Genomic DNA, 57,201 nt, shown 5'->3' with positions numbered 1-57,201 from the left:
CGACGATGTCGTCGATGAGGTGAACATCACGGTGGTGCACGAGATCGCGCACCACTTCGGCATCGACGACGCCCGGTTGCACGAACTCGGCTACGGCTGACCCTAGGCCGATCGCGGATCGGTGGGGTAGCCTCTGGCGGCCGGTTTCGGGGACCGGATCGCCCTGTCTTTTGAACGATCTAGTGAGGCTCCCGCCGTGAGCGACCAGCACCCGCCTGCCTGGAACCCCGACAGCCACCCGACCGGTCCGTACGGCGCCCCGCCGCCACCTCAGCCGTACGGCGCCCCGCCCCAACACACTGCTCCACTACCGCAGTACGGCCCACCGCAGTACGGCGGTCGGCCGCCCGCCAAACGTCCGCGGGGGCCCTGGCTACTGGTCGGCGCGGCGGTTGTGGTGGTTGCGCTGCTCGGCGGTGCTGTCGTGGTCCTGACGGGCCGTGGCAACGACACGGCCGACGCCGGTGCCCCGATCCCGACGGCGACCTTCACCGATGGGGTGGTGACGCCAACCGCCGGCCCGTCCACCGAGCCACCGTCGGCAACGCCGTCCACCACCCCATCCACCACCTCGACCGCCGAGCCGCCCGCCGAGCGGCGCCGGACGCTGAGAGACGTCGACCAGGGCATCGCTGTGTACGACGACGTGTACATCAAGCCCGCCAGTGGATGGCGGAGGCTCTACACGTCGAAATACACGGTGACGCTCGGGCCTGCGAGCAAGGGATCGCTCCTGCTGGTGGTGGTCAACCCAGTGGGCTATCCGGCCGCCAAAGCTGTCCCGGTCATCGCGCGCGATCTGATCGCCCTGGACAAGTTGGCGGCGGTGGTGAAGGGGCCGGTCAAGTCTCTCAGCCCGGCCAACTCGAACATCCAGAGCCAGGCCCAGATGTCGTACACCGGACGGCTTCGGCAGAACGGGGCCTCGGTCTCAGTGACCGCTCGGTGCACGACGATGACCGGAGTGGAGTCGATCCACAACGTCACGGTGTCGGTGTGTGTGCAGGCCCGCCCGGACGTCGCGGACAAGGCGTTCCGTGACGCGAACCGGATGCTGGCCTCGGTTGCGCGGTCGATCTAGGAGCGGCCGAAGAGGAGTTTCCAGGGCATCAGGGCCGACTCGAGCTGGACCTTGAGGGACATCTTGGAGACGCCTTCGGTGCGTTCCTCGAAGCGGATCGGGGTTTCGGCGATCTTCAGGCCGCGCTTGACCGTGCGGTAGTTCATCTCGACCTGGAACGAGTACCCGTTGCTCTCGATCGACGCGACGTCGATCCAGCGCAGGGTGTCGGCCTTCCAGGCCTTGAACCCGGCGGTGGCGTCCTTGACGTGCAGGCGCAGGATGGCGTTCACGTAGAAGTTGGCCCACGCCGAGAGCGCCCGGCGGTGCCAGCCCCATTCGGCCGCGGCCGAGCCGCCCGGGACGTACCGGGAGCCGATCACGACGCCGGCGTCGGTGGTGCGCAGCATCTCGACCATGGTCGGGACGACCGAGGCGGGGTGCGACAGGTCGGCGTCCATCTGGATGACGATGTCGGCGCCTTCGTCGAGCGCGCGGGTGATCCCGGCGACGTACGCGCGGCCGAGTCCGTCCTTCGCGGTCCGGTGCAGTACGCCGACCTTCTCCGGCGACTCCTTCGCCAGCTCGTCGGCGACGTCGCCCGTACCGTCGGGGGAGTTGTCGTCGACGACGAGAAGCTCCAGGCCGGGCAGGTTCAGGTCGGACAGCAGCCCGGCCAGCACGGGCAGGTTCTCCCGCTCGTTGTAGGTCGGTACGACGACCACGATCTTGGCTAGCTCACCCATGACTTTCCTTCGTCGGAGACACCGAAAGCTACCGTATCCGCGGTCAGAGCTGGGTGAGCGCCTCTGTGACCGTGCTGAAGATGCGGAACTGACCGCCGAGGCCGGTGACGCTGAGCGGGCGGTCGACCGGGCGGCCGACGCCGACGAGCGCGAGCGTGATGTTGTGCTGTCCGGCCAGGTTGCGGGCCTCGACGAGGTTGCCGAGGCCGGCGGAGCTGCAGAACGTGACCGCGGAGACGTCGATCAGGACCAGCCGGGCCGGCGGCGCGACCGCGGCGCGGATCGCCTCGGCGGCGAAGTCGGTGCTGGCGATGTCGATCTCACCGGACATCCGGACCAGCAGTACGCCGGGTTCCAGCTCCTCGGTGACCGCCTCGAAGGTGGTCCGGATCATCTCGCCGTCCCGTGGCTCTGGATGGCTGGTCACGCGGGTCTCTCCCCCGGGTAGCGCCACGAACGCGGGTCCTGGCGGTATGGAACTGCCCTGTCCTCACACCGTATGCCCCAACGAGCGAGCCGTACAACGGGTGCACCGACGATGGACGCCGGAGCGTGACCTGACGGTTGTAAGCGCTGTCAGAGTCAAACAAACGACGGACCCAGCCGGGTGGTAGACAAGGCGGTATGGGCGTTCTCGACGGTAAGGCAGCGCTGGTCACCGGTGGCTCGCGGGGGATCGGCGCGGCGATCGTACGGCGGTTGGCCGCGGACGGCGCCGTGGTGACTTTCACGTATGCGAGCAGCGAAGCGGCCGCGGCCGAGGTGGTCGCGGAGGTGAAGGCGGCCGGTGGCGAGGCGATCGCCGTACAGGCGGATCAGGCGGACCTGTCCGGGATCGACGAGCTGTTCGGCAAGGCGGCCGAGCCGACCGGGACGCTGGACATCTTCGTCTGCAATGCGGCGCAGGCGATGGTGAAGCCGATCGCCGAGGTCACGGTCGAGGACTACGACCAGCTGTTCGCGACGAACGTCAAAGGTCCGTACTTCGCGATCCAGCGCGCCGGCCGCGTCCTCCCGGACGGCGGACGGATCGTCGCGCTGTCCACCCTCAACACCGTGATGCCGGGGCCTGGGATCTCGTTGTACGCCGCGAGCAAAGCAGCGCTCGAACAGTTCGTGAAGGTCGCCGCCCGCGAGTACGGCCCGCGGGCGATCACGGTCAACACGGTGTCGCCGGGCGCGACCGACACCGACATGTTCCACGACCACAATCCGCCCGCGGTGCAGGAGGCCCTGGTCGGCATCACCGCGCTCGGCCGGATGGGTGAGCCGGCCGAGGTCGCGGACGTGGTCGCGTTCCTCGCCGGTCCGGACGCCCGATGGATGACCGGGCAGAACCTCCGCGCGACCGGAGGGATGCTGGTCTGATCACCAACAGCACCAAGGGCCTGATCGCCGACGTCGACGCCGCCGCGGATCCCGCGGTGGCGGAGGTACTCGCGCGCTACTTCCAGCTCCAGCCCGGCGGCTACGGCCACGGCGACCAGATGATCGGCGTGAAGCTCTCGACGATCCGCGGCATCCTCAAGCCGTACCTGCGCGCCGACCTCCCGCTGCCCGAGCTCGCGCAGGCCCTGACCAGCCCGGTGCACGAGCATCGGCTCGCGATCCTTTGCCTACTGGCCGATCGCGCGACCCGCAGCCTCAAGCCCCGGACGGCGAACCCTCAGGAGCTCACCGCGATCTACGAGCTGTACACAAGCAGTACGGCGTACATCAACAACTGGGACCTGGTCGACTGCAGCGCGCCGCAGGTCGTCGGCGGGTACCTGCTCGACAAGCCGCGCGATCCCCTCTACGTACTGATCCGCTCCGACCAGCTGTGGGAACGCCGGATCGCGCTGGTCGCCACGCAGTTCCTGATCGGCCAGGGGCAGACCGCGGACACGTACCGGCTGGCCGCCGAGGTTCTCGACGATCGAGAAGACCTTGTGCACAAGGCCTCCGGCTGGATGTTGCGGGAGGCGGGCAAGCGGGTCTCCGAGGACGAGCTGCGCGCCTTCCTGGACCGGTACGCGACCCGGATGCCGCGCACCATGCTCCGCTACGCCATCGAGCGCCTGGACCCGGACAGCCGCGCGCACTACCTTGCGAGATAAGTCGACAAATCAGCTCGGCGTGCGGCTGTCGGCGTACGGCGGAGCTTCGAGCGCGCAATGGGTGTGGTGGTGTACGACGTCGTGCTTGCGCGGTACGCCGCGGTCGCCGAGTGTCACCCACGCGATCACGCCGCCGGCTGCCGCGAGGACGGCCGAGATCCACAACGCGTGCCCGAATCCGTTGTGGAAGGCAACGGGATCGCGGTACGCGTCGCCGGTGATACCGGCCGCCATCGGGATCGCCGCGACCGCCATCAGCTGCGCCGACCGGGCGACCGCGTTGTTCACCCCGGACGCGATGCCCGCGTGGTGGTCCTCGACGGACGACAGTACGGTCGCGGTCAGCGGCGCCACGGTCGCGACCAGACCGAGCCCGAGCAGAACGACGGCGGGCAGTACGGCGGTGTAGTAACTCGTGCCCGTGTTGATCCGCAGCATCAACAGGAACCCGCCGGCCATCAGCACCGGCCCGACGGTCATCGGGATGCGCGGACCGATCCGGTCGGCCAGACCACCGGCGTACCCGGACAGGCCGAGCATCAGTACGGTCATCGGGAGCAGGGCAGCGCCGGCCCAGAGAGCGGAGTAGTGCAGGGCGGTCTGCAGGTAGACGACGACCAGGAAGGTCGCCGTACCGAGGGCGCCGTACACGACGACGGTGACCAGGTTCGCGCCGGTGAAGCGGCGGTTGGCGAAGATGTTCAACGGCAGCATCGGGTACGCGCCGCGCCGTTCCACCTCGATGAACGCGACGAAGGCGACGACGCCGATCGCCAGGCTGGTCAGCACCATCGCGTCGCCGAAACCGTGGTCGCCGGCGCTGATCAGGCCGTACGTGACGCCGGCGAGGCCGACGGTCGCGAGGATCGCGCCGTTGACGTCGAGCTTGCCGGCGGCCTCCTCGTCGCGGGTCTCCGGTACGTGCCGGAGTGTGACGAGAACCGTCACCAGCGCGAGCGGCACGTTGAGCAGGAAGATCAGCTGCCACGATCCGCTGTCGACCAGACTGCCGCCGACGAACGGGCCGACAGCCGCCGCGACCGAGGTGAGACCCGACCAGGTGCCGACGGCCTTACCGCGATCGGAGTGCTGGAACGTCGTCTGCAAGATGGCCAGGCTGCCCGGGGTCAGCAGTGCACCGCCGATGCCTTGCAGCACGCGGCCTGCGATCATCACCTCGAGGTTCGGGGCGATCGCGCACACGACCGAGGCCGCGGCGAACCAGATCACCCCGACCACGAACGTACGCCGCCGCCCGAGCCGGTCGCCGAGTGAACCGCTGAGCAGTACCAGCGCCGCCAGCATCAGCATGTAGCCGTTGACGATCCACTGCAGGCCGGCCATGTCGGCGTTCAGGTCCTCGCCCATCGCCGGCAGCGCGACGTTGACGACGGTCCCGTCCAGGAACGCCATCCCCGACCCCAGCGCGGTGGCGGCCAGCACCCACCGCCCTCGCGCCGTGCCCAGCGCGATCCGCTCATCAGTCATGGAGTCAGCGTGGCAGATCCAGTTGGAGTACGACGAGGGCCTTGCCGGCCGGGATGTCGGGCTGGATCGTGAGGTCGGGCGGATCGCCGACCGCGCACCGGGTCTCGGTCATCAACGGACAGACCGCGTTCAGCAGCCCGCCGGTGACTGTCAGGTCGGTCGGCAGCGTGCTGTCCGTGCCCGCGGTCAGGGGACGGATGGCCGCGGCCGCACGGGTCGACGGTGACGGCAACGGCAAGGCGCGCACCGTCGAGCCGGACAGCCGGTACGTCAGCTGGATCCTGGTCGCCGCGGCGGTCAACGGAATGTAGTCGGCCGCTGTCAGCGTGGTGTTCTCGAGCCGCACGGACTGATCGTCGGCGAGCAGTTTCAGGTTCGTCACCCGGGGTGTCGTCCGGGCCATCATTCCGGGCAGGTGCTCACCGGACGCCGGCAGCTGCACCGGCAGGATGTCCGTGGCCGTCGGCAACATCAGGTTCTCGGTGACGTCGAACGAACCGTCCGGCCGCGGCACCGCGGTGAGCGCGATCCCCGGCTTGGTCTCACCGGTGCCCGGCGTCGGCGTCGAGGTGATCGGTGCGGGCGGGCCGGAGCTGCCGAGTCCCGGGCTCGGTGCAGCCGGACCGACGGATCCGGTGGAGCAGGAGACGGTCGCGCTGTACCCCAGCAACAGCGCGACCGCCGTCAGGTAGCGGGTCCTCGTACGTCGCGACTCCTCCACCTCCGCCCCCCAAAACGGACCTGACCGCAAAGAAGAATCGCTACCTCTGGCGATCGGGTCGGACTTCCGCATACGATACGCCCGAATTCATGGGGTCGGGCGTTTGTTTCACAATTTTCCGGTGAACTCCGAGGGGGAGACAAAATGCGGAGACGGAGTGTGTCCGGGCAATCCCGGGCGGTGCATGAAAATGTTACGAGAATTCACGGTTCGGTAATTCGGAGAGTACTTCCGTTGCTGCTCGCGGTGCTCGTCGCGGCCGCACCGGCACTACTCACGGTGCCCGCGAAAGCGGCCGCCGGCGCCAACCTGTACTTCGTCCAGGGCCTGCCCGGGCGGAGCCTGGACATCAGCGTCGACGGGCGTCAGGTTGCCAGCAAGGTTGCAGGTGGGAAGCTTGTCGGGCCGTTCGGGGTCGCATCCGGCAAGCGCATGATCACCGCCCGGCAGGACGGCAAGGTGGTGATCCAGCGCGAGGTGTCCGCGGGATCCGGGGCCAGTCTGGACGTCGTCATTCATCAGCCGGTGTCGCCGACCGGGGCGCCGCTGATCACGACGTACGCGAACAAGTTGACCGCGGTGCCGAAGGACAAAGCCGGATTGCGGGTCGCGCACGATGCGGCGGTCGGTCCGGCTGACATCCGGGTGAACGGAAAGGTACTTTTCCAGAACGTCGCGAACGGTGAATCCCTGGACGTGGTCGTTCCGGCGGGCACGTACAAGGTCGACATCGTGCCGACCGGTGCGACGTCACCGGTCGTCCTCGGCCCGCTGGACCTGCCGGTGCAGGCGGGGTACCTGACCAGGGTGTTCGCGATCGGCGCTCCGGCGCAGAAGACGATGACGGTCGCGCTCGGCACGATCAAGGTTCCGGCGACCGGGTCGGCCAAGCCGTCCGAGGTGAACACCGGAACCGGCGGACAGGCGGCGGGGCTCGACCAGGCGCAGAGCCCCGCCGCCCAGTCCGGCTTGTGGATCGTGGTGTTCCTCGCCGCGCTCGGGGTGGCGGTCTTCACGGGCCGAAAGGTGGTCCGTCGCTGAACCGGCGACTCGCAGGTACGGCACTGTGCTGTCTCGCCTTGGCCGGCTGCTCGGCCGAGGCGGACGGCGCAGTGCCCACACCCACGACCACGGTCAGTTTCAAGCACGGCGCGACGCCGTCACCCACCGAGCGGACCGCTCCGGGGTCGGCGCCACCGGGACGCGTCGGTACGCCGGCACCGAGTCAGCGCATCCGTTTCGTCCCGGAGCGGGTGGTGCTGCCCGGCGGCGCCGGCGCACCGGTGCTTCCGGCAACTACCGTCGCCGGCCAGCTTCAGGTGCCTGGGGCGCGTCGAGTCGGCTGGTGGGACGGTGGGGCGGAGGCGGGTGACCCGTTCGGTTCTGTGGTGCTCGCCGGTCATGTCGATTCGAAGACCGAGGGGCTCGGGTTCTTCTCCCGGTTGCTCGGCGTACGGCGCGGTGAGGTCGTCGTACTGAACGGGTCCGGGCATACGGCGTCGTACCGGGTCGTCTCGGTCGTGTCGGTGCGGAAGGACGCCCTCGCGACGAAGAGCGGCGCGTTCGACCAGACCACCGACCACAGGCTCGTACTGATCACCTGCACGGGTGCGTACGACGCGTCGCGCGGCGGCTACGAGGACAACTTGGTGGTGACTGCCCTGCCCATCGGCCTCGCGCAGTGAGGGCATGGCTCCCGACCCCACGCCTACTGCGGGGCACTCGGCACGGCACCTCGCCGCACGGGTGCAAAGGCCACGATGCTCCGCATCGAGACCTTCGCCCCCGCGCGCCGATGCACCGCACCGAGCACCTCCTCGCGACGGCGTGGGATCGGGAGCCATGCCCTAAGCTCGGCGGTCATGGCCAGGTATTTCGACATCCATCCCGAGAACCCTCAGCGGCGGTCGATCGGGCAGGTGGTGGACCTGCTGCGCGAGGACGGGCTGATCGCGTACCCGACCGATTCCTGCTACGCGCTCGGGTGCCAGCTGGGCAACCGGGACGGCATCGACCGGATCCGCACGATCCGGCACCTGGACGACCGGCACCACTTCACGCTGGTGTGCGAGAACTTCGCGCAGCTCGGTCAGTTCGTGCACATCAGCAACGCGGTCTTCCGCTCGATCAAGGCGGCCACGCCGGGCAGCTACACGTTCATCCTGCCGGCCACCAAGGAGGTCCCGCGGCGGCTGCTGCACCCGAAGAAGAAGACCGTCGGTGTGCGCATCCCCGACCACGTCGTCACCCAGGCCCTGGTCGCCGAGCTGGGCGAACCGCTGGTCTCCAGCACGCTCCTGCTCCCCGGCCACGAGGAGCCGATGACGCAGGGCTGGGAGATCAAGGAAGAGCTCGACAACCAGATCGACGCCGTCATCGAGGGCGAGGCCGGCACCGACCCGACCACCGTCATCGACTTCTCCGACGACGTCCCCGAGGTCGTCCGCGTCGGCTCCGGAGACCCCACCCCCTTCGAGTGAGGTCTTGCAGAGCGGAAGATAATGACCCATCGTGTCGGGTGAGCGTTAGTCAGTTACCTCATCCGCCCCGGAGGGACTCATGCGACGTGCTCTGCTTGCTCTGACCGTTCTCGTCATCACCGCGCTCGTGCCGGCGTCGGCCCAGGCCTACGCCAACGCGTTCTTCCCGACGCAGAGCAGTGGCAACCGTGGTGCCGACGTACAGGCGATCCAGTTCCTGCTGCAGCATGCCGGGCAGTCCGTCGACGCGGACGGGGTGTTCGGCGCAACCACCGTCACCGCGGCAAAGGCGTTCCAGACCGCCAAGGGTCTCGGCGTCGACGGGATCGTCGGACCGCAGACGTGGGCCGCGTTGGCGCCCACGATTCGTTCCGGTGACAGCAATGCCGCGGTGAAGGCATTGCAGGTCGAGCTGAACGCCAAGCGTCGCCTCAGCCTCCCCGTCGACGGTGTCTTCAGTACGGCGGTCCGCGACGCGGTCGTGTCCTTCCAGTCGCATGCGGGGATCGGTGCGGACGGAGTCGTCGGTCCGATCACGTGGCGCAACCTGGCCTGGCACTACGACTACCCGGACTTCAGCGCGAACCTGTGCGACCAGGATCCGGACGGCAACGGTACGGCGGCCAACTGGGCAGCTGCCGCGCCTGTCGCGCAGATGGAGGCGGCAGCCCGCTCCTTCGCCTCCACCGGCCAGGGCAAGGTGCCGTACGGCGATGCGGGGTTCGAGCACGGTGGTGACATCCCGGGGCACGCCAGCCACGAGAACGGCATGGACGTCGACATCTGGCCGATCCGGACCGACAACGCCCAGTGCACCGCGGGCCGGATCACCTGGGAGTCCTCGACGTACGACCGGGCTGCCACTCGCCAGCTCATCCAGGCCGTTCGCGCCGCAGCGCCGGGGCACGTGAAGTACATCTGGTTCAACGACCCGACCCTGATCAGCGAGGGCCTCACCCAGAACTGGCCGGCACACGACAACCACCTGCACGTCCGCTACTGCGAGAAGGTCCACCCGAACAGCACCTACGTCTGCTGACAAACTGTTTGCCGTGACGTACACACTCGACCTGAACCCCGACGAGCTGCTGACAACGACTCGTACCGTCCGCAAGCGGCTCGACCTCGAGCGGCCGGTGCCGATGGAGCTGATCCGGGAGTGCATCGAGATCGCGTTGCAGGGCCCGTCGGGGAGCAACCGGCAGACGTGGCACTGGCTGGTGATCACGGACGCTTCGAAGCGCGCTGCGGTTGGCGAGTACTACCGGCGCGCTGTCGAGGCCTACCTGGCCGGTCCGGGCGCAGCGGGGAAGCTCCACGCGGACGATCCCGAGCGTGGACCGGTGCAGCGCCGAGTGGGTGACAGCGTGGCCTACCTGGGTGAGCGCATGGGGCAGGTCCCGGTGCTGGTCATCCCCTGTCTGCAGGTGCGAAACCTGCCGGCCGGCAACCAGGCTGGGCTGTGGGGCTCGATCCTGCCGTCAGCTTGGAGCTACATGCTCGCGGCACGTGCGCGCGGCCTCGGTACGGCGTGGACGACGCTGCACCTGAGCTACGAGCAGGAGGTCTCCGAGCTGCTCGGTCTGCCCGAGGACATCCGGCAGACCGTACTGATTCCGACGGCGTACTCGATCGGCACGAACTTCAAGCCGGCGCCCCGGCAGCCGCTCGACGACGTACTGCACATCGACGGCTGGTGATCAGGACTCAGATGCCCTCTCAGCCATCTCCTCGATCGTGAGGCCGCTCAGGACCGAGCGAGGCTCGGTGACGGTCAGGTCCAGGGTCGGATCGGCGTCCGCGTCCTTCACCTTGACCAGGAGCCAGTCGCCGCCGGTACGGGTGAACGCCCAGGCCCCGTTCAGCTTCACGCCGTGCAGTTGCACCTTCAAGTGCCCGCGCTCGATCGCCTCGGCCGGGTCCACCAGTTGCCGCCGGTCGTCGCGGGTGAGGTTCGTGTAGACGCCGGCGTCCCAGACGATCACGGCGCCGCTGCCGTACTGCGCGTCGCGGTGCACCCCCTCGTACGCCGCGTACTCGAGGTCGTGGTCCGTGGTGAAGACCGCGAGCCGTTTCACGATCGGATCCAGCGACGGTCCGCGCGGCACCGCCCACGACTTCAGCACCCCGTCCACCTCGAGCCGTACGTCGTAATGCAGCCGCCTGGCGTCGTGCAACTGCACTACGAAGATCGGCTTGCTCATGAGGCTCCTGACGAATTCGAGTTACCGCTAACGGTCTGTCATGTTGCGGTTGTACGCTTGCGACTGGTCGGGAAACCGGCCCACAAACTTCCTCCATCATCCGCCCCTGTCCCTAAGCAGGTGCCCATGCCCGTAGCCCCCTCACCGGCGCGGCCGATCGCCGTCCAGATCCGCATCGGCGGCCGCTGGATCGCGGGCCAGGAGCTGGGTCGCCGGACCGGGACGGCCGGGACCGACGAGGTTCTCGTCAGTCACCACGGCCATCTCGTCTGGATCGACCAGAGCTCCGTCCGCGCCTCCTGAAAGCTGAAAGCCCTTACAGGTAAGGCTTTTCAGCAAAGAGTTTTCGCAACCAGGTTGCCGATCTCGACCGCCGACGCCGCCCTGGTCGGGTCGAACAGTGCCCTGGTCAGCGCGAACGTGACCCCTGACCGCGTATCGGCCCACGCCGCGCTGCCACCCATCCCCGGCCACCCGAACGACGCCGGGCTCTCCTCCGCGCTCGACCCGAGCCGCCCGATCGCGTAGCCGAGCGCCAACGTCGCCGGGTTGCCGAGCAGTTCGTCCTGCGCGACCAGCGCCGGTCCGGTGATCACCGGAACCGCCTCGGGCCGGACCAGCCGGACCCCGTCCACCTCGCCGATCAAGGCGGCGTACAGCTTGGCGATCCCACGCGCGGTGAGGATCCCGCTCGACGGGTCCTCGACCGCGAGCTGCTCGGGCCGGTTCAGTACGGCGGCCCGCGGCTGCATCGCCCGCGGTACGACGTTCTCGAACATCCCGGCCAGCATCGCGAACGTCTCCTCGGCGCCCTCAGGCTCCACGAGTTCGGCGAGCCGATGCCGCTGATCGCTGGGCAGCGCGAAGAAAACGTTGTCCTGCAGGTCGAGCGGGATCAGGATCTCCCGCAGTACGTCGGAGATCGTCCGGCCGGTCGCGCGGTGCACGATCTCGCCGACCAGGACGCCGAACGTCTCCGCGTGGTACGTCATCTTCGTCCCCGGCTCCCACCAGGGTTCCGTGCCGGCGAGCCGATCGGCCTGGAGGGGGAGCGTTTTCCGGGTCGCGTCAGGCGGTAGCGCCGGGAGGCCGACGGAATGTGTCAGGACATGCCGCAGGGTCGCAGTTTCCTTCCCGTGCGCTCCGAACTCCGGCCAGAGCTCGACGATCGGCTGGTCGTAGTCGAGGACGCCGCGATCCACCAACACGTTGGCGACCGTCGCCGACGCGCCCTTTCCGGTGGAGGCGGCGAAGTACAGCGTTTCCGGGGTCACGCCGTCGCCGGCCACCGCGTCCACGACGAGCTCGCCGTGCCGATACACCGCGACCTGCAGACCGAGCTCGGTTTCCACCAGTTCGTCGATCCGCCGCTGCACCACATCCTGAAGCTCCATACCGATACGTCGTAGCAGGCGCGGCCCCCTCTACACGTAGTCGAGGGTGAACCGGATCGTGCGCTCCCGCTCCGCGTCCGGCCCGACCGGGCAGACCAGGAACTCCGTCGTACCGGCGTCCTTGAAGCGCTGAATCTCCTTGGCCACCGCCTCTTCGTCGCCCAGTACAGCGGTTTCCTCAGGCCCCGCCTTACCGCCGCGGTCCAGGACGGCCCGGTAGGCCGGCATGTTCCCAGCCGCCCCGAACCGGTCGTGGATCCACTGCCGGGTCATGTCCGGGTCATCCGTGACCGCGACGCAGACGCCCGCGATCGACGTACTGGTCGCAGCTTTCAGGTGAGGACCTCCGGCGGGCCCTGACAGCTCCGCCGGAGGCCGGGTGTTGATTACTCAACAAGCACCGGATCGTACGTGGGAAATCGCGTTCCGAGGAGGGCCCGTCTCATAATGCGCCGAACGAGCGCTTGCTGGCTCCCGGTGCACGGTTGCTGACGGTGCGGGATTAAAGTTGGTAGTTGCAACCAAATAGTCAGGTCGGGTGAGGGCATCGCCGGCCGTTTCCGCCTCGGAGCAGCACACCCTGCTGGTCCGGTCGTCGCGTTCCCGCCGTACGAAACGGAAGCTGATGTCTGCCACCCAGGCCTCGCCGGTCGCACCTGCCGCCGGCTCCACACCGGACGGCTCCACGCCGCCCCGGTACCGCTCGCGGTACGCCGCCGATGCCCCTGACCCCGCGCCGTCCACGGCACCACCGTCGGCCGCCGACCCCGAGCTGTCCCATCGCGAGATCCTCGAGATCCTCGCCGGGCTGCTCGCCGCGCTCTTCACCGCGGTCCTCAGTTCGACGATCGTCAGCAACGCGCTGCCGACGATCATCGCCGACCTCGAAGGTTCCCAGACGCAGTACACGTGGGTGGTCACCGCCAGCCTGCTCGCGATGACCGTGTCCACGCCGGTGTGGGGCAAGCTGTCCGACCTGATGAGCAAGAAGCTGCTCGTGCAGCTCGCGATCATCATGTTCGTCGCCGGCTCGGTGCTGGCCGGCGCCGCGCACAACGTGCCGTTCCTGATCGGCTCGCGGGTTCTGCAGGGGATCGCGATGGGCGGGCTGATGGCGCTCGCGCAGGCGATCATCGGCGCCGCGATCCCGCCGCGGTCGCGGGGCAGGTACTCCGGGTACATGGGTGCCGTGATGGCGCTCGCGACCGTCAGCGGTCCGCTGGTCGGCGGCGTCATCGTCGACACCTCGTGGCTCGGTTGGCGGTGGTGCTTCTACGTGTGCGTGCCGCTGGCCGTACTGTCGCTGATCGTCCTGCAGCGGTACCTGCACCTGCCGGTGGTTCGACGTACGGTCAGGATGGACTACGCCGGCGCGCTGCTCATCGCGGGCGCGGCCAGCCTGCCGCTGATCTGGGTGTCGTTCGCGGGCGAGCACTTCCCGTGGTGGTCGTGGCAGACCGGCGCCTATCTGGGCGGTACGGCGGTGCTCGCGCTGTTGGCCGTGATCGTCGAGACCCATGCGGCCGAGCCGCTGGTGCCGATGCGGGTGATCCGGGAACGTACGACGGCGCTGGCGATCCTCGCGAGCGTCGCGGTCGGGATGGGGATGTTCGGGAGCGCGGTGTTCCTCGGGCAGTACTTCCAGGTGGCCCGCGGGTACAGCGCGACCGAGGCCGGGTTGCTGACCATCCCGATGATGTTCGGGTCGTTCCTCGGGTCGGTCGGGTCGGGGCAGCTGATCACCCGGTTCGGTCGCTGGAAGCGGTACCTCGTGATCGGGGCGCTGTTCCTGACCGCGGGGCTCGGGTTGCTCGGCACGATCGACCACACGTCGCCGTACTGGTACGTCGGGCTCGGGATGTTTGCCATGGGCATCGGGATGGGCATGACGATGCAGAACCTGGTGCTCGCGGTGCAGAACACCGTAGACGTCAGCGAGGTCGGGGCGGCCAGTGCGTCGGTCACGTTCTTCCGGAGTCTTGGCGGAGCGGTCGGGGTGTCGGTGCTGGGCGCGATCCTTGCCACTCGGGTGACCGACCTGATCACCGAGCATCTGCGTGAGCTTGGCGCCGGTGCGGCAGTTGGTGGATCGGGCAGTCTGCTGGATGTGAACGCGTTGCCGGGGCCGGTTCAGGAGATCGTGCGGCACGCGTACGGCGACGCGACCGGGCGGATCTTCCTGATCGCTGCGGGGGCTGCTGTGGTGAGCTTCCTGGCGGTGCTGTTCATCCGCGAGGTCCCGCTCCGTCAAGCCGTCGCGATGAGTACGGCGGAGGGTGAATCTGCTGTGGGTGTTTCTGACGATCCTGCTGAGCGGGCCGCGGTGGTTGCGCTGGATGTGATCACGTCGGCGGAGCGTACGGCGCGTGAACGTGAACGGGAGGCCGGTGAACGGGTGCAGGCCGCCGCGAACACGATCCGCCAGATGCGGACCGACGTTGCGGACCTGTTCACCCGCGTGGACCAGCAGATCGCCGACCTGGAAAGGACCCTGCCGGACACCGAGATCCCGGAGCCGGCCGCCGCGATCCTCGACGCCCAGCGCCCCGCGGGCGAACTGGTCGACGAACTCCGCCGCTACGAACTCAGCGTCCTGAGCGCCAGCCAACGCACCGCCGACCACCTCCGCGAAACCGCCCGCACCGAGGCGGACCACCTCCGCGAAACGGCGCGAGCCGAAGCAGACCACCTACTCGCGGAGGCCCGCGCCGAAGAACAAGAAATCCGCACCCGAATCCAAGAACTCCAAGCCGTAGAAACCCGCCTCCTAACCACAGTCCGCAACACCCTCACCCAAACCCCACCCACCCACGAGCTCGCACCACCCACCGCCCCACCCACTCACACCGCACCCACCGCACCCACCGCACCCACCGCACCCACCGCACCCACCGCACCCACCGCACCCACCGCACCCACCGCACCGCCCACCCACGAGCCCGCCCCGTCCACCCACGAGCCCGGCCCGTCCACCCACGAGCCGGCCCCGTCCACCACCTCCGGCAACGGCTACCCCGAAGACCTCCACACCCGCCAACCCTTCGGCTAACCCGCATTTGCCTGGCCAACCCACCAATTTGCCTGGCCAACCCACCAATTTGCCTGGCCAACCCACGCATTTGGCTGGCTGACCCACCAAATGCGGGGTTCCACACCCGCAATCAGGGTGGGGAACCCCGCATCTCGTGGGTGGGCCAGGCAAATGCGCCGGTGGGGGAGGGCGCGGACCGCGGACCGACGTGCCGGGGACCGACGTGCCGCGGACGGACCGACGTGCCGGGGACGGACCGACGTGCCGGGGACCGACGTGCCGCGGACGGACCGACGTGCCGGGGACGGACCGACGTGCCGGGGACCGACGTGCCGCGCCGGGTGTTCGTTCGCCGAGTCGTGGAGAACGGCTCCGGGGAGGGTGCGCGAGTCGTGAGAACTGGTTGGCCGGGACGTCCCGAATCCACGACTCGGCGGGCGCATACCCGGTTCGGGCGGAGCGGGAGGGCCGGGCCGGGCCTGGAAGGGGGCTCGCGGGTGGGGCGGTGGACCGGCGGTCTCGCGGGTGGAGGCGGAGTGGGACGGGTGGGTGGGGTGGTTGGGGTGGGGTGTCGGTGGGGAGTGGCATGCTTTGGGTGGGTTAAGGAGTGGTGTGGGGTTGTGGGATGTGGAGCGGGTGGTCGGGCTGGCGGCTGATCCTGCGTCCGCGAAGGCTGGGCAGGGGTTGGCTCGGGGGGAGAAGTGGTCGGGCGCCGGGGCTACGGATCGTGCCGTTTGGGGTCTGTGTCAGGGGAGTGGGAAGCAGCCGTATCAGACGGTCGTGGATCTGAGCGGTCCGGCGTACAAGTGTTCCTGTCCGTCGCGGAAGTTTCCGTGCAAGCACGCGCTCGGACTGCTGTTGCTCTGGGCGAAGCACGAGGTGGCGCCGGGCGATGAGCCGGACTGGGTGACGACCTGGATCGACCAGCGGGCCGAGCGCGCGGAGCGGCCGGAGCGGAAGCCGGGTGAGGTGGCCGATCCGATCGCGGCGCAGGAGCGGGCTGCCCGGCGTGCGGATCGAGTGTCGGCGGGACTGGCCGAGCTCGCCGGCTGGCTGGACGACCAAGTGCGGCAGGGACTCGGCGGTTTCGATCAGCGCGCGTACACCGAGCTGAGCCGCCTCGCCGCACGGATGGTCGACGCCCAGGCTCCGGGAGTAGCAGGAGCGGTACGCCGGGCTGCGGGTGTCGTCGGACGTGGTCACGGCTGGCCGGGTGAACTGCTCGAAGAGCTCTCCCTCGTCCACCTGATCGTCGCGGCGCACGGCCGTCTCGCGGAGCTCCCGCCGTCGCTCGCCGACACGGTGCAGAGCCGGATCGGCTGGACGACCGAGACGGCCCGCGTACGCGAGGAAGGCGAGAAGGTCGAAGACGACTGGCTCGTCCTCGGCCGCGTGATCGAACCGGACGACCGCCTCACGGTCCGCCGCCTATGGTTGCGCGGAGCAACGACCGGCCGGATCGGGCTGATCCTCACGTTCGCGGCCGCTGGTCGCCCGTTGGACCCGCTCCCGGCTCGCCCTGGTGAGTACGTCCCCGGCGCGCTCTCGTTCTATCCCGGCGCTCTCCCGATGCGCGCTCTCCTGACCCAAACCGATCCACGCCAGCCGGCACCACGTCCCGCCGGAGTCACGGTCCGGCAGGCGTTGGCGTCGTACGTCGAATCGCTCGCCGCCGACCCGTGGAACGAACGCTGGCCGCTCGTGCTGCAAGACGTCCGACCCGCGCGGCACGGCGACGGCTGGGCCCTGGTCGACGAGGCGGGCGATGGGCTGGAGGTCCTGCCGGGCTGGGATGCGTTGACGCTGCTCGCGGTCTCGGCGGGCGACCCGCTGACCGTCGCCGGGGAGTGGAATCGCGCCGGCCTCCGTCCGATGACCTGCTGGCACGGCGATCGGCCGGTGATCTTGTGAAGGGCTGGGACGGGTTGGTCAGTTCGGCGTTGCTCGGCACCGACCGGCGGCCGCCGCACTTCGACGAACTACCGGAGCACATCCAGGAGCGCCTCGGGGACGGGAGTCTGCTCGACGCGGCCGCGTTGGCGACCGTGTACAAGCGGGCCGGACGCAAGCCGCTGCACGATCTCGACCCCCTTCCCGCCGCACCTGGTGAGGATCGGCCGTTGCCACGGGCAAATGCCGTGCGGCGGTTGGCTGCGATGCTGGGCGGGTTCCAGACGTCCGCGTTGGGTGAGTGGTTGCGTACGGCGGACGCGCACGGCTGGGGTGTTCCGCCCGAGCACCTGCCGGCGTTGGCCGATTACGCCCGCAATCGCGCGGAGTACCGTCCGCTTGTCATCACCGCCGCGGGACGTCGTGCGCGCTGGCTCGCGGAAGTCAACCCCGACTGGCGATTCCTGCACGCAGCGGTTGCTGAGAGCAATGACCCCGAGTTGTGGACGCACGGCAACGCGATCCAGCGACGTACCTGGTTGCGTGCCGCCCGCAGCCAGGACCCAGCCGCAGCACGCGAAGCGCTCACAGAGGTCTGGCCGACCGAGTCCGCCGCCACCCGGGCCGATTTCCTCGGGCTGCTCGCGGACAACCTCGCGCCGACCGACGAGGAGTTCCTCGAGTCCGCGCTCGACGACCGTTCGCGTGAGGTACGGCGGGTGGCGGCGCGGCTGCTCGCCCGGCTGCCGGGATCGCAGTACGGCGTACGGATGACGGAACGCCTGCACGCGCACCTGCTGCCGAGCCAGGGGGTGCTCGCCGTCGACCTTCCGCGCAGTCTCACCCAGGCGATGGAGCGCGACGGGATCGACTCGCAGAACCCGGAAGGTATCGGCAAACGGGCCTGGTGGTTCCAGCAGATCGTTGCCAACACGCCCTTGTCGGCGATGGAACTTACCTGGCTCCAGACACCCGTCGAGGGTTGCGCCGCCGAGGTACTGCAGTCCGCCTGGACCGAAGCCGCCATTCGGGAGCGATCGGTCGAGTGGTCCCGCGCCATCTTGCAGGCCGGAGCTGATACGGGCAGTCGTGGTCCGGCCGAGTTGTTGCGGCTGCTGCCCGCGGAGGAGTGGGCGAGCGCGGTCGACGTACTGCGGAAGAGTGTCGACGTCGCCGAGCTGGTCGGTGGGTTGCCGGTTCCGTGGCCCGCTCCGCTCGCGCGCATGATCCTCGACCAGCTCGCCCAGGTCGGCACCAATCGTGCCTGGGCCCGCCTCGCCAGTATCGCGGCCCGCGCCGCGCCGCCCGACGTACTCGACCATCCGATCACCCGCGAACCCACCGGCGACGAAGACACCTGGCGCCGCCGTCTCGTCGAAACCCTGACCTTCCGCCGCGAGATGTACGAGGAGCTCACATGACAACCGAAGTACTGCGCCCGCACGCGGAAGTCGAATACGCCGAGGAGCTGCAAGCGCTGCGAGCAACGGACGACAAAGCACGCCCACCCGCCTGGCTGATGTCACCGGCCGCCGTCGTCACGTACCTGCTCGGTGGGAAGGCCGGCGACACCGAGATCTCACCGAAGTACGTCGGTCCGCGGCGGCTGATCGAGGTCGCCGTCGCCACGCTCGCGACCGACCGGGCGCTGCTGCTCCTCGGCGTACCGGGCACCGCAAAGACCTGGGTCAGTGAGCACCTGGCGGCCGCGATCAGCGGAGACTCGACACTGCTCGTCCAAGGTACGGCGGGTACGGCCGAGGAAGCGATCCGGTACGGCTGGAACTACGCCCAGTTGATTGCCCAGGGCCCCAGTGAGGCGGCGCTCGTGCCGAGTCCGGTGCAGCGTGCGATGGCCGAGGCGAAGATCGCCCGGATCGAGGAGCTGACCCGGATGCCGTCCGACGTCCAGGACGCGCTGATCACGATCCTGTCCGAGAAGGCGCTGCCGATCGCCGAACTGGCCACCGAAGTCCAGGCCCGTAAGGGATTCAACGTCATTGCCACCGCCAACGATCGCGACAAGGGCGTCAACGAACTGTCGTCAGCTTTGCGGCGGCGTTTCAACACCGTTGTCCTGCCACTGCCCGACTCCGCCGAGGACGAGGTGGAGATCGTGTCGCGCCGGGTGTCGCAGCTCGGTTCGGCGCTCGAGTTGCCGCAGCCGGACGACGCCCTGGACGAGATCCGCCGCGTGGTGACGATCTTCCGCGAGCTCCGCTCCGGCCGGACCGAGGACGGCCGTACGGCGGTCAAATCGCCGTCCGGCACGCTCTCCACCGCGGAGGCGATCAGCGTCGTCACCGGCGGTCTCGCGCTCGCGGCGCACTTCGGAGACGGCGTCCTGCGTCCCACGGACGTGGCCGGCGGCATCCTCGGCGCGGTCGTCAAGGATCCGTCCGCGGACCGTGTCGTGTGGTCGGAGTACCTCGAAACCGTCGTCCGCGAACGCGACGACTGGGCGCCGTTCTACCGGGCCTGCCGAGAGATCTCCGGATGACCGTTCACCTGCTCGGGATCCGGCATCACGGGCCGGGGTCGGCGCGGGCGGTGGCGACCGCGCTGGCCGAGCTCCGTCCCGATGTCGTCCTGATCGAGGGGCCGCCGGAGGCCGACAAGATCGTCGAGCTGGCCGCGTCGGAGGAGATGGATCCGCCGGTCGCGCTGCTTGCCTACGCGGTGGACGACTCGACGCGAGCCGCGTTCTGGCCGTTCGCGGTGTTCAGTCCCGAGTGGCAGGCGATCAGGTACGGGCTCGCCGCCGGGGTGCCGGTGCGGTTCTGCGATCTGCCCGCGGCTCAGCAGTTCGGCTCCTCGGGCGGGCGGTCGTCGGTCGCTATGGATCCGCTGAAGACGCTGGCCGAGGCGGGCGGGTACGACGATCCCGAGCGCTGGTGGGACGACGTGATCGAGTCGCGACGCGGTGGCGCCGAACCGTTCACGGTGATCGCCGACGCGATGCGGGAGCTGCGCCAAGGCGAAGAAGCGACAGGTCGCGAGGCGCAGCGTGAGGCCTACATGCGAACCGTTCTCCGGAAGGCGATCCGTGAAGGATTCGAACGGATCGCGGTGGTCTGCGGCGCCTGGCATGTGCCCGCTCTGGAACTACCGTTGCCTCCAGCAACACATGACGCGAGGATCCTGAAGGGTCTGCCGAAGCGGAAGGTCGCCTGTACCTGGGTGCCGTGGACGCACGGCCGGCTGGCGGCGGCGAGCGGGTACGGCGCCGGCATCACGTCACCTGGTTGGTACCACCACCTGTTCACCGCGCCCGACCAGATCACGACCCGTTGGCTCTCCAAAGTGGCGCAAGTACTGCGCGACGAGGACCTGCCGGTGTCCAGCGCGCATGTGATCGAGGCGGTGCGGCTCGCGGACACGCTGGCGGCGTTGCGCGAACGTCCGCTCGCCGGGTTGAGCGAGGTGACCGAGGCGACGCGGGCGGTCCTGTGCGGCGGGAACGACGTACTGCTCGACCTCGTGACGCGTGAGGCGGTCGTCGGCGAGCTGCTCGGGACGGTTCCGGGGGAGACTCCGCAGGCGCCGGTCGCGGCGGACCTGGCCGCGCAGGCGCGGCGGTTGCGGATGAAGCGGGATGCCGCCGAGCGGGTGGTCGAGCTCGACCTGCGGAAGCCGAACGACCTGGAGAAGTCCAGACTCCTGCACCGGTTGCGGATTCTCGGGATTCACTGGGGCGTTCCGGCTGCCGACGAGCGGCGAGCGCAGGGCACGTTCCGGGAGATGTGGCGGCTGGCCTGGGATCCCGGGCTCGAGGTCGAGTTGGTGGCCGCGGGCGCGCACGGTACGACGGTGCTCGGCGCGGCGACGTCCGTGATGCTGAAGGCCGCGGACTCGCCGACCCTGGCCGATGTCACAGCCGCGTTGGAGAAATCGCTCCTCGCCGATCTCGCGGAGGCGCTCCCTCCGCTGCTTCAGGGCATCGACACCCGCGCGGCGGCCGACGCCGACGTCGGGCATCTGATGGCGGCACTGCCCGCTCTCGCGCGAGCCTCGCGGTACGGCGACGTCCGCGGGACCGATACAGCCGGGCTGGCCTCGGTCGCGGGGCGGATGGTGTCGCGGGTATGCGCCGGTCTGGCGCGGACCGTTCACGGGCTGGATCCGGATGCGGCCGCCGCCGTACAGGAACTGATCGACGGGGTGCAGGACGCGACGGTGCTGCTGGCCGAGGACGTGCGGGTGGAGTGGCTGAACACGCTGCAGGGCTTGAGCGATCGGGCCTCGGTGCCGCCGTTGGTCCGCGGTCGGTTGACGCGGTTGATGCTGGACACGTCGCGGTTGCCGGATCACGAGGTGGCGCTGCGGCTCGGGCGTTCGCTGTCACCTGGCACGGCGACAGCGGACGCGGCTGGGTACGTCGAGGGGTTCCTCGCCGGTGGCGGGTTGTTGCTGGTGCACGACGAGCGGCTGCTGGCGATGGTGGACGGGTGGCTGGCGGAGATCCCTGACGATGCGTTCGTCGAGGTGCTGCCGTTGCTGCGGCGTACGTTCGGCACCTTCGCGGCGCCGGAGCGTCGCTCGATCGGCGCACGGGCCCGGGTGCTTTCGGATCCCGCTGCCGTGATCGTTGCTGACGACAACGAGCTGGACGCCGAGCTGGCGGCGACCGCGTTGCCGGTGGTCGCACAATTGCTGGGGGTCTCATGAGTGACGAGCGACTGCGCCGCTGGCGGCTCGTACTGGGCGGTGAGGCCGAGGAGGAGACCGGTACGACGTTGTCGGCCGAGGACCGCTCCGTCGATGCGGCGCTGGCCGCGTTGTACGACGCCGCCGAGGGGGAGTCGGGGACGCAACGGTCGGCCGGGTTGGGTTCGTCGGCGCCGAGGGTGGCTCGGTGGTTGGGTGACATCCGGCAGTACTTCCCGAGCACCGTCGTACAGGTGATGCAGCGGGACGCCGTCGAGCGGCTCGGGATCACCCGGATGCTGATGGAGCCGGAGCTGCTGGGCGCGGTCGAGCCCGACGTCCATCTGGTGTCCACGTTGCTCGCGCTCAACGAGGTGATGCCCGAGGAGACCAAGCAGACCGCGCGGGACGTGGTCGGCCGGGTGGTGGCCGAGCTCGAGGCGCGCCTCGCCGAGCGGACCCGGGCCGCGGTGACCGGTGCGCTCGATCGGGCCGGGCGGACGGCGCGGCCGCGGCACTCGGACATCGACTGGGACCGGACGATCCGGGCGAACCTCAAGCATTTCTCGCCGGCACTCGGGACGATCGTTCCGGAGCGGCTGGTCGGGTACGCGCGGCGGAACCACAGTGTGCAGCGGGACATCGTGCTGGCGATCGACCAGTCCGGGTCGATGGCGGAGTCCGTCGTCTACGCGTCGCTGTTCGGCGCGGTGCTCGGGTCGATCCGGACGTTGCGGACCTCCCTGGTCGTGTTCGACACCGCGGTGGTCGACCTGACCGATCAGCTCGAGGACCCCGTCGACGTGCTGTTCGGGACCCAGCTGGGCGGTGGCACGGACATCAACCGGGCGCTCGCGTACTGCGAGGAACTGGTCACGAAACCGGCCGAGACCGTGCTCGTGCTGATCTCCGACCTGTACGAGGGCGGGATCCGGGAAGAGATGTTGCGCCGGGCGCGTTCTTTGGTGGAGTCCGGCGTACAGGTGATTGCTCTGCTGGCGCTCGCTGACTCGGGTACGCCGTCGTACGACGCCGAGAACGCGGCCACGCTGGCCGAGCTCGGCGTACCGACGTTCGCCTGCACACCGGACAAGTTCCCCGACCTGATGGCCGCTGCCATCCGCCGCGAGGACATCGGCGGCTGGGCAGCGACCAACATCACCTGATCCTGAGAGGTACGTCGAGATGTCGACCGTCGAACTGACCCGATTCCGTGTGCTGCCGTCGCTGACCGAGGAACTGCTCGCGGCGCGCGCGGACATGCTGAAGGACTTCGAAGCGGACCGCGCCGGCTTCCTTGGTGCGCGGCTGGTGCAGCTCCCGGACAACGAGTGGCTGGACATCGTCGACTGGGCGACCCCCGCGGATTTCGCCGCTTCGCGTGAGAAGGGCGGCAACCTGCCCGGGATCGCGCGGTTCTTCGCGGCGATCGACTCGCTCGTCGTCGCCGAGGAAGGCGTCAGCGCGGCGTAATTCGCCTGACAGCCGTCGGTTGCGGTGCGACGGTGGCGGCATGGAGATCAGCGAGATCCGGCCGGACGAGTACGACCGGGCCGCCGAGTTGTGGGAGGCGTCGGTCCGGGCAACGCATACGTTCGTCACCGAGGCGGATCTCGACGTGTTCCGGCCGTTGGTCCGGGCGGCGTTCCCGGAGATCGCGCAGCTGGCCGGGCTACGCGGTGACGACGGGCTGCTGATCGGGTTCATCGGGGTGGCGGACGGGAACGTCGAGATGCTGTTCCTCGATCCGGCGTACCGCGGGCGCGGCGGCGGAACCCTATTGCTGCAGCACGCGTTCACGCACTTCGCCGCCACGTCGGTCGACGTCAACGAGCAGAACCCGGCCGCGGTCGGCTTCTACGAGCACCACGGGTTCCGCTTCGTGTCCCGCAGTACACACGACACCACCGGCAAGCCGTACCCGATCCTGCACCTCAAGCTCTAACCGGCGACCTCCAGGATATCGATCTCGGTGTACGGGTCGGCCTCGGCGAAGCGGAGGGCCCACTGGACGGCTTCCTCCTTGGTGTCGACGCGGATGATCGAGACGCCCGCGACGAGTTCCTTCGTCTCCGCGAACGGCCCGTCGATCACGCGCGGCTGGCCCGGCACGGGGAACGTCACCCGGGCGCCGCGAGAGCTCGGCATCAGGCCTTCGCCGAGCACCAGCACCCCGGCCTGACGCATCTCCTCGAGGACGGCGTCCGCCCGCTCCAGGATCTCCGGGTCCGGCGCGTTCCCGGCCTCCAGGCTGTCATTGGTCTTGTGCAGCAGCATGTACCTCATAGCGCTGACCTTAATGCGGTCCAGAACGCTTCCGGCACCTCATATTCGTGCCACGCCGCCACCTCGGCGATCTCCCGCGGGCTCCGCGCTCCCACGACCACGGCCGGTACGGCGGGATGCGTCAACGGGAACTGCACCGCGGCAGCCAGCAGAGGTACGTCGTACGCGTGGCAGACCTCCCGCAGTACGTCGATGCGTCGCAGCACGTTCTGCGGCACCCGCTCGTACCCGTGGGGTGCCCCGTCCGCGGTGTCAGCGAGCACCCCGCCGTGGAACACGCCGGCGGCGAGCACTGCCACCCCGAGCTTCTCGCACAACGGCAACAGCTCGTCGGCCCCGGACTGATCCAGCAGGTTGTAGCGCCCCGCCAGCAAGATCACGTCCACGCCGGTGGTTTCTCGAAGGAAGCGGGCGGCGACGTCGGCGTGGTTGACGCCGAGGGAGATGGCCCGGATCGTGCCGCGGCCGCGCAGGTCGACGAGGGCACGGAACGCCTCGGTCGACGCTTTCGTGAAGTCGAGTTCGGGGTCGTGGATGTGCAGGACGTCGACCCGGTCGATCCCCATCCGCTCCAGGCTCGCCTCGAACGAGCGGATCGTCGCGTCGTACGAATAGTCCAGCCGCGGCCCCATCCCGGCCGGTGGATCCGCCCAGATCGGCTGCACATCCGGCCCGCCCGGCTCGATCAGCCGGCCCACCTTCGTACACAGCACGAACTCGTCCCGCGGCCGCCCCCGCAACGCCAGCCCGGCCCGCTGCTCCGACAACCCGTACCCGTACACCGGAGCCGTGTCGAACAACCGCACGCCCAACTCCCAGGCCCGATCGATCGTCGCCACCGCCTGCCGCTCCGGCACCGCCGCGAACATCCCGCCGAGCGAGGCGAGCCCCAACCCCAGCTCACTGACCCGCAACCCCGTCCGCCCCAGCTCGACCGTCCGCATGCCCCCAGACGCTAGAGGGCCGCACCGACATCCGATGGTCGGCAGCTCGACAGGAGGTGTCCGTCTGCGTGCCCGACGTCCAAGCGTGGAGAGCCGAAGCCGATCCCCGTAGTGGATCTATACGTACTGTCGAGCTGCCGAGGGTGAGGGCTTCCCTCGGCGGGCGCGGGCACGGCACCATGCGGGGATGGGCGAGATCGCGGAGCGGTACCGGCGGCGTGCCGAGGCGTTCGAGCAGAAGGTCGCGGCGGTGCGTTCCGATCAGTGGGAGAACCAGTCACCGTGCGCGAAATGGACCGCGCGGGACGTGGTCGAGCACGTGGTCACGATGCATGCGGTGATGCTCACGCCGGTCGCACGCAAACTGGAGCCGGCGGACGACCCGCTGACGGCGTTCCAGGAGGCACGGGCCGCGATCGAGGACGTACTCGACGACCCGGTGGCCGCGCTGACCGAGACCGACACCCCGTCCGGGCGGCTGACGACCGAGCAGCACATCGACCAGGTGGTGTCCGACGACCTCGTGCTGCACGGCTGGGACCTGGCCCGCGCCACCGATCAGGACGAGACGATGGACCCGGCCGACGTCCAGCGGCTGTGGGCGGCGGCGGTCGCGATCCCGCCGGAGCTGATGACCAAGTACCGGACACCCGGCGCGTTCGGCGAGGGCATCGAGGTGTACGGCGCCGAAGTACCGGTCGAGCCGGAAGCGCCGCTCCAGGACCGCCTACTCGGCCTCCTCGGCCGCGAGCCCTGAACCAGCTTCAGCCGGCAATAAGACGCGAGACGTCGCTCGGGGCGTAGTAGCTGCTCGGGTCGTCGCAGAGCGGCGCCTGGATCAGCTGCCCCGGATCCTGCATGAGAAGCGCATGCCCCTCGGCGATCGCCGGGTCCAGGTACTCGTGGCCCGGGAGGTCCGCAACCGCCGTACGGCAGCCGAGGGCCATGCCTTCGAACAGCGCAGTGGTCGAGACTCCGACCTGGTACGTCGCAGTCGCCAGCAGATCGAGCGTGCTGCCGCCGGTGGACAGCTGTACGCCGGGCGGAATCGGGTAGGGGTGCTCACTCGGGTGCAGGCGATAGAGGACCTCCAACTCCGGGTACTCCTTGGCGACCGCGTCCGCGACCTCCACCAGTTCGGTGCCGACCGTGCCCTGTGACAGGAAGACCACCCGCCGCGGGTCCTTGGGCCCGGGCGGCGGCAGGAACGGCGCACCCATCACCTCGGTCCGCATCCCGGCAGGCAGGTCGGCGACATCGGTCCAGTACGACCCGAAGCACCACAGCTCGTCCGGCTGATCCGCGACAACCGGCCGGCCCGGGTAGCTGTACCCGAGGTGGAACGGGCTGATCGCACCATGCTGCAGTTCGACGACGCGGATCCCGAGATCGCGGGCGGCGCCCACGATGTGCTGGTGGAAGTACGCGACCACCAGATAGACCGTCGTGATCCGGTGCTTCTTGAGGAGAGCGCGGTACAGGGCCCGGAGCCGTAGATGCTTCGGGACCTCACGGGCCAGCAGCGCGCCGATCGGGACCTGGACACCGGTGAGTTTCTCCAGCGCGGCCGCGATCCCGCGGTCGTCGGCGGTCCGGGGATGGATCGCGCCGGCGGCCGACGTGAAGAAGTCCAGGTTCTTGCTGCCCGGGAGCGGGGTGCCGTTGATCCCGGAGTCCAGGATCAGGGCGCGGTCGCCGAGCGCCGCGCGGAGCTCGTCGGTGTAGATCTCGACACCGTTCGGTTTCCGCGGATGCGGTACGACGAGGGCGTCGTACCGGCCGGGGAACGGGGTGCGCGTGACGATCCCGGCCACGTGTCTCCCGACCAGGGCGGCCTTGTCGTACCGCGTACGGCGTACCGGATGCGGCGCGCCGTGGATCCCGGTGCGGCGGGTCAGCTCATGGAAGACGCGCATCCGGATGATCGGCCAGGGGTGCGCTCCCCGGATCTGCCACCCGAGCAGCTCCAGGTCCCGTTCCACCGTCCAGATCGCCCGGCACAGCTCCGCCACCGTCGGCCGAACCGTGCCGTTCCCGGTACTCGTCATGGTTGATCCCTACTATCCCAGCGAGACTGCCGACGCCCGAGAAGAACCGGCGGACTGCCTTCAGCAGGTGCGTCTTCCGGCCGAGCAGCAGCCCGGCGAGGGCGAACCCGATCGCCGAGATCACCCGGGCCGAAGCATAGGCCAGGACCAGGACGTAGCTGATCACGCCCGGGCGGATCAGCAGGCGGCTGATCGTGTCGCCGCTGCCCGAACGGAACGCCCGCCGTACCAGCCAGCGTAGCGTCGTGCGGCCGACCGGGACCTCCTCCGCGATCACCGCCTCCTCGCACCAGACGATGCGGAACCCGGCGCGGTGCACGCGGAGGAAGAAGTGCAGGTCGCTGGAGCCGGTGTACCGGAACGCGGGGTGGAATCCCGGTGTGACCGCGTGGTAGACGCGGCGGCTGACCAGCGTGTTGTTCGTGTACGCCTTCCGGAGCTCCTCGCCGGTGGTGTGCCGGCCGGTGGAGTCGTGGACGTCGCTGTAGGCGTTCCACGGCGGCGCGCCGGGCGGGAGATTGCCCTTCACCGGGCCCGTCACGACGTCGGCGCCGGTGGATTCCCACGCCTCGAGCAGCGTCGCCAGCCAGCCCGGCGGGGCGACCTCGTCGTCGTCGACGAAGATCAGCGCGTCGTCGTTCCAGCACAGCTCGACGGAACGCTCCCGCGCGAACGGGATCCCCGGCTCCGCTTCCACGACCGACGCGATCGGGTACGGCGTACCGTCCCCGAACTCCTCCAGCACCCGCGCGGCCGACCCTTCCGCGTCGTTGTCCACCACGACGATCCGGATCGCGTACTCCCCGCCCGAAGGGAGCTCCTGAGCCTGCAAACTGGTCAACAACCCCCGCAACAGAGCAGGTCGCCTGAAGGTAATCACCGCGATGGCGACACTCGTGCTCATGGCGCCCGAGACTATCGGTCCCACCCAACAACCGCCCATCCACCGCGTGTGAGATGACGCGCCACCCTCCAAAGGGCACCGCTCCGCGGCAGCAACTGCGTCAGGCGTCGGAGGGGCCTGGTTCCCAGGCGGTTGGCTGGGACCAGGTGTCGGCTCGGCGGATGGTCTGCCAGAACCAGGGGAGTTTGGCTTCGGTGTAGGCGGCGCCGTCGTGGGGGTGTTGGGCGGCGAGCTGGCGTTTGAGGTGCTCGTACGGTGCGAGTTCGGCGGGGTGCGCGCGCAGGTAGTCGCGGAGGAGGAGCGGGAACTGCTGGGAGAAACTGCCGAGCTTCCGGACGTGGATGTGGGTGCGGGGGTCGCCGGGGCGTTCGCGGAAGTAGCGTTTGGTGCGTTCGGGATTGTCGGCGCGGTAGACGTACCCGAGCCCCTCCAGCGGGACGCGGAACGGGTCGACCGGATCCAGCGCGGCGACGGAGATCTGGATGTCGACGACGGGCTTGGCAGCGAGTCCGGGTACGGCGGTGGAGCCGATGTGATCGATCCGGAGCGCGACACTCCCGAGCGCCGCGCGTAGACGGCCGCCGAGCTCGGCGAAGCGGTCGGCCCACGTGGCGTCGTACGCCTCGATCCGGATCACGCGCCGACTCATGGCGCCCGAGACTATCGGTCACGGGCCCGTCTGAGGTCCGGGAACAACCGCCGGCGACTGGGAACAGGCAATTGCGTGTCACCGCACTCCGTGGGGTGTTCCCAGTTCGGTCAGCTCAGGGGTTGGTGGGGGTGATGGAGATGAGGGGGAGGCCGAGGTCGCGGATTCGGGCGAGAAGGCCGTGGAGTGCGGACTGGTCGGCGATCGGGCCGCGGAGTGTGGTGGTGTCGTCGGGTTCGGGGATGAGCGTGAAGCCGGCGAACCAGCCGGACCAGCTCGGGTCGAGTCGACCGGCGACCCGGACCTCGTAGACGGTCAACTTCCGACCGCGACCGGCTGCCGCACCGACGTCGTCGTGCGCCAGAGTGAGTAGCCGAGGGCGATCATCGCGATGCCGTTCGGGTAGGCCAGCAGGCGGTACAGCGAATCCGGCGCCACGGCCAGCGCTGCCGAGACGAGACCGCCGACGGCCAGCAGGACCGTCGCCCAGCGAGCCAGCACCCGGGCGCGGAAGAGCGCGATTCCGAGCAGCAGGCCACCGGCCAGGTAAGCGAATCCCTGCACCTTGAGGATCGTCCCGAGCGTCCCGATGTCGCCGGTCGGATGGCCGCCGGTCGCGGCTTCGACCACGTCTCGCACGTACCCGGGGCTCGTGTCCGCGATCGACGGCAGGACGTACCCCGAGACATACGTCGTGCCGATGATCAACAGGTAGCCGAACGCGAGTACGACGTACCCGATGAGGCCGACGACGCCGTTGCGACGGATCTGGCTCAGGTACAGGCCGGTGATCCCGACCAGGGCGAGCGCCGCCATCAGCAGCTTCAGCGTGTTCCGTACGGCGAGCTCGGTCGTGCGGATCGAGTCGACGTCAACGTGCGGGTGCCCGATCTGTACGCCGATGAAGATCGCTCCGGCAGCGACGGCGGCGGCGCCGGCGGCTCGGGTCAGTGTGGTTGCGGTGACAGTCATTCCCAGCTCCCTCGTTCGTGGTACTCGGAACGTAGGCCGCGAGGTGGGGAGAACGCGTCACCACATGTGGTGACTCAGAGCAGGCCGCGTTCGCGGGCGCGACGTACGGCGCCGGAGCGGTTGGTGGCACCGAGCTTGGCGAAGATGCGTTTGGTGTGCGTGCGCAGGGTGTTCAACGAGACGTAGAGCCGGCGTGCGATCTCCGGGCCGGTGAGCTCGGTGTCGAGGAGCCGCAGTACCTCGAGTTCCCGCTCGGTCAGCGGGTCCGGCAACGCGGTCGGTGCCTTCAGCAGCCGGCGTACGAGGGGTTCGTCGGGGGCCGCGTCCTGCAGCAGGGCGAGCATCGGAGCGCCTTCGTCCAGAAACAATCGCACGTACCGGTCAGGCTCCGGTGCTGCGGCGAGCGCCTGACGCAGGGCGGCGAGCGCATCGGACCGTTCGCCGCGCTGGTGAAGCGCAAGCGCTCGCAGTACGTCGATCTCCAGCCGGCTGCCCGCCCGTCGTGAGGCGTCCCCGCGCAGCCGATCCAGGAGCCCGAGTACGTCGTCACCTCGGTGAATCAGCAGCCGCGCGAGGGTGAGCTGCTCGTACTCGTGCAAGTACGACACCGTGTCCGAGATCCCAGTGGCCCACGCTCCGGCCGCGACGAGGTCCCCGGCCGCGAGGTAGACCCGCGCCCGCAGCGCCGCGATCGGCTTCAGCTCCGGATACGACCCGCGCCGGTACAGGTCCTCCGCGCCGTCGAGCAGCGCGAGAGCAGCAGCGCAGTCGCCGCGCGCGACCTGTACCTGTGCCATCGCGACGTGCCGGCGGTGCCGGTTCTCGGTGATCGAACCGTGCTCGGCGAGGATCCGTGAGGTCTCCAGATGTGCTTCCGCGCCGGCGAGGTCGTTCAGCTCCCGGTCCAGCTCGGCCAAGCCGACGTGCAGGTCCGCCGTGACCCGCGGATACGGCTCGCCGTTGCGGGTTGCAGCCGCGAGCGCCTGCTCAAACGTTTTCCTCGCCTGCGACGGCCGTCCCGCCGCCATCCACAGATCGCCCATCACCACCGTGCTGTCGTGCACATCGGTCAGGTTGCCTGCCGCCCGCAGACTCCGAACCGCCGTCGCGAACGTCGTCAACGCCTCCTCGACGTCGCCCGCCGCCCACGTGGCCAGCGCGACGAACCCACCCGCGGCGCCCCGGATGAAATGATCGTCGGCCCCGGCCAGTTCCAGTGCCCGCTCGGCGCACCGAACCGTGGCGGCGACCTCACCACGCGCCTGGGCCAGCGCCGCCCGATAGACCAGGACCAAGGCCGGCGCGGTGCGCAGATCCTCCGTGTCCGCCCACGCCCCGTCCACAGCCGGACCGGCCGTCAACGCGGCCTCGGCGTCATCGAGCCAGCGCGCCATGTGGTCCAGTTCGCCGGCCATCATCGACGACCACGCCCTCGCGATGCAGAGCACCGGACGCCGCCGTGCGACAGACTCCGGCAGCGACCGGATCCAGCTCAGCAGCAACGAGTCCTGCCGCGTACGCCGTACCTCCGGCAACGCCTCCTCGATCAAGAACGCGGCCCGTTCCTGATCGCCTGCCGCCAGCGCATGCCGTACGGCGTCTGGAGCCATCCGCTCCGCGGCATACCACTCGCCGGCCGCTCGATGCAGCGCCGGCAGCTCCTCCGGCCGCTCGGCGAGCAGACGAGCACGCAGTACGTCGCGGAACAGGTGGTGGTACCGGTACCAGGTCCGGTCGGCGTCCAGCGCGACCAGGAACACGTTTCCCCGATCCAGCTCGTCAAGGATCCGGGCGCTGTCCGCCGTACCGCTGACCGCGTCGCACAGCGGCCCGGTCAACCGCTCGAGAACCGCCGTACGCAGCAGGAAATCCCGGATTTCCGGGCGTTGCCGCGCCAGCACCTCGGCCGCCAGATAGTCGATGACGAACCGATGGCTGCCGGTGAACGCCTGGAGGAACCCGGAAATATCGGAAACTCCGCGCAACGACAGCGCCGCCAGCTGGAGTCCCGCGACCCAGCCCTCGGTCCGCCCTTCCAGCGCCCGTACGTCGTTTTCCGTGAGCCGCAGCCCCATGACGTCGTTGAGAAACGCACCCGCCTCCGCACCGGCGAACCGCAGGTCGTCGACGCGGATCTCCGTCAACTGCCCGCGACCCCGCAGCCGAGCCAGCGGAAACGGCGGATCCGCCCGCGTCGCCACCACCAGATGCAGCTGATCCGGCAAATGATCGAGCAGAAACGCCACCGCCTCGTGGACGTCCAGTGCTTCGATCACGTGGTAGTCGTCGAGCACGAGCACCGACTGCAGGTCCGCCTGAGCGGCGTAGTCGTTGACCAGCGCAGTCAGCGCGGCCGTCGTCGGTACGTCGGCCGCGGGCGGCGCCACCCGGATACCGGGCAGGGCCGCCCAGAGGTGCGCCAGGAACCGGGGAAGCGCGTTGTCGCCGTCGTCGAGCGACAGCCAGCCCACCCGCTCGTGGCCGGCCGCCCACTCGGCGACGAGCGTCGTCTTGCCGAAACCGGCCGGTGCGGAGACCAGCGCGAGCCGATGACCGGGCTCCAGAGTGCTGTCCAGCCGCGCCGTCAGCCGTGGTCGCCCCACCAGCCCCGACCGTCGAGCCGGGGGGAACAACTTCGTGGCGAGCACCGTGGTCGGCACCCTCCGGATCATAGATCGCGGGAAGCTGTAACGCCGAGGGTCGCTCCAACGATTTAAGGCGAGGACCGAAAGTGGTCGGTTCACTCAACTTGGGGGTCCCCGTTGTCCCGTCCCACCCAACTGCTGCGCCTGGCCGTGCCCGCGGCCCTCGTCGCAGCCGGCCTGGTCGCCCTCTCCGGATCGTCCGGCACCGCCGCGATCTCCGCCGGGCCGAACGTCCTGCACGCGAAGTTCCGCCCCGGCACCGCCGACGGCCCCGCGTACGACGCCAAGTCCGTGATCGTGAAGTTCAAGCCGAAGGCAACCACCTCGGCCCGGAAGGCCGCGCTGGCGAAGGCCAAGGGCACGCCTGACGTGTCCGTCACCTCCGACGTGGTCACGGTGACCGGTGACACCTCGGCGCCCGAGCTGCTGAAGAAGGTCAAGGCCGACCCGTCGGTCGAGCTCGCCTCGCTGAACTACATCCGGAAGAAGTCCGCGACCCCGAACGACTGGCTGTACACGAACTACCAGAAGTACCTTTCGACCGTCCGCGTCAACACCGCCTGGGACCTCTCGAAGACCGCCGGAGCGCAGACGATCGGCGTCCTCGACACCGGTGTCGACGCCGGCCACCCGGACCTGGCCGGTCACCTGCTACCGGGCTACAACACGTTCAACACGGCCCTGCCCCCGAATGACGGCGACGGTCACGGTACGGCGGTGACCGGCATCATCGCCGCTGGTACCAGCAACGGGATCGGCGTCGCCGGTGTCGCCTGGAACGCGAAGGTCCGCCCGGTCAAGGTGCTCGACGACGGCGGCTCCGGCGACGACTCGAACCTGATCAACGGCATCAACTGGGCGGTCAAGAACGGCGTCCGGGTGATCAACATGTCGCTCGGCGGCGAGGGCGACAACCCCGTCCTGCACCAGGCGATCCAGAACGCGGTCAACGCCGGCGTCGTCCTGGTCGCCGCGGCCGGCAACACCGGCGGCGACTCGTCGAACCACTTCCCGGGTGCCTACCCGGAGGTCCTCTCGGTCGGTGCCACGACCCCGGCCGGCGTACTGACCAGCTTCAGCAGCTACGGCGCTGCGGTCGACATCGCCGCGCCCGGCTACGACATCACCAGCACCGCGCCCCGCGCGCAGACCCCGGCCGGCTACGAGCCGTACTGGCTCGGCCTCGCCGGTACGTCGTTCTCGTCCCCGATCGTCGCCGGTGTCGCCGCCCTGGTCCGCAACAAGTGGCCGTCGTACACCCCCGCTCAGGTGATGGCGCGCCTGAAGGCAACCGCCCGCGACGCAGGCCCGCGCGGCAACGACCCGTACTACGGCGCCGGCATCCTGGACGCCTATCAGGCCCTCGGCGGCCGGTGGACCACGGACTTCGCCCAGGGTGTCGCGGACACCAACGACCAGCCGTCCCGCGCGGGTGAGCTGATCGCCGGCGTCGCGGTCTCCTCGACGATCAGCGTCGAAGGCGACGTCGACTGGTACAAGCTGCCGACCGACTACGCGCACCAGGTCCGGATCGACGTCAGCGGCCCGATGTTCGACTCGGGCGCCTTCGCGCAGAACTTCGGCCCGGTCGTGTCGGCGTACGACGAGAACCTCAAGCCGCTCGCCTTCGTGCAGAACCCGGAGCCTCCGACCGACAGCGACGGGTACGAGATCCCGCAGCCGCTGACCGCATCGACGTACGTCACCGTCCCGGCCGGACCCATGTACGTCGCCGTCCGGAACGCCAACGGGTCGCGGGACAGCCGCGCGTACTCGCTGAAGATCACCAACGCGGACGGCACTGTCGGCACCGCGCAGCCCGACCCGTACCCCGTCCTGGACGCGCTGCCCGGGAACCTGTCCTCCGGCGTGTCGATCCTGGCCAAGCCCACGGTCACCTTCCCGCGGAACGTCGACGAGAACAGCGTCACCAACGGCGGCGTGAAACTGCTCAACGGCAAGACCGGTGCGGTGATTCCGGCGACCGTCACCTACGACCACGACATCCGCAAGGCGGAGATCACGCCGACGTCCCCGTTGGCCGAGGCAACGCCGTTCCGGATCGTCGTCGACGGTGTCGTCTCGCTCGATCCCACGGTGCCGATGGTGCCGTTCAGCTCGGTGTTCAGTACGGAGGATCGCGCCCCGGGTCCGGTGCAGCTCGTCGGGACCGGCGCCTACCTGGCCGCCAACCTGACGTGGACGATCCCGCCGACCACGGATCTCGACCAGGTGATCATCCGTCGCAACGTCGGGAGCAAGGCGCCGACGCCGACGACCGGGACGCTCGTGTACGCGGGCACCGGGGACTGGGTGAAGAACACCGGGCTCGCGCAAGGTACGACGTACACGTACGCCGCCTGGATCAAGGACCGTGCCGGCCACTACAGCGCCCAGCCCGCGGTGAAGCAGTTGCTCGGGATGAAGTCGGGGATCGCGGTGACGTCGACGCTGATCAACTACGGCGGGGCGATCACGATCAAGGGCAGCACGCTGCGGATCGACAACGTGGCGTACGCCGGCTTGCCGGTGAACGTCTACGTACGGCCGAAGAACTCGTCCAAGTTCGCCTTGCTGGCGGCGCTCAAGACGTCGTCGACGGGCACGCTGTCGCTGACGCACAAGCCACTCGTGTCGTCGGTCTACATGCTGACGTTCCCCGGTAACGCGCTCCTGATGGGCACGCGCACCGTCGACGTCACCGTCCAGGTCAAGCCGACGATCTCGGCCACGCTGTCCCCGGCCTCCATCCGCCTCGGCGCCACCACCGCCTTCAGCGGGTACGTCGCCCCGGCACACGCCGGCCAACTGGTCTACCTGCAGCAGTACGGCAGCAAGGTCTGGAAGTCGATCGCCTCGGTGAAACTCAGCACCTCGGGCAAGTACGCCTTCGGCATCAAGCCCGCCCTCCGCGGCCAGATCGCCTACCGCGTCTACTTCCCCGGCGACGCCGACCACGCCCCGGCGTACACGGTCAACAAGATCGTCACCGTCAGCTGATGGGACCTGCCCCACTGTACCTTTGAGTACAGTGGGGCAGGTGGAGACGGTTGAGCGGTTGATTCGTAGTACGCAGGAGTTGTTGTGGGAGCGGGGGTATGTGGGGACCTCGCCCAAGGCGATTCAGCGGGCTGCGGAGGCCGGGCAGGGGAGTATGTATCACCACTTCGCCGGGAAGGCGGAGCTGGCCAAGGCGGCGATCGAGCGGTCGGGGGCCGAGCTGCGGGCGGCCGCCGACGTGCAGCTGGCCGGTGCGGGTACGGCGGCCGAGCGGATCAGCGGGTATCTCGGGCGGGAACGGGACGTGCTGCGCGGATGCCAGGTCGGGCGGCTGGCGGCGGATCCGGACGTGGTTGCGGATCCGGAACTGCGGGCACCGGTCGCGGAGACGTTCGAGTGGTTGCGGACGCGACTGGCCGAGGTGGTTGCTGAGGGCAAGCGTACGGGCGAGTTCCCGGACTCGCTGGACCCGGAGCGGACCGCCGCGACGATCGCCGCCGTACTGCAGGGTGGGTACGTGCTCGCCCGGGCGGCCGGATCGACCGAACCGTTCGAGCTGGCCGTCCAGGGACTCGTCGACCTGTTGGGAGCGAAATGAAGATCGGTGCGGTGTTTCCGCAGCTCGAGATCGGCGCGGACCCGAAGGCCGTACGCGACTGGGCGACGACCGTGGAGGACGCCGGGTACAGCCACGTGCTCGCGTACGACCATGTGCTCGGCGCCGATCCGGCGAACCGTCCGGGATGGACCGGATACACCGACAAGTCCTTGTTCCACGAGGTTTTCGTGCTGTTCGGGTACCTGGCGGCGATCACGACGAGGCTCGAGCTCGTCACCGGCGTACTCGTCCTGCCACAGCGCCAGACCGCGCTGGTCGCGAAACAGGCGGCCGAGGTCGACGTACTGAGCGGCGGCCGCCTCCGCCTCGGCGTCGGCATCGGCTGGAACCAGGTCGAGTACCAGGCGCTCGGCGTACCGTTCAGGCAGCGTGGGGCGCTGCTGGAGGAACAGGTCGACGTACTGCGCAGGCTCTGGGCGGATCCGGTGATCTCGTTCGACGGCAAGTACCACGAGATCGAGGAGGCCGGGCTGAATCCGCTGCCCGGGCGCGAGATCCCGATCTGGTTCGGCGGCAGCGCGGACGCCGTACTGCGTCGCACCGGGCGGATCGGCGACGGCTGGATGCCGCAGTCCCCGCCGGACGAGAAGGCGCGCGATCAGCTGGCGATGATCCGTGAAGCGGCGGAGGCGGCCGGGCGCGACCCGCAGTCGATCGGTATCGAAGCGCGGCTGACGCTCGGCGCCGTACCCGAACAGGACTGGCGCGCCTTCGCCGACGGCTGGCGCGACCTCGGCGCGACCCACCTCGGCGTCAACACCATGAAGATGGGCCTGTCCCGCCCGGAGGAGCACGCCCAGGTCCTCCGCGACGTACTACCGCGCCTGCGCAACTGACGGCACGTACGCCGCGAACGGGCTGCTGCGGAACCATCCCGGGAAGTCCTTGCACAGCCGCGGCGGACCGATCAGCTCGACGCGTCCGGTCCGGATCGCCTGCGGATACGGCAACTGTTCGAGGTGCAGGTCGACGAGCGTCCTCGCGTCGGTCCGGCAGACCAGGTCCTCGGCGTACCCGCTGGATCTGCTGCACAGCTCAGGTTGCGGCCGGCGAAGCAACAACCAGTACTGCTCCGCGGGACGATCACGCAGCTCGAACCTGACCACGGTCGTACCGTCCGGGATCTTGTCCAGGTCCACCAGCTTCATCGTTGCCCAGAGCACGTACGCCGGCTCCAGGTGCCCCGGCTCGATCTCCAGCCAGCGCGCGCCCCACTGCCCCATGACATCCAGCACGGGCCGCAGCGCCTGCCCCATCTCGGTCAGCCCGTACGTGACGGACCGGCCGTCGACGGTACGACGCAGTACGCCGTGGCGCTCGAGGACGTCGAGCCGCTGGGCGAGCAGCGCCGTGGAGATACCGGGCGCTCCTTGACGGATCTCGTTGAACGTCCGGCACCCGTTCAACAGGTTCCGCACGATGATCGGCGTCCAGCGTTCCGCCAGGAGTTCGGAGCTCCTGGCGATCGGACAGAACTGGCCGTACCCGCGCACACCTTCAGAGTCGTCCTGCCCCGGCCGGAAGGCACCTTCAGATTTTGATGTTGCCCTGTACCTGCGGCCGGACGACTGTGGAAGTACATCCAGGCGAAGGCGGTGGGGACGATGACAGGGCACGCACATGTGGTGACATCGGGCGAGGGGCGGACCGTCGACCTCGGAGTGGCGCGGATGCGGGTGCTCGCCGACGACGCCGTCACCGGCGCGTTCTCGCTGACCGAGTTCGCGGGTGAGGCCGGCGGGCCGTGGACGGTGCCGCACCTGCACCACGGGTTCGAGGAGTCGTTCTTCGTACTGGACGGCGAGTTCACGTTCACCGTCGGCGGTGAGCCGATCGCGGCCGCGGCCGGCACGTACGTCCTGGTCCCGAAGGACACCGCGCACACCATCACGGCCGGGCCTGGCGGCGGCCGGTTCCTGACGCTGATGGTGCCCGGCGGCCTGGAGAAGATGTTCGTCGAACTCGGCGAACTGCCGGCCAACGCGATCACCGACCCGGTGGCCCGCAAGGAGGTCTCGTCCCGCTACGACTCCATACCGGTCTGAAGGTATCTCCCGAGGGCTCCCGATCCTCCGAACAGGTAAGGGGAGACTCGTCGGGAGGAAACACTCATGGACTCCGAGGACTTCGAGAAGCGGACGTACAACTACCTACGGCTGGCGATGATCGCAGCCCTGATCCTGCTCGGGGTGGCGGTGCTGCGCGAGCACGGCAAGGCGCCGTCGGGCTGCTGGCAGGGATCGATCAGTGCGTACTACTACACGCCGGTACACGCGGTGTTCATCGGCTGCCTGGTCACGGTGGGCGTGTGCATGATCGTCCTGAAAGGCAAGACGACTTTCAAGGACGTGCTGCTGAACATCGGTGGTCTGCTCGCCCCGGTCGTCGCCTTCGTGCCGACGCCGAACGCGGGCAGCTGCTGGTCCGAAGAGGTCATCTCGCGGCAGGCGGCAGCGGACATCGGGAACAACATGTTCGCGTACTTCGTGGTCGGCGGCCTGGCCCTGCTGGCCTCGCTCGTCATCGGGCTGACTTCGAAGAAGAAGGCGAAGTGGACCTGGAAGCAGTACCTGGGACTGGTGGTTTCGGTGGCCCTCTGGCTGGCGGGGATCATCTGGTTCGCCGCTTCGCGGGAGACCTTCGACCGCAGGGCGCACTACCTGGCAGCTGCTCTCCTGTTCGTGGTCATGATCGTCATCGTCTCCCTGAGCACGATGGGGCAGCGTCACCTGCCTGCGCGAGCGCCGGAGCGGAAGGTCTTCACAGGTGCCTACGGCGTGATCGCGGCTGCGATGTTCGTCTCCTTGGCGATCGGACTCATCGCCTGGGGCAAGGCGCTCCTCGCGGTCGAGACCGCTTTGCTCGCGCTGTTCCTGCTGTACTGGATCCTTCGGACCGTTGAACAGTGGCGCGCGGGCCACGAAACCACCGCGGAGACGCCGGCGGAACTCACCAAGCTATGAACGAGGCCCGCAGGGGCGCGACACAGGTTATTGCGTGTCTCCAGTCACCAGATCCTGTCCGCGGCCACCAGTTCGGCGCGCCGCACCAGGGGCCAGACGGTTTCCCGACGGAAGGGCGGTGTCCGGGTGGTCTGCTGGTCGCGACTCGGGTCAATCCTTTGCCGCACTGAGCGGACGGTTCGCGGTGGAGCCGCGGATGGCGAGGGGACAGGGGAGGGTGACGATCTGGGTGGGGCGGTCGGGGTCGGCGATGCGGTCGCGGAGGAGGTCGATGCCGGTTTCGACGATGGCGTGGACGGGTTGTTCGACCGAGGTGAGGTCGAAGGATTCCCAGGCGGCCATGTCGGTGTTGTCGAAGCCGATCACCCAGACGTCGTCGGGGACGTGGGCGCCGATCGCGCGGGCGCCGTCGAGGATGCCGAAGGCGAGCAGGTCGGTGATCGTGTAGATCGCGGTCGGCGGCTTCTTGCGGGACAGTAGTTTCTCGGCGGCGGCGTGGCCGTCGGCGTGCGGGACCCCGACCGTGATCACGTTGCTGGGCTTCAGCTTCACGCCGGCGTCGGCCAGCGCGGCGCGGAACCCGGCGTCGCGGTCGCGTGAGGTGTTCCCGGTCGCCCGGAGCGTCACCAGCCCGATGTCGGTGTGGCCGGCGTCGACGAGGTACCGGCCGGCGTCGTACGCGCCCTGCCAGTTGTCGCCGACGACCTGGTCGCAGTCGAGCCCGTCGATCCCGCGGTGCAGCAGCACGGTCGGCGTCCCGGACGCGAGCGCCATCGTGTGCAGTTTCGAGTCGTACGTCGCCGACGTCAGCACGAACCCGTCGACGAGTCGCTGCTGGAGGACCGCGGCGACCGTTTCCTCGGGATCGTGCTCGATGTTCCACAGGATCATGTGCAGGCCCATCGAGCTCAGCACCCGGCCGATCTCGTCGAGCAGCTCGGCATGGAACGGGCTGGTCACCCGGGTCATGAACACGCCGATGGTGTCGGTCCGGCCGGTCTTCATCGCCCGGGCGAGGGCGTTCGGCGTGTAGTTCGCGTCCTTCAGCACCTGCAGGACCCGGGCTCGGGTCTCCGGGTTGACCTTCGGGTTGTTGGTCAGCACCCGCGACACGGTCGCCTGCGACACCCCGGCCAGACGCGCCAGGTCGCGACTCGTCGGTGGTCGTGTCATCGTCCGCCTCCCCTCGTGATCCCCGAACCCTACTGAAGAGTGTGCGCACCAGGCGTTGACCACGCCAAGAGACGTGTGTATACGTATTCAGTATCTGGAAGTGTATACGTATTCATCCCTCGCGGATGGGAGATTCCGGTGCAGACCAACCTCTCCAACCTGAACCGCCGCAGGTTTCTCGCCGGTCTGACGGGACTGACGGCCGCCGGCCTGCTGGCCGGCTGCGGTGGCAACGGCAACGCAAGCAGCGGCGGCAAGAAGGGCCTGACCTTCCTCAACTGGGAACAGGTCAAGGGCAACCCGCTGGAGCAGGCGATCCAGGCGTTCGAGAAGGACTCGGGAACGCAGGTCACCATCCAGCCCGCGGTCACCCAGGAGTACGACACCAAGATGCGCACCCTGATCGCCGGCGGCAGCCCGCCGGACGTGATGCGGATCAACGACGACTTCGTCCGCGGCTTCTCCCAGCAGGGGGCGCTGCTCGACCTGAAGCCCTACATCGAGAAGGACAAGCTCGACACGTCGCAGTACGCCAAGGAGACGTTCGAGTTCCCCCTGCAGCCGGACGGTTCGCACACCGCGTGGGTGCTCGGGTACCAGCCGCGGCTGATCTTCTACAACGCCGATCTGTTCAAGCAGGCCGGCGTACCGCTGCCGCCGACGACCTGGTCGTCGCAGGGCTGGACCTGGTCGGACTTCGAGGCGGCTGCGAAGAAGCTCACCGACCCGGCGAAGAAGCAGTACGGCGCTCTCGTGTACCTGGACACCGGCTACGAGCAGACGTTCACCGTCAACCACGGCAGCGAGACTGGCATCTTCTCCAAGGACGGCACACAGTTCACGCTGCCCGGGTCGAAGGAGGTCGAGGCGCTGCAGTGGGCGACCGACCTGACCTGCAAGGACAAGGTGCAGCCGCCGTGGTCGATGCTGCAGCAGGACAATGTGCAGAACCAAATGTTCGCTCAGGGAAAGATCGCGATGATGTTCGCGACCTTCGGCACGGTCCCGTACCTGCGGTCCGCGGTCAAGGATTTCACCTGGGACGTCGCCCCGCCGCCTGGTGACGTGGAGCAGAGGACCGAGTCGAGCGTGATCGTGTTCTGCGTCCCGAAGAAGGCGAAGAACCCGGACCAGGCCTGGGAGCTGCTCAAGTACCTCGCGAGTGAGGACGGCGGCAAGCTCCTGCTCCAGGGCGGCGCCTTCACGCCGATCAACCTGAAGGCCGCGGCCGAGCTGGCGCCGAACGGGAAGGCACCCGAGCACATCGGGCTGTTCGCCGAGGCGGCCAAGCATCTCACCGCGACCAACCAGACGAAGAACACGATCGGCGCCCGCGAGCTGTACCGGCCGGCGCTGGACACCGCCTACAACTGCGAGAAACCCGTCGGTGACGTGCTCCAAGGCGTCAAGTCCCAGGTGGAGAACGCGTTGAAGGGTTGATGTCGATGGCAACCATCACGATGGCGCGGGACCGCGGCGGCGTCCAGGTGGCCGACGTCCGGCGGGCGCGGCGCCGGCAGAACCTCACCGGCTGGCTGTTCATCAGCCCGATCGTGGTCGGCGTCGTGGCCTTCCAGTTCTTCCCGATCCTGGTCTCGATGGCCGCGTCGCTGACCGACTGGAACGGGATCGCGGCCCCGAAGTTCGTCGGGTTGCGGAACTTCACCGAAATGTTCGGCGACGATCCTCTGTTCCTGCAGACCTTCAAGAACACCGTCTACTTCACGCTGGCGAGCATTCCGTTGACGATCGGCATCGGGCTGGTACTGGCGTTGCTCTGCGCCCGCCCGATCCGGGGTGTCGCGTTCTTCCGGACGGCGTACTTCGCGCCGTACGTCACGAACGTGGTGGCGATCGGGTTCGTCTGGTTCTGGTTCTTCCAGCCGGACAACGGGGTGATCAACGGGCTGCTCGACCAGCTCGGGATCCACGGCCCGCAGTGGCTGTCGAGCTCGAGCTGGGCGATGCCGGCGGTGATCATGGTCAGCGTCTGGCAGGGCATCGGGTATCCGATGATCATCCTGCTCGCGGGGCTGCAGGGGCTGCCGGCCGAGTACTTCGAGTCCGCGCGGATCGACGGGGCGGGTGCGTGGCAGCGGCTGCGCTACATCACGCTGCCGTTGCTGACACCGCATTTCCTGTTCCTGCTGATCACGCAGTTCATCACGTCGTTCCAGGTGTTCGGCCTGATCTACGTGATGACCAAGGGCGGGCCGGGCCACGCCACCAGCGTCTACATCTTCAACATCTACCAGAACGCGTTCAGCTACGGGAAGGTCGGCTACGCCTCGGCGATGGCGTGGATCCTCTTCGCGGTGATCGCGGCCGTCACCTACCTGCAGTGGAAGCTGCAGAAGAGGTGGGTGTTCTACACATGAGACTCGTTTCCAAGACCTCGCAGTACGTCGTGATGTCCTTGTTCGCCATCGTTTTCCTGGCGCCGCTGGTGTGGATGATCAGTGCCTCGCTGCGGCCGGAGGCGAAGGTGCTGAGCGTGCCGCCGAAGTTCCTGCCGACGGACGCGCACTGGGACAACTACCGGCAGGTGTTCGAGCTGATCCCGGTGTTCCTCTGGAACAGCGTGAAACTCGCCGGGCTGAACGTGATCGGGATCCTGATCGTCGCGTCGATGGCCGGTTATGCCTTCGCGCGGCTGCGGTTCGCCGGCCGGGACGCCGCGTTCATGGTGCTGCTCGCCACCTCGATCATCCCGGGGATCGCGTACCTGATCCCGCAGTACATCGTTTTCCGGCAGATCGGCTGGGTGGACACGCAGTATCCGCTGTGGGTGCCGAAGGTGCTCACGCCGGTGTTCGCGACGTTCCTGATGCGGCAGTCGTTCCTGACCGTTCCGCAGGAACTCGAGGATGCCGGCAAGATCGACGGCGCGTCCACGTTCGGCATCTACTGGCGGATCATGCTGCCGCAGACCAAACCGGCGCTGGCCGCGATCGGGGTGTTCACGTTCCTGGAGTCGTGGAACGACCTGTTCGGCCCGCTGATCTACATCAATTCCGAGAACCTGCAGACGCTGCCGGTGGCGCTGGCCCAGTTCCAGGGCGAGTACTTCACCCAGATCAGTCTGCTGATGTGCGGGGCGACCGTCTCGGTGGTTCCCGTCATCGCCGTCTTCCTCTTTGCCCAGCGCTATTTCATCCAAGGCATCACGATGACAGGAATGAAGGGGTGAGCACCGTGCCGGACCGGCTCGTTGCCATGCAGATCGGAGCCATCTCGTTCGTCGACGAAGGTGTCGACCGGACGCTCGACATCCTGGCCGAACGCGGCGCGGTGAACGCGCTGTTCCTGGCCACGCCGACCTGGACCCGGGGAACCGGCGGGCGGCAGATCCCCGGGCACCCGCTCCCGGACCACGGGGTGGGCGAGTACGACCTCGGCTGGGTCGGGGGCAACTACGCGACCCCGCACCCGCAGTACTACGGAAATACCGTGCTCGGCGCGGTCGGAAAGGCGCCGGAAAATCCGGAATTCGACTTGCTCGGCGAGGTGCTCCCGAAGGCCCGCGAGCGCGGGATGAAGTCGTTCGCGTGGATGGAGGAGAGCGGCGGCGCGCGCGAGCTGCGGACCTACCCGAACTTCGCCAAGGTGCTCGAGGTCGACGCCTGGGGACGACCGGGGCGGCGGCCCTGCTTCAACAACCCGGACTACCGCAACTGGCACCTGGGGTTCGTCGAGGACTACCTGCAGAGCTACCAGCTCGACGGGCTGGCCTGGTGCTCGGAGCGACCCGGGCCACTGAACATGCTGATGCAGGGCACGGTCGATGTACCCGAGGTCGGGTGCTTCTGCCAGCACTGCCAGCGGATCGCTCGCGAGCGGGGCATCGACGTCGACCGCGCGCTGCGCGGGTACCGCGAGTTGGTCGACTGGAACCAGCGGGTGGGCGCCGGAGAGCGCCCGGTGGACGGCGCGTTCGTGGCGTTCTGGCGGATCCTGCTGAACTTCCCCGAGGTGCTGGCCTGGCAGACGTTGTGGACCGAGAGTCAGCGGCAGCTGTACCGCGACATCTACGGCGTGGCCAAGGCGATCGCACCCGAGGTGCAGGTGGGCTGGCATGTTTATCACAACATCTCGTTCAGCCCGTTCTACCGAGCGGACCAGGACTACACCGAGATGGCGAAGTTCTCGGACTTCGTCAAGGTCGTCATCTACAACAACTGTGCTGGACCGCGGTTCTTCACGTGGGTGAAGAGCATCTGCGGTGCCCTGTTCGCCGACGCGGAGCCGGAGGACGTCTACCCGCTGATGATGAAGCTTCTGCAGCTCGACGAAGGAGATTACGAGAAGCTGCCGCAGACCGGATTCACCGCGGACTACGTACGGCGGGAGACCGAGCGGGCCGTGGCGGGTGTCGGCGGGCAGAGCAAGATCTACCCGGGGATCGACATCGACATCCCGGTCGGGGTGGCGAAACAGCGCGGGCTGGAGGCGCCGCGGGACCTCGGCACCAAGATCAACTGGGACGACAACGAGGGCGAGCTGACCCGGTGCACCCGCGAGTCCGTGCGGGACGCGACGCTGGCCGCGTTCGAGGGCGGCGCGGAGGGCGTCGTACTGAGCCGGAAATACTCGGAAATGATGCTGGACAACCTTTCCGGCGCCGGCGACGCGGTCCGGAGCCTTCCGTGAAGCCCTGGTACCAGAGGACAGTGCGGTGGGCGCAGACCAACCTCACCGAGAAGGACCCGGCACGGTACGACGTCGAGTGGTGGCGGGAGCAGTGGCGGCGGACGCGCATCCAGGGCGTGATCGTCAACGCCGGCGGCATCGTCGCCTACTACCCCAGCAAGTTCGAGCTGCATCACCGGGCGGAGTACCTGGGGGATCGCGATCTGTACGGCGAGATCGTCGCGGCAGCGCGCTCCGAAGGGCTGACTGTGCTCGCCCGGATGGACTCCAACCGGGCCCACCAGCCTTTGTACGACGCGCACCCGGACTGGTTCGCGGTCGATGCCGACGGCAACGCCTATCGGGCCGGCCGCTTGTACGTCGCCTGCGTCACGGGCCCGTACTACCAGGAGTTCCTGACCGGGATCCTCGAGGAGATCATCGAGCGCAGCGCGCCGGACGGCGTGACCGACAACAGCTGGAGCGGTCTCGGACGCGACTCGATCTGCTACTGCACGAACTGCCGTGACAGCTTCGGCCAGGAGCTGCCGGCCGCCCCGGACTGGACGGATCCGGTGTACAGGCAATGGATCCGCTGGAGCTACGACCGGCGGCTCGCGGTCTGGGACCTGAACAACGAGGTGACCCGCCGCGCGGGCGGTCCGGACTGCCTGTGGATCGGGATGAACGGGGGCGAGGTCGTTGCGCAGAGCAAGAGATTGCGCGACGACGTCGAGATCTGCAAGCGGGCTTCGATCTTCCTGCTGGACTCGCAGTGGCGGCACGAGGATTCCGGGTTCCAGGCCAACGCCGACGCCGGAAAACGCCTGCACGGAATGCTCGGAACGGAAACACTGATTCCGGAAAGTACGGCGATGTACGACGCCGGGGTTCCGACCTTCCGGCTCGGGAGCAAACCCGAGCCGGAGGCGAGGATGTGGGCGATCGAGGGTTGGGCCGGCGGGATCCAGCCGTGGTGGCACCACATCGGCTCGGTCCACGACGACCGGCGGCAGTACGCGACGGCACAACCGCTCTTCGAGTGGCACGAACAGCACGAGGAGTTCCTGGTCGACCGGGAGCCGATCGCCACGGTCGGGCTGCTGTGGAGTCAGCGGAGCGTGGACTTCCACGGACAGGCCGATCCCGAAACGGTGAGCCAACTGCCTTACCGGGGCTGGGTGGATGCGCTTGTCAGGGCCCGCATCCCGTACCTGCCGACGACTGAGGTGGATGAGCGCTTCCAGATGCTTGTCGTGCCCAACGTCGGGGTGCTGACCGACGAGCAGATCGCGCAGCTGCAGGCGTACAGCGGTCGTCTTGTTGTTACTGGGGAATCGGGGCTCTACGACGAGTGGGGTGATCGCCGGGACGACTGGGTGCTGGGCGATCTGCTGGGCGTACGGCACACGGGGAAGCGCCTCGGTGACGGGACGGTGACGGACTGGGAGAACTACGACAGCCACAGCTACCTGCGGATCGAAGACCGATCGGTTTTCGACGGCGATACGGACGTGCTGCCGTTCGGCGGGCAGCTGGAGGTGGTCGAGTCCATCGAGTCCATGGCACGGAAAGCGTTGTCGTGGATTCCGCCGTTCCCGATCTACCCGCCGGAGAAATCGTGGATGGAGGAGCAGCGCACCGACGTGCCCGCACTGGTCCTCGGCGAACGGACGGCGTACCTCGCGGCTGATCTCGACCGGCTGTACGCGAAGTACCACCACCCGGACCACGGGCAGGTCCTGGCCAACCTCGTCCGTGACAACATCCCGCTCCAGGTTGACGGAGCCGGCGTGCTGGATTGCCAGCTGTACCGGCAGGGCGACCGGCACGTGCTGCACCTGGTCAACCTCGATCAAGGCGGCGCCTGGCGCGGTCGCCTGCAGGAGCTGACGCCCGCCGGTCCCTTCACGATCAAACTCAAAGCGAACGGATCACGGGCGCGGCTCCTTGTCTCGGGCAGTGAGGTGGACGTGCGGGAGCAGGACGGCTGGATTACGGTCGGGGTAGACCGGATCACCGATCACGAAGTCGTAGTACTTGATTAAGGAGTTCCTGTGGCAGTCGAGGTCAGCGGCCCGATGGGCGAGCGGTACGACGAGATCCTCACCGAGCGTGCACTCGGACTGATCGAGACGCTGCACTGTGCGTACGACGGGCGGCGCCGGGAGCTGCTCGAGCGGCGTGCGCAGCGGGTCGCGGAGATCGCGGCCGGGGCGTCGCTGGGGTTCCTGCCGGACACGAAGGACGTTCGGGACGACCCGGAGTGGCGGGTCGCGCCCGCTGCTCCGGGGCTGGTCGACCGGCGGGTGGAGATCACCGGGCCGACCGACCGGAAGATGACGATCAACGCGCTGAACTCGGGCGCCAAGGTGTGGCTGGCCGACCAGGAGGACGCGAACACGCCGACCTGGGAGAACGTGGTCGGCGGCCAGCTCAATCTGCTCGACGCGATCACCCGGCGGATCGACTTCAGCACCGACACGAAGAGCTACGCGCTGAAGCCGGACGAGGAGCTGGCCACGATCGTCGTCCGGCCGCGGGGCTGGCACCTGCCGGAGAAGCACCTCCTCGTCGACGGTGAGCCCACTTCCGGCTCGCTGGTCGATTTCGCGCTCTACCTGAGCGCTTGCGGGCAGCTCCAGCTCGACCGCGGCCAGGGGCCGTACTTCTACCTGCCGAAGATGGAGTCGCACCTCGAGGCGCGGCTGTGGAACGACGTGTTCGTCACCGCGCAGGAAGCGCTCGGCATCCCGCGCGGGACGATCCGCGCGACCGTGCTGATCGAGACCTACCCGGCCGCGTTCGAGATGGAGGAGATCCTGTACGAGCTGCGCGAGCACTCGGCCGGACTGAACGCGGGGCGCTGGGACTACATGTTCAGCGTGATCAAGACGCACCGGACCCGCGGCAAGGACTTCCAGCTGCCGGACCGGAACAGCGTGACCATGACGGTGCCGTTCATGCGCGCGTACACCGAGCTGCTCGTGCGGACCTGTCACAAGCGCGGTGCGCACGCGATCGGCGGGATGGCGGCGTTCATCCCGAGCAAGGACCCGGCGGTGAACGAGGTCGCCTTCGCGAAGGTCGAGGCGGACAAGACCCGCGAGGCCGGCGACGGCTTCGACGGTTCGTGGGTCGCGCACCCGGGGATGGTCGAGACCGCCCTGAAGGTCTTCGACTCGGTCCTCGGCGAGCGCCCGAACCAGGTCGACAAGCTGCGCGAGGACGTCGCGGTGACCGCCGAGCAGTTGCTGGACGTCGCGGCCACTCCTGGTGAGGTGACCGAGGAAGGTCTCCGCAGCAACGTCAGCGTCGCGATCCAGTACCTGGCCGCCTGGCTCGACGGCACCGGCGCCGTCGGCATCTTCAACCTGATGGAGGACGCGGCCACCGCCGAGATCTCCCGGTCGCAGATCTGGCAGTGGCGCCGTAACCAGGTCACCCTCGACACCGGGGTAACGGTCACCACCGAATTGGTCGAGCGGATCGCCGACGAGGAGATCGCGAAACTCGGTACGCCGGAGCGGTACGACGCCGCTCGCGCCCTGTTCCTGGAGGTCGCGCTGGCCGACGAGTACGTGGACTTCCTGACGCTGCCGGCGTACGAGCGCTTCGGCTGACCTGGAGTCTGCCGCCAGGGGAGACCGATCTAGATCAATTTCGGTAATGGCCGTAAAGCGTTGACATCGACGCTTCCACGGCCCTACGGTCGCGCCATAAGTCGAGTTCAGGACGCCAGAAAGGCGACACTCCATGGCCCACCGCGCGAGCTCGGTTCCCCCTGTCGGACAGACCCGGCGCGACTTCCTGCGACTGTCCGGTCTGACCCTCGCCGCCCTCGGCGGCAGTTGGTCGCTGACCGGTTGCGGTCTGTTCGGAGACGACAGCAAAGCGGCCGACGGTCAGTCGACGCTGAAGATCGACTACGTCCCTGTTGAAGTGCTGGACCCGCAGGTGATCACCAACGGCATGTGGATCCTCAGCCGTGGGATCTCCGAGGGCCTGGTGACCCAGAACGAGAAGGGCGACGGCGTGCTGCCGGCCGTCGCGTCCGAATGGAAGGTCTCCGACGACCATCTGACCTACACGTTCACGCTGCGCGACAACGCGCAGTGGTCCGACGGCAAGCCCGTCGTCGCACAGGACTTCGAGCGGACCTACAAGCGGCTGTTCACCCCGGCGGCGACGTCGGCCGGCGGTACGACGCTCGGCGCGAACAGCTACCAGGTGTCGACCGGGATCAAGGGCGGCAAGGACTTCCTGGCCGGCGTACTGACCGACTGGTCGAAGGTCGGGGTGAAGGCGAACGGGGACCACGAGCTGGTCCTCACCCTGTCGAACCCGAACCCGGACTTCCTGCTGGCGCTGACCCACCCGGCGATGCTGCCGCTGCCGATGGACCTGGTCGAGAGCAAGCCGAAGGACTGGCAGAACCCGCCGAACTACGTGTCCAACGGGCCGTACACGGTGACCGAGTGGGTCCCGAACTCCAAGCTGATCCTGGTGCCGAACGAGAAGTACTGGGACCGCGGCAACGTCAAGATCGGCCGGATCCAGGTCAACCTCGTCGAGCCCAGCGCGGCGGCGACCGCGACAGTGGCGTACGAGAACGGCGAGACCGATCTGGTGCAGCTGGCCGGCCCCGACGTACTGCGGTTCCAGAAGGACGCGAACCTGTCGAAGGAGCTCGAGCAGACCGAGAACTACAGCATCCTCTACCTGGCGAAGCTGCGGAGCCAGCACGCCGCGATGGAGGACGTCCGGGTCCGCAAGGCACTCTCGCTCGCGCTCGACCGCAAGACCCTGGCCGGCGTACAGCCCGGTCAGGAGCCTGGCGTCTCGCTGGTGACCAGCCGGACCGGAGGCTGGGACGCAAGCCTCGGGATCAAGGAGGATGTCGCCGAGGCGAAGCGGCTGCTCGCCGAGGCCGGCTATCCGAACGGCCAGGGCCTGCCGCCGGTGCGGATCCTCGTCGGCGTACCGGACACCACGCTCGCCGACGCGATGGTGGACAGCTGGACCAAGCAGCTCGGGATCAAGGCGAGTGTCGACCACGTCGAGGCCGGCGTGTACACCGAGCGGCGGTGGCAGGTTCAGAAGGGCAACTACATCGGCTTCTACTACGGCACGTTCGCCGGGCTGCCGACCTGGCCGACGATGGTCGGCTCGCTGTGGTCGCCGAAGAACGTGCAGGAGATCAGCCTGCCGAGCGACCAGTGGCAGAAGTACCAGTCCGTGCAGGAGGACAAGAAACTCAAGCCGGCAGACAAGACCGCGCAGCTCGACGCCATCCTCGCCGGGCACGCCTCGAAACCTGCGCGAGACATCGGCGCGCTGGTCGACAAGGCCAACACCGAGCGGGACGACGCGAAGCGGATGGAGCTGTACAAACAGGCCGCCAAGCTGCGCGAGGAGCAGTACCTGTACCTGCCGGTGCTCTGGCTGAGCCTCTTCCACGCGGTCAAGCCGAAGGTGCACGGGCTGCAACTGCGGGCGTATCCGGACTACTTCTACCTCAAGTCGCTGAGCGTAGGGAGCTGACGTGGGGCTCGCCGGTTACATCGGCAAGCGGGCCGTGCGCCTGGTCCTCTCGTTGATCGCGGTCTCGATCCTCACGTTCACCCTGCTGCAGCTCGCGCCCGGCAACTTCGCCGATCTGCAGCGGGTGAACAGCGGCGCCACCAACTTCGGCGGTGTCGGCACCGAGTCGATGGTCGGCGAGCTCGAGTCCCGGTACGGCGCCGACGTACCGGTCTGGAAGCAGTACCTGATCTTCATGAAGGGCGCGGTCGTCTGGGACTTCGGACCGTCGTACAAGTACGCGAGCCGCAACGTGCAGGACATCATCTCGGAGGCGTTTCCCGTTTCGGCGACGCTAGCGGTGCTAGCAGTCCTGCTCGCGTTGCTGATCGCCGTACCTGTCGGGGTGTTCGCGGCGTTGCGGCAGAACTCGAAGACCGACCACACGACGATGTTCGTGGTCACGCTCGGGCACGCACTGCCCAGCTATCTGACGGCGGCGTTCATGATCCTGTTGTTCTCCGCCACGTTGAAGCTGCTGCCGTCCGGCGGCTGGAACGGCCCGGAGGACATGATCCTGCCGGTGCTCGCGCTCAGCCTCGGGCCTGCCGCGGTGCTGGCGCGGTACGTGCGGTCGAGCATGCTGGAGACCCTCCGCGAGGAGTACGTGACCGCGGCGCTGGCCAAGGGCGGTCCGCGGCGTACCGTCATCATCCGGCACGCCCTGCGCAACTCGTTGATTCCCCTCGTCACCGTGGCCGGTCCGCTGCTGGCTGCGCTGATGACCGGCACGGTGTTCGTCGAGGCACTGCTGCGGATCCCCGGTCTCGGCTTGTACTTCGCGAACGCGGCGGCCAGCCGGGACATGCCGTTGCTGATGGGTACGGCGCTGTTCTTCGCGCTGATCCTGATGGTGACCAACCTGGTCGTGGACCTGATCTACGGACTCCTCGACCCCCGAATCCGTACCGTGGGAGGTGGGTCCCATGACGGCCACTGAGGGCGTCGAGGCGGTGGTCGGTACGACGGGTACCGGCGAACCGGAGCCGATCGAGCGCGGGACCACCGCACGCGGGCCCTGGGCGCGGGCGTGGTCCCGGTTTCGTCAGCACCGGCTGGCGTTCGGCAGTCTGATCTTCTGCGCGCTGCTGATTCTCACCGCGATCGCGGCGCCGCTGATCGCGCCGTACGGCTATGAGGAAACCGACATCCAGCACAAGCTGGCGGGGCCGGGCGCTCCGGGGCATCTGCTCGGCACCGACCTGCTCGGCCGGGACATCCTCAGCCGGCTGATCTACGGTCTGCAGACGGCGCTGACCGTGGCGTTCGGTGCGGAGCTGACGGCGCTCGTGCTGGCGTTGGCGATCGGGCTGCTGGCGGGCTATCTCGGCGGCCGGGTCGAATCGTTGCTGATGGCATTCACCGACGTGATGTACGCGTTCCCCAGCTACCTGTTCGCGGTCGTGATGGTCACCGTGCTCGGGCGCAGCATCTTCGCGCTGGTGGTCGCGATCGGCATCGCGTCGTGGGTCACCCAGGCGCGGCTGGTCCGGGCCCAGGTGATGACGCTGAAGGAACGCGAGTACGTCGAGGCGGCCCGGTCGATGGGCGCCAAGGGCAGCACGATCGCGATCCGGTACATCCTGCCGAACGCGATCGGGCCGATCCTGGTCACCACGAGCTTCGCGATCCCGGCCGCGATCGCAGCCGAGGCCGGTCTCGCGCTGCTCGGGCTCGGCGTCCAGCCACCGACGCCGTCCTGGGGCGCGATGATCAGCGAGGGCAGCCGGTACCTGCTCGCCGCACCGCACATGCTGGTCGCGCCGGCCGTGCTCTTTGCCCTTACCTTGCTGGCGTTCACGTGGATCGGTGACGGCGTACGGGATGCTTTCGACCCGAGTGGGGAGCAGCGATGAGCGACGAGGCGTTGCTGTCCGTGCGTGGGTTGCGGACGACGTTCCGGCGCGACGGCGCCGAGCCGCTGACGGCCGTCGACGGGGTGTCGTTCGACGTACGCCGTGGGCAGGCGCTGGCGATCGTCGGCGAGAGCGGAAGCGGTAAGAGCGTCACGATGCGCAGCGTGATGGGCATCCTGCCGCGGACCGCGCGGATCACCGACGGCCAGGCGATGTTCGGTGGACGGGACCTGCTGGCGATCGGCGACAAGGAGTTGCGCAAGGTCCGCGGTCGCGACATCGCGATGGTGTTCCAGAGCGCGATGGAGGCGATGAACCCCACGTTGACGCTGGAGCGCCAACTCACCGAACACCTGCTCTGGCACGGGATCTGCAACAAGGCCGAAGCTCGCAAGCGGGCGGTACGGGCGCTTGGTGACGTCGGGATCCCCGACCCGGAGAAGCGGATCCGCACGTACCCGTTCCAGCTGTCCGGTGGGATGCGGCAGCGCGCGATGATCGCGATGGCGATGGTGACCGAGCCGGCGCTGCTGATCGCCGACGAGCCCACCACCGCCGTCGACGTCACCGTGCAACGGCAGATCCTCGACCTGCTGGCGGAGCTGAAGAACCGCGGCACCGGCGTCATCATGATCACCCACGACCTCGGCGTCGCCCGGTACTTCTGCGACGACGCGGTGGTGATGTACGCCGGTCGCGTGGTCGAGCGGGCGCCGATGGACCGGCTGCTCGACGACCCGCGCCATCCGTACAGCGTCGGGCTGCTCGGCTCGGGGGTCGAGGTCGGCGGCCGGGAGCTGCCGTTGCGGCCGATCCCAGGTAGTCCGCCCGACCTGTCCCATCGTCCCGACGGCTGCCCGTTCCATCCGCGGTGTGCGCGGGCCGAGCTGCCCAGGTGCGGGACGGAGCAAGAGACTCTGACGATCGGTCCCGGCCGGGACGCCGCGTGCTGGAAGGTGGCCGTCGATGCCTGACAAGCTGGTCCATGCAGAGTCGGTGACCAAGGTTTTCCGGACCCGCGCCGGTGAGGTCCGCGCTGTCGATGACGTCTCGCTGACTGTGCACCGCGGCGAGACGCTCGGTCTGGTGGGGGAAAGCGGCAGCGGGAAGTCCACGATGGCGCGGCTGATGATGGGGCTGCAGACCCCGACCTCGGGGCGGGTCGAGTTCGACGGGCAGGACCTGAGCAAGCTGCCGGCTCGCGAGTTGCGGCTGTTGCGGCCGCGGATGCAGATGGTGTTCCAGAACCCGTACGGGTCCCTGCTCCCACATTTCAGTGCCATCGGCAACGTGATGGAGCCGCTACGCCTGCACGAACGGGGCGACAAGGAGTCACGGCGTACCAAAGCCCTTGAGTTGCTGGACTTGGTCGGTATCAATACCGGTCACGCGGAGCTGTATCCTCGGCAGTTCTCGGGCGGTCAGCAGCAGCGCATCGCGATCGCCCGTGCGCTCGCGCTCGAACCCGACCTGCTGGTGTGCGACGAGCCGACGTCGTCCCTCGACGTCTCGATCCAGGCCCAGATCCTCGAACTCTTCACCGACCTCCGAGACCGCCTCGGCCTGTCCTTCCTGTTCATCTCCCACAACCTCGCGGTCGTAGAACGCCTCGCCGACCGAGTAGCAGTCATGAACAAAGGCCGCGTAGTCGAGGAGGGTTCCACCGAGGACCTCTTCCGCGCCCCCCAAGACGACTACACCCGCCAACTACTCTCCGCCGTACTCCCCATCCGCCAGGCCCCCGGACTTTGATGGGTTGACGTCCGAGATGCTGGGTTTGCGTCCGGGATCTTGGACGTAAACCCAGCATCTGGTGGGTGTACCCATCAGATGCGTGCTCAGTCGGCTGCCTGTGTTGCTGCGGTGATGGCGGTTGCGATGGCGTGGGTTTGGGCTTCGGTGCCCAGGAGGTAGGGCTGGGGGAGCCAGATGGTGTCGGTGGAGACTCGGTCGGCGTTCGGGCAGGGCGCCTCGGGGTAGGGCTGGCCTAGGCGGGTGGTGATTGCCTGGGCTTCTTGGAGTACGGCGTGGTTGCGGTGGAGGGGGACGTAGCCGCTGGAGACTCTGGTGATGCCTGCTGCTGTTAGGGACTCGAGTACGGCGGCGCGGTTGCGGACTCGGAGCATGAAGAGGTGGCGGCCGTGGGCGGTGATTGATGGGTCTTCGGGGGCGAGCTGGATGCCGTCGACGTCGGTCAGCAGGTCTGTGAGGAGCCGGGCGTTACGTTCGCGGACTTCCTGCAGGGCGGGGTGACGCCGAAGCTGGACCCGGAGGATCGCGGCCTGGAACTCGGTCAGCCGCAGGTTGTACCCGACGGCCTCGTGCTGGTACCACCCACCGCCCGGCACCCGGCCGACGTTCACCAGCGAGTACACCGCGCCCGCCAACTCCGCGGAGTCGGTGAGCACCGCGCCGCCCTCGCCGGCGGTGATGTTCTTGCTGCTCTGGAAGCTGAACGTGCCGAGGTCACCGATCGCGCCGACCGGACGCCCCTTGTACGCCGCCCCGTGTGCCTGGGCCGCGTCCTCGATGATCGTCAGCCCGTGCTTCGCGCCGAGTGTGGTGAAGGCGTCCATGTTCGCCGGCCGACCCGCGAGATGAACGACGACGATCGCCTTCGTCCGTTCGGTGATCGCCGCCTCGGCCGCGGCAGGATCGAGGAGATGGGTGTCCGCGTCCACGTCCGCGAAGACCGGCACCGCACCGACGAACAGCGCCGCCGAGGCGGTCGCGATGAACGTGTACGGCGGCACGATCACCTCGTCGCCGATACCGACACCGGCCGCCCGCAGCGCCACCGCGATGGCGAGCGTCCCGTTGGCCAGGCAGATCGCGTGCCCCGCCTGCTGGTACTCCGCGAACTCCTGCTGGAAGGTGGCGACGACGTCCCCGCTGGTGCTGCCCCAGTTCCCGGAGTTCAGCACCTCCAGCAGGGCCTTCGCCTCGTCATCGCCGTACTGCGGCCACTCGGACGTCATGGTGTGATCACCCATCTGTTGTCTCCGGCAACGATATCCGCGGTCAGTTCGACGAAGGTCCGGCCGAGCCGCACCACCGCCTGGGCCGAACCTTCGCCCTCCTTCACGACAGGGGCGGTGGTGCTCGGTACGGCGAGCAGCACCGCAGCGCCGGGCACCGGCTCCACAGCCTCGGCTCGTACGGCGAGCCCGTCCGGATGCGGCTCGACCGACAGCACGACTCCACGCCGGCTGCGTTCCCAGCTGTTGATCCGGGTCGCCGTCCACCACGGCATCCCGCGCCGCCGGGCCTCCGCAGCGAGTTCGATACAAGCCGCCCGGGTCGGTGGGCGATGGTGCAAGTGCGGTCCATGGAACAGGAAGTGTGCGACGCCGTGTACGGACTGCGCGCCGTCCAGGATCACGTCCCGGACGGAGGCATGCCCGGCCCAGGCGAGATCCTGAGTGTGCAGCGGCAGGTTGAGCACGTCGTACAACCGATTGCCCTCAGCAACAGGCGCGAGCGGGAACGAGACGTGTGAAGCGCCGAACGTGAAGCCCACATCGCCTTGTTTGCTGGGCCCGCGCGACTCGTCGATCTGGATGCCGAGCCGTTCGCACCAGGTGTAGAACTCGGTCCAGCCCTCCCAGCGCGTGTAGTGGTTCTTGTTCGAAACGATCTGCTCGGTCCCGGTGACGGCTTGCGCCCACGCGTACTGCGCGCGCATCTGCGGCCACCCCCAGAGCGCAAGGTCCGCGTCGCCCATCGCGTTGTAATGCAGGGCATTCTCGTGCCCGGCCGCGGTGATCGCCGTGTACAACTCGGGCGAATAACCGCCCGGGAACACATGGCACCAGGTGACCTGAACGTCGGCTTCGGCGAAGGCATCGATCGCCGCCTGACCGTGTTCCTCGACGTTCTGGTCGGAGTCGTGTGACATGTGCGCGACGGCGTCGACACCCGCCGGCCAGTACCAGAGCCACGGCACCGCCGCGCCGGCCTGTGCAATGCCCCACCACAGGCTCTGCGCGAACAACGAGCACCACCAGTCGGCCTGCGGCTGGTCGAACATCGGTACGGCGCTCGGCGGCGGATAGGTGTGCTCGTACGTCGGGAGCAGGTCCGGCTCACCTGGTGGCATCGCGCGGTCCCGCTCGAAGCTGAGCACCATCCCGTCCTCGCACTTGAGGATGCCGTCGTCGATCGGCGCGGTGCCGTCGGCGGCCGGTGCACCGTCGGCGGTGACGGCGTACCCCTGCTGGACCCGGACGATGGTCTGCCACAGGTCGACGCCGTACGTCAGTACGACGCCCGCGCCGAGTCGGCGGAGAGTGGCGGCGGCCGCGTCGTCGTCCTGCCAGCGGGCGAGCACCTCCACCTCCTGACCGATGAGTCGATGACCGCCGACGGCATGCAGCGCGACCGGCGGGCGGGAGGACCAAACGGGGGTTTCGGACAGTACGACGTGGCCGTCCGCGACCGTTTCGCCCGCCGCGACGCCCGCGAGCGCGGCCAGTGGACCGGGATCGCCGACGAGGATCAGTACGCCGCCGTCGCGCACCCACTGCTCGAGCCCGTCGGCCGGACCGTCCGGCGTGGTGGCGAAGACCAGCACGAATACGTCGTCCGGCGGTGCGGCGGCTGCGCTTGGGGAGATCGACCGGTACGGCAGCCTCAGGTGCCCGAGCACCTCGGCCAGGTAGACCCACCAGGCGTCCTGGCCCGCCCGGTGGGCCCGCTCGGTCGCGGCCTGGTTGTCCACCACTGCGACTGCATGAAGGGGTTCTGGCACGCGACCAACCCTGCCTCAGGCGACTCCCTTCGGCAAGGCCTAAATAGCTGTTATGGACGACCGTAATAACTATCGCGGAATCTTCTCGACCAAGAGTTGATATGGGCGGGGAGGGCGGCCGAGTTTGCTCGAGCGGGGTGGGGGCATCGGCCAGGCCAGGCCCTCGTCGACCAGGGTGCTCAGCGTTCGGCGGGCGGTTCGCAGGGTGACGCCGAGGAGTTCGGCGACCTTCTCCGCGTCGACGATCCGTTCGGTGTCGTTGGCGTTCTCCAGTTGCTCGGCGAGCGTGGCGAGGATCTGAAGCGCGCGCGAGTCGCCCGGCACCGGACGCTCGGCGGCGCGTGTGCGCTCGCCCGGGACCTGCAGGACGAACCCGTGCGGCCCGACCACGAACGCCGTACCGCCGCCGGCCGCCTTGTC

Annotated in this window: 55 protein-coding genes (2 of these 55 running past the window's edge); 35 read left to right on the top strand and 20 right to left on the bottom strand. The window is 68.6% G+C overall.

What is annotated here, in order from left to right:
• On the top strand, positions 1–100 hold the 3' portion of the coding sequence (locus tag E0H50_RS35135) for a metallopeptidase family protein (protein ID WP_202868469.1). It extends 251 nt beyond the left edge of the window; the window shows 100 of its 351 coding nt (coding positions 252–351); the start codon falls outside the window, past its left edge; the stop codon is at positions 98–100.
• A 96-nt stretch (positions 101–196) separates the two neighbouring features.
• Positions 197–1,081 carry a hypothetical protein gene (locus tag E0H50_RS35130; RefSeq protein WP_131295318.1) on the top strand — a complete coding sequence of 295 codons (885 nt, stop codon included), beginning with the start codon at positions 197–199 and terminating at the stop codon, positions 1,079–1,081.
• On the opposite strand, the gene E0H50_RS35125 is transcribed toward E0H50_RS35130, so the two are convergent.
• Together E0H50_RS35125 and E0H50_RS35120 are read right to left on the bottom strand one after the other, a co-directional pair.
• Positions 1,078–1,806: a polyprenol monophosphomannose synthase gene (locus E0H50_RS35125; RefSeq protein ID WP_131295317.1), complete on the bottom strand. Its 729-nt coding sequence runs from the start codon at positions 1,804–1,806 to the stop codon at positions 1,078–1,080. The genes E0H50_RS35130 and E0H50_RS35125 overlap by 4 nt on opposite strands.
• Positions 1,807–1,849: 43 nt before the next feature.
• Positions 1,850–2,233 carry an STAS domain-containing protein gene (locus tag E0H50_RS35120; protein WP_131295316.1) on the bottom strand — a complete coding sequence of 128 codons (384 nt, stop codon included), beginning with the start codon at positions 2,231–2,233 and terminating at the stop codon, positions 1,850–1,852.
• A 197-nt stretch (positions 2,234–2,430) separates the two neighbouring features.
• On the opposite strand from E0H50_RS35120, the gene E0H50_RS35115 reads away from it, so the two are divergent.
• Together E0H50_RS35115 and E0H50_RS35110 are read left to right on the top strand one after the other, a co-directional pair.
• Positions 2,431–3,174, top strand: coding sequence for an SDR family oxidoreductase (locus tag E0H50_RS35115; RefSeq protein WP_131295315.1), 744 nt, complete (start codon positions 2,431–2,433; stop codon positions 3,172–3,174).
• Positions 3,126–3,905 (top strand): DNA alkylation repair protein, encoded by a 780-nt coding sequence (locus tag E0H50_RS35110; RefSeq protein WP_131295314.1) that lies wholly within the window; start codon positions 3,126–3,128, stop codon positions 3,903–3,905. The genes E0H50_RS35115 and E0H50_RS35110 overlap by 49 nt, the downstream gene beginning before the upstream one ends.
• 9 nt (positions 3,906–3,914) lie before the next feature.
• On the opposite strand, the gene E0H50_RS35105 is transcribed toward E0H50_RS35110, so the two are convergent.
• Together E0H50_RS35105 and E0H50_RS35100 are read right to left on the bottom strand one after the other, a co-directional pair.
• Complete coding sequence (locus E0H50_RS35105) at positions 3,915–5,393, bottom strand: MFS transporter (RefSeq protein ID WP_131295313.1); 1,479 nt, start codon at positions 5,391–5,393, stop codon at positions 3,915–3,917.
• A 4-nt stretch (positions 5,394–5,397) separates the two neighbouring features.
• Complete coding sequence (locus E0H50_RS35100) at positions 5,398–6,114, bottom strand: hypothetical protein (RefSeq protein WP_238151583.1); 717 nt, start codon at positions 6,112–6,114, stop codon at positions 5,398–5,400.
• Positions 6,115–6,348: 234 nt separating this feature from the next.
• On the opposite strand from E0H50_RS35100, the gene E0H50_RS35095 reads away from it, so the two are divergent.
• The 5 genes from E0H50_RS35095 to E0H50_RS35075 all read left to right on the top strand — a co-directional run bounded on the left by E0H50_RS35095 (position 6,349) and on the right by E0H50_RS35075 (position 10,294).
• On the top strand, positions 6,349–7,155 hold the full coding sequence (locus tag E0H50_RS35095) for a DUF4397 domain-containing protein (RefSeq protein ID WP_238151582.1): 807 nt from the start codon (positions 6,349–6,351) through the stop codon (positions 7,153–7,155).
• Between the two features lie 71 nt (positions 7,156–7,226).
• Positions 7,227–7,799, top strand: coding sequence for a class F sortase (locus E0H50_RS35090; protein WP_238151581.1), 573 nt, complete (start codon positions 7,227–7,229; stop codon positions 7,797–7,799).
• A gap of 177 nt (positions 7,800–7,976) precedes the next feature.
• A complete protein-coding gene (locus tag E0H50_RS35085; protein ID WP_131295311.1) occupies positions 7,977–8,594 on the top strand; it encodes an L-threonylcarbamoyladenylate synthase in 618 nt (205 codons plus the stop codon).
• 79 nt (positions 8,595–8,673) lie between these two features.
• Complete coding sequence (locus tag E0H50_RS35080; RefSeq protein WP_131295310.1) at positions 8,674–9,633, top strand: penicillin-insensitive murein endopeptidase; 960 nt, start codon at positions 8,674–8,676, stop codon at positions 9,631–9,633.
• A 13-nt stretch (positions 9,634–9,646) separates the two neighbouring features.
• Entirely contained in the window at positions 9,647–10,294 is a 648-nt protein-coding gene (locus E0H50_RS35075; protein WP_165547407.1) for a nitroreductase family protein, read from the top strand.
• On the opposite strand, the gene E0H50_RS35070 is transcribed toward E0H50_RS35075, so the two are convergent.
• Positions 10,295–10,798 (bottom strand): DNA polymerase ligase N-terminal domain-containing protein, encoded by a 504-nt coding sequence (locus E0H50_RS35070; protein ID WP_131295309.1) that lies wholly within the window; start codon positions 10,796–10,798, stop codon positions 10,295–10,297.
• Between the two features lie 126 nt (positions 10,799–10,924).
• On the opposite strand from E0H50_RS35070, the gene E0H50_RS43235 reads away from it, so the two are divergent.
• The gene (locus tag E0H50_RS43235; RefSeq protein ID WP_165547402.1) at positions 10,925–11,101 is read left to right on the top strand and encodes a hypothetical protein; all 177 of its coding nucleotides are present in this window, start codon (positions 10,925–10,927) and stop codon (positions 11,099–11,101) included.
• Between the two features lie 29 nt (positions 11,102–11,130).
• Here the strand turns inward: E0H50_RS43235 and E0H50_RS35065 are convergent, their stop codons facing one another.
• Positions 11,131–12,192 (bottom strand): serine hydrolase domain-containing protein, encoded by a 1,062-nt coding sequence (locus E0H50_RS35065; RefSeq protein ID WP_131295308.1) that lies wholly within the window; start codon positions 12,190–12,192, stop codon positions 11,131–11,133.
• 30 nt (positions 12,193–12,222) lie between these two features.
• Positions 12,223–12,465 (bottom strand): hypothetical protein, encoded by a 243-nt coding sequence (locus E0H50_RS35060; protein ID WP_131295307.1) that lies wholly within the window; start codon positions 12,463–12,465, stop codon positions 12,223–12,225.
• A gap of 352 nt (positions 12,466–12,817) precedes the next feature.
• Between E0H50_RS35060 and E0H50_RS35055 the strand changes: the two genes are divergently transcribed.
• From E0H50_RS35055 to E0H50_RS35015, 8 genes are all read left to right on the top strand, one after another.
• Complete coding sequence (locus tag E0H50_RS35055; RefSeq protein WP_238151578.1) at positions 12,818–15,241, top strand: MFS transporter; 2,424 nt, start codon at positions 12,818–12,820, stop codon at positions 15,239–15,241.
• A 762-nt stretch (positions 15,242–16,003) separates the two neighbouring features.
• Positions 16,004–17,134 (top strand): SWIM zinc finger family protein, encoded by a 1,131-nt coding sequence (locus tag E0H50_RS35045; protein WP_238151576.1) that lies wholly within the window; start codon positions 16,004–16,006, stop codon positions 17,132–17,134.
• Positions 17,131–18,534: a DUF5691 domain-containing protein gene (locus E0H50_RS35040; RefSeq protein ID WP_131295305.1), complete on the top strand. Its 1,404-nt coding sequence runs from the start codon at positions 17,131–17,133 to the stop codon at positions 18,532–18,534. The genes E0H50_RS35045 and E0H50_RS35040 overlap by 4 nt, the downstream gene beginning before the upstream one ends.
• A complete protein-coding gene (locus E0H50_RS35035; protein ID WP_131295304.1) occupies positions 18,531–19,613 on the top strand; it encodes an ATP-binding protein in 1,083 nt (360 codons plus the stop codon). Before E0H50_RS35040 ends, E0H50_RS35035 begins: the two co-directional genes overlap by 4 nt.
• Positions 19,610–21,781 (top strand): DUF5682 family protein, encoded by a 2,172-nt coding sequence (locus E0H50_RS35030; protein WP_131295303.1) that lies wholly within the window; start codon positions 19,610–19,612, stop codon positions 21,779–21,781. Before E0H50_RS35035 ends, E0H50_RS35030 begins: the two co-directional genes overlap by 4 nt.
• On the top strand, positions 21,778–22,926 hold the full coding sequence (locus E0H50_RS35025; RefSeq protein ID WP_131295302.1) for a VWA domain-containing protein: 1,149 nt from the start codon (positions 21,778–21,780) through the stop codon (positions 22,924–22,926). The genes E0H50_RS35030 and E0H50_RS35025 overlap by 4 nt, the downstream gene beginning before the upstream one ends.
• A gap of 19 nt (positions 22,927–22,945) precedes the next feature.
• Positions 22,946–23,233: a hypothetical protein gene (locus E0H50_RS35020; RefSeq protein WP_131295301.1), complete on the top strand. Its 288-nt coding sequence runs from the start codon at positions 22,946–22,948 to the stop codon at positions 23,231–23,233.
• Entirely contained in the window at positions 23,142–23,705 is a 564-nt protein-coding gene (locus E0H50_RS35015) for a GNAT family N-acetyltransferase (RefSeq protein ID WP_272948544.1), read from the top strand. Before E0H50_RS35020 ends, E0H50_RS35015 begins: the two co-directional genes overlap by 92 nt.
• Here E0H50_RS35015 and E0H50_RS35010 read toward each other — a convergent pair.
• Positions 23,702–24,046 (bottom strand): YciI family protein, encoded by a 345-nt coding sequence (locus E0H50_RS35010; protein ID WP_131295299.1) that lies wholly within the window; start codon positions 24,044–24,046, stop codon positions 23,702–23,704. The two genes, E0H50_RS35015 and E0H50_RS35010, sit on opposite strands and share 4 nt — an antisense overlap.
• Positions 24,043–24,990: an aldo/keto reductase gene (locus E0H50_RS35005; protein ID WP_131295298.1), complete on the bottom strand. Its 948-nt coding sequence runs from the start codon at positions 24,988–24,990 to the stop codon at positions 24,043–24,045. The genes E0H50_RS35010 and E0H50_RS35005 overlap by 4 nt, the downstream gene beginning before the upstream one ends.
• Positions 24,991–25,177: 187 nt before the next feature.
• On the opposite strand from E0H50_RS35005, the gene E0H50_RS35000 reads away from it, so the two are divergent.
• Positions 25,178–25,747 carry a TIGR03086 family metal-binding protein gene (locus tag E0H50_RS35000; RefSeq protein ID WP_131295297.1) on the top strand — a complete coding sequence of 190 codons (570 nt, stop codon included), beginning with the start codon at positions 25,178–25,180 and terminating at the stop codon, positions 25,745–25,747.
• Between the two features lie 7 nt (positions 25,748–25,754).
• On the opposite strand, the gene E0H50_RS34995 is transcribed toward E0H50_RS35000, so the two are convergent.
• From E0H50_RS34995 to E0H50_RS34970, 6 genes are all read right to left on the bottom strand, one after another.
• Entirely contained in the window at positions 25,755–26,906 is a 1,152-nt protein-coding gene (locus E0H50_RS34995) for a hypothetical protein (RefSeq protein WP_131295349.1), read from the bottom strand.
• The gene (locus E0H50_RS34990; protein WP_131295296.1) at positions 26,890–27,942 is read right to left on the bottom strand and encodes a glycosyltransferase family 2 protein; all 1,053 of its coding nucleotides are present in this window, start codon (positions 27,940–27,942) and stop codon (positions 26,890–26,892) included. The genes E0H50_RS34995 and E0H50_RS34990 overlap by 17 nt, the downstream gene beginning before the upstream one ends.
• Before the next feature lie 100 nt (positions 27,943–28,042).
• Positions 28,043–28,591, bottom strand: coding sequence for a GrpB family protein (locus tag E0H50_RS34985; protein WP_131295295.1), 549 nt, complete (start codon positions 28,589–28,591; stop codon positions 28,043–28,045).
• A gap of 115 nt (positions 28,592–28,706) precedes the next feature.
• The gene (locus E0H50_RS34980; RefSeq protein ID WP_131295294.1) at positions 28,707–28,910 is read right to left on the bottom strand and encodes a hypothetical protein; all 204 of its coding nucleotides are present in this window, start codon (positions 28,908–28,910) and stop codon (positions 28,707–28,709) included.
• A complete protein-coding gene (locus tag E0H50_RS34975) occupies positions 28,907–29,563 on the bottom strand; it encodes a hypothetical protein (RefSeq protein ID WP_131295293.1) in 657 nt (218 codons plus the stop codon). Before E0H50_RS34975 ends, E0H50_RS34980 begins: the two co-directional genes overlap by 4 nt.
• Positions 29,564–29,637: 74 nt before the next feature.
• Positions 29,638–32,223 (bottom strand): winged helix-turn-helix domain-containing protein, encoded by a 2,586-nt coding sequence (locus E0H50_RS34970; protein WP_131295292.1) that lies wholly within the window; start codon positions 32,221–32,223, stop codon positions 29,638–29,640.
• A gap of 102 nt (positions 32,224–32,325) precedes the next feature.
• Between E0H50_RS34970 and E0H50_RS34965 the strand changes: the two genes are divergently transcribed.
• Genes E0H50_RS34965 through E0H50_RS34955 form a run of 3 tightly spaced genes read left to right on the top strand, consistent with a single transcriptional unit; the run spans position 32,326 to position 36,663 of the window.
• Positions 32,326–35,208, top strand: coding sequence for a S8 family serine peptidase (locus tag E0H50_RS34965; protein ID WP_131295291.1), 2,883 nt, complete (start codon positions 32,326–32,328; stop codon positions 35,206–35,208).
• 40 nt (positions 35,209–35,248) lie between these two features.
• Positions 35,249–35,806 carry a TetR/AcrR family transcriptional regulator gene (locus E0H50_RS34960; RefSeq protein ID WP_131295290.1) on the top strand — a complete coding sequence of 186 codons (558 nt, stop codon included), beginning with the start codon at positions 35,249–35,251 and terminating at the stop codon, positions 35,804–35,806.
• Entirely contained in the window at positions 35,803–36,663 is an 861-nt protein-coding gene (locus E0H50_RS34955; RefSeq protein ID WP_131295289.1) for an LLM class F420-dependent oxidoreductase, read from the top strand. Before E0H50_RS34960 ends, E0H50_RS34955 begins: the two co-directional genes overlap by 4 nt.
• Here E0H50_RS34955 and E0H50_RS34950 read toward each other — a convergent pair.
• Entirely contained in the window at positions 36,643–37,320 is a 678-nt protein-coding gene (locus tag E0H50_RS34950; protein ID WP_165547406.1) for a winged helix-turn-helix transcriptional regulator, read from the bottom strand. The genes E0H50_RS34955 and E0H50_RS34950 overlap by 21 nt on opposite strands.
• A 111-nt stretch (positions 37,321–37,431) precedes the next feature.
• On the opposite strand from E0H50_RS34950, the gene E0H50_RS34945 reads away from it, so the two are divergent.
• Positions 37,432–37,872, top strand: a complete 441-nt coding sequence (locus tag E0H50_RS34945) for a cupin domain-containing protein (protein WP_131295287.1) — start codon at positions 37,432–37,434, stop codon at positions 37,870–37,872.
• Positions 37,873–37,938: 66 nt separating this feature from the next.
• Positions 37,939–38,790 (top strand): hypothetical protein, encoded by an 852-nt coding sequence (locus E0H50_RS34940; protein ID WP_131295286.1) that lies wholly within the window; start codon positions 37,939–37,941, stop codon positions 38,788–38,790.
• 150 nt (positions 38,791–38,940) lie between these two features.
• Here E0H50_RS34940 and E0H50_RS34935 read toward each other — a convergent pair whose 3' ends face one another.
• Positions 38,941–39,963: a LacI family DNA-binding transcriptional regulator gene (locus E0H50_RS34935; protein WP_131295285.1), complete on the bottom strand. Its 1,023-nt coding sequence runs from the start codon at positions 39,961–39,963 to the stop codon at positions 38,941–38,943.
• Between the two features lie 138 nt (positions 39,964–40,101).
• Here E0H50_RS34935 and E0H50_RS34930 point away from each other — a divergent pair, with 138 nt between their 5' ends.
• The 11 genes from E0H50_RS34930 to E0H50_RS34880 all read left to right on the top strand — a co-directional run bounded on the left by E0H50_RS34930 (position 40,102) and on the right by E0H50_RS34880 (position 53,783).
• Positions 40,102–41,403, top strand: coding sequence for an extracellular solute-binding protein (locus E0H50_RS34930; protein ID WP_165547405.1), 1,302 nt, complete (start codon positions 40,102–40,104; stop codon positions 41,401–41,403).
• Positions 41,404–41,408: 5 nt separating this feature from the next.
• Positions 41,409–42,341: a carbohydrate ABC transporter permease gene (locus tag E0H50_RS34925; RefSeq protein ID WP_238151575.1), complete on the top strand. Its 933-nt coding sequence runs from the start codon at positions 41,409–41,411 to the stop codon at positions 42,339–42,341.
• Positions 42,338–43,153: a carbohydrate ABC transporter permease gene (locus tag E0H50_RS34920; RefSeq protein ID WP_131295283.1), complete on the top strand. Its 816-nt coding sequence runs from the start codon at positions 42,338–42,340 to the stop codon at positions 43,151–43,153. The genes E0H50_RS34925 and E0H50_RS34920 overlap by 4 nt, the downstream gene beginning before the upstream one ends.
• Complete coding sequence (locus tag E0H50_RS34915) at positions 43,150–44,613, top strand: alpha-amylase family protein (protein WP_131295282.1); 1,464 nt, start codon at positions 43,150–43,152, stop codon at positions 44,611–44,613. Before E0H50_RS34920 ends, E0H50_RS34915 begins: the two co-directional genes overlap by 4 nt.
• Positions 44,610–46,640, top strand: a complete 2,031-nt coding sequence (locus E0H50_RS34910; protein WP_238151572.1) for an alpha-amylase family protein — start codon at positions 44,610–44,612, stop codon at positions 46,638–46,640. Before E0H50_RS34915 ends, E0H50_RS34910 begins: the two co-directional genes overlap by 4 nt.
• Positions 46,641–46,649: 9 nt before the next feature.
• Complete coding sequence (gene aceB / locus E0H50_RS34905) at positions 46,650–48,215, top strand: malate synthase A (protein WP_131295281.1); 1,566 nt, start codon at positions 46,650–46,652, stop codon at positions 48,213–48,215.
• Between the two features lie 133 nt (positions 48,216–48,348).
• Positions 48,349–50,136, top strand: coding sequence for a peptide ABC transporter substrate-binding protein (locus tag E0H50_RS34900; RefSeq protein WP_131295280.1), 1,788 nt, complete (start codon positions 48,349–48,351; stop codon positions 50,134–50,136).
• Position 50,137: 1 nt separating this feature from the next.
• Positions 50,138–51,115, top strand: a complete 978-nt coding sequence (locus E0H50_RS34895) for an ABC transporter permease (protein WP_131295279.1) — start codon at positions 50,138–50,140, stop codon at positions 51,113–51,115.
• The gene (locus tag E0H50_RS34890) at positions 51,102–52,031 is read left to right on the top strand and encodes an ABC transporter permease (RefSeq protein ID WP_131295278.1); all 930 of its coding nucleotides are present in this window, start codon (positions 51,102–51,104) and stop codon (positions 52,029–52,031) included. Before E0H50_RS34895 ends, E0H50_RS34890 begins: the two co-directional genes overlap by 14 nt.
• Entirely contained in the window at positions 52,028–53,005 is a 978-nt protein-coding gene (locus E0H50_RS34885; RefSeq protein ID WP_131295277.1) for an ABC transporter ATP-binding protein, read from the top strand. The genes E0H50_RS34890 and E0H50_RS34885 overlap by 4 nt, the downstream gene beginning before the upstream one ends.
• A complete protein-coding gene (locus tag E0H50_RS34880; protein WP_131295276.1) occupies positions 52,998–53,783 on the top strand; it encodes an ATP-binding cassette domain-containing protein in 786 nt (261 codons plus the stop codon). Before E0H50_RS34885 ends, E0H50_RS34880 begins: the two co-directional genes overlap by 8 nt.
• A gap of 86 nt (positions 53,784–53,869) precedes the next feature.
• Here E0H50_RS34880 and E0H50_RS34875 read toward each other — a convergent pair whose 3' ends face one another.
• From E0H50_RS34875 to E0H50_RS34865, 3 genes are all read right to left on the bottom strand, one after another.
• The gene (locus E0H50_RS34875) at positions 53,870–55,024 is read right to left on the bottom strand and encodes a DegT/DnrJ/EryC1/StrS family aminotransferase (RefSeq protein WP_131295275.1); all 1,155 of its coding nucleotides are present in this window, start codon (positions 55,022–55,024) and stop codon (positions 53,870–53,872) included.
• Entirely contained in the window at positions 55,006–56,781 is a 1,776-nt protein-coding gene (locus tag E0H50_RS34870) for a polysaccharide deacetylase family protein (protein WP_131295274.1), read from the bottom strand. The genes E0H50_RS34875 and E0H50_RS34870 overlap by 19 nt, the downstream gene beginning before the upstream one ends.
• Positions 56,782–56,850: 69 nt before the next feature.
• Positions 56,851–57,201, bottom strand: partial view of a transcriptional regulator gene (locus E0H50_RS34865; RefSeq protein ID WP_131295273.1) — the 3' end only. The gene runs 954 nt beyond the window's last position; the window shows 351 of its 1,305 coding nt (coding positions 955–1,305); its start codon lies off the right edge, out of view — the gene reads right to left on this strand; it ends in the stop codon at positions 56,851–56,853.

Source organism: Kribbella sindirgiensis, from assembly GCF_004331435.1.
Lineage (GTDB): Bacteria > Actinomycetota > Actinomycetes > Propionibacteriales > Kribbellaceae > Kribbella > Kribbella sindirgiensis.
This window is presented reverse-complemented; position numbering and strand designations above follow the sequence as displayed.

Bases quoted from the DNA above. Each gene is read 5' to 3' on its own strand.
- E0H50_RS35125 (WP_131295317.1), bottom strand. From the start codon at position 1,806: ATGGGTGAGCTAGCCAAGATCGTGGTCGTCGTACCGACCTACAACGAG.
- E0H50_RS35115 (WP_131295315.1), top strand. From the start codon at position 2,431: ATGGGCGTTCTCGACGGTAAGGCAGCGCTGGTCACCGGTGGCTCGCGG.
- E0H50_RS35110 (WP_131295314.1), top strand. From the start codon at position 3,126: ATGGATGACCGGGCAGAACCTCCGCGCGACCGGAGGGATGCTGGTCTG.
- E0H50_RS35105 (WP_131295313.1), bottom strand. From the start codon at position 5,393: ATGACTGATGAGCGGATCGCGCTGGGCACGGCGCGAGGGCGGTGGGTG.
- E0H50_RS35085 (WP_131295311.1), top strand. From the start codon at position 7,977: ATGGCCAGGTATTTCGACATCCATCCCGAGAACCCTCAGCGGCGGTCG.
- E0H50_RS35080 (WP_131295310.1), top strand. From the start codon at position 8,674: ATGCGACGTGCTCTGCTTGCTCTGACCGTTCTCGTCATCACCGCGCTC.
- E0H50_RS35070 (WP_131295309.1), bottom strand. From the start codon at position 10,798: ATGAGCAAGCCGATCTTCGTAGTGCAGTTGCACGACGCCAGGCGGCTG.
- E0H50_RS43235 (WP_165547402.1), top strand. From the start codon at position 10,925: ATGCCCGTAGCCCCCTCACCGGCGCGGCCGATCGCCGTCCAGATCCGC.
- E0H50_RS35065 (WP_131295308.1), bottom strand. From the start codon at position 12,192: ATGGAGCTTCAGGATGTGGTGCAGCGGCGGATCGACGAACTGGTGGAA.
- E0H50_RS35060 (WP_131295307.1), bottom strand. From the start codon at position 12,465: ATGACCCGGCAGTGGATCCACGACCGGTTCGGGGCGGCTGGGAACATG.
- E0H50_RS35055 (WP_238151578.1), top strand. From the start codon at position 12,818: ATGTCTGCCACCCAGGCCTCGCCGGTCGCACCTGCCGCCGGCTCCACA.
- E0H50_RS35035 (WP_131295304.1), top strand. From the start codon at position 18,531: ATGACAACCGAAGTACTGCGCCCGCACGCGGAAGTCGAATACGCCGAG.
- E0H50_RS35030 (WP_131295303.1), top strand. From the start codon at position 19,610: ATGACCGTTCACCTGCTCGGGATCCGGCATCACGGGCCGGGGTCGGCG.
- E0H50_RS35025 (WP_131295302.1), top strand. From the start codon at position 21,778: ATGAGTGACGAGCGACTGCGCCGCTGGCGGCTCGTACTGGGCGGTGAG.
- E0H50_RS35020 (WP_131295301.1), top strand. From the start codon at position 22,946: ATGTCGACCGTCGAACTGACCCGATTCCGTGTGCTGCCGTCGCTGACC.
- E0H50_RS35010 (WP_131295299.1), bottom strand. From the start codon at position 24,046: ATGAGGTACATGCTGCTGCACAAGACCAATGACAGCCTGGAGGCCGGG.
- E0H50_RS35005 (WP_131295298.1), bottom strand. From the start codon at position 24,990: ATGCGGACGGTCGAGCTGGGGCGGACGGGGTTGCGGGTCAGTGAGCTG.
- E0H50_RS35000 (WP_131295297.1), top strand. From the start codon at position 25,178: ATGGGCGAGATCGCGGAGCGGTACCGGCGGCGTGCCGAGGCGTTCGAG.
- E0H50_RS34995 (WP_131295349.1), bottom strand. From the start codon at position 26,906: ATGCGCGTCTTCCATGAGCTGACCCGCCGCACCGGGATCCACGGCGCG.
- E0H50_RS34990 (WP_131295296.1), bottom strand. From the start codon at position 27,942: ATGAGCACGAGTGTCGCCATCGCGGTGATTACCTTCAGGCGACCTGCT.
- E0H50_RS34985 (WP_131295295.1), bottom strand. From the start codon at position 28,591: ATGAGTCGGCGCGTGATCCGGATCGAGGCGTACGACGCCACGTGGGCC.
- E0H50_RS34975 (WP_131295293.1), bottom strand. From the start codon at position 29,563: ATGACTGTCACCGCAACCACACTGACCCGAGCCGCCGGCGCCGCCGCC.
- E0H50_RS34955 (WP_131295289.1), top strand. From the start codon at position 35,803: ATGAAGATCGGTGCGGTGTTTCCGCAGCTCGAGATCGGCGCGGACCCG.
- E0H50_RS34945 (WP_131295287.1), top strand. From the start codon at position 37,432: ATGACAGGGCACGCACATGTGGTGACATCGGGCGAGGGGCGGACCGTC.
- E0H50_RS34940 (WP_131295286.1), top strand. From the start codon at position 37,939: ATGGACTCCGAGGACTTCGAGAAGCGGACGTACAACTACCTACGGCTG.
- E0H50_RS34935 (WP_131295285.1), bottom strand. From the start codon at position 39,963: ATGACACGACCACCGACGAGTCGCGACCTGGCGCGTCTGGCCGGGGTG.
- E0H50_RS34925 (WP_238151575.1), top strand. From the start codon at position 41,409: ATGGCAACCATCACGATGGCGCGGGACCGCGGCGGCGTCCAGGTGGCC.
- E0H50_RS34920 (WP_131295283.1), top strand. From the start codon at position 42,338: ATGAGACTCGTTTCCAAGACCTCGCAGTACGTCGTGATGTCCTTGTTC.
- E0H50_RS34900 (WP_131295280.1), top strand. From the start codon at position 48,349: ATGGCCCACCGCGCGAGCTCGGTTCCCCCTGTCGGACAGACCCGGCGC.
- E0H50_RS34890 (WP_131295278.1), top strand. From the start codon at position 51,102: ATGACGGCCACTGAGGGCGTCGAGGCGGTGGTCGGTACGACGGGTACC.
- E0H50_RS34885 (WP_131295277.1), top strand. From the start codon at position 52,028: ATGAGCGACGAGGCGTTGCTGTCCGTGCGTGGGTTGCGGACGACGTTC.
- E0H50_RS34880 (WP_131295276.1), top strand. From the start codon at position 52,998: ATGCCTGACAAGCTGGTCCATGCAGAGTCGGTGACCAAGGTTTTCCGG.
- E0H50_RS34875 (WP_131295275.1), bottom strand. From the start codon at position 55,024: ATGGGTGATCACACCATGACGTCCGAGTGGCCGCAGTACGGCGATGAC.